The following is a 57,671-nucleotide window of genomic DNA, read 5'->3' as shown; positions in this document are numbered from 1 at the left end:
AAGGCAGCCGAAGATCCAGGCCCGGCCGCTTATGAAAAGGCGCTCAAGGGCAAGCGTGTTTTGCTCGTGCCTATGACGATGGGTTTCGACCTGGCGCAAGGATGGGCCGCTTACCTCAAAAGTGAAGTTGAGGGGTTCGGTGGTGTCTTTGAAACACGCGATCCAAACTGGAGTGCCGAAGCAGGTGCGCAGGCCATCACCGAAGCCATTGCGTCGGATACCAAGCCTGACGTGCTCGTCGTACAATCGCCCGATCTCAACTCCTATGCCAAGCTCTTCAAGAAGGCGCAGGCAGCAGGAATTTACGTCATCGCTATAGATAATCCGGTCAATTATGCAGTCGATGCCTTCATCGGCTCCGATTGGGATCGTCTGGGGCAGCTTGAAGCCGAAGCGGTTATAAAGGGCTGCGGTCCAAATTCCTCAAAGAAGATTGCCCTCATCCAAGGAGATCAGGTCAACGCATCAAGTCTCTACCAATATGCGGGTATCACCAAAGTTCTTGAAAAGTACCCTGACTTCCAGGTCGTTGCTAAACCAGACTCCAACTGGGACGCCACGACAGCACGCAATGCAACAACCACAATCTTGCAGCAGCATCCAGACATTTGCGGCATTATCGATTTTTGGGACGGCGACGCTACAGGAACTGCCGCTGCAATCCGCGATGCCAAGCTTCAGGACAAGATCTTTCTTGTGACGACGGGCGGCGGTGAAAAGACTGCGGATTGCGATCGGCTGGAAGATAACACCTATGGCGCCGTCGTGATGACAGATCTCGCGCGCCAATCGGGGGATATCAATGCGATTATCAAGTTCCTTCTGCAAAGCGGGCAGCCTGCGGGAACGTCGCACACCTATATTTACACGCTTGAAAAGGCGACGACCAAAAAGGATCTCAATCCGGCCAGTTGCTGGGACGTCAAGGCATTGCAGGCACAAGCTGCTCAATAATTGCGGCTTAACCGGCTAGCGAATTGCCGGGGCTGATTGAAAAACCGACAGATCGCCACGCGCATTTCTTTGGCGCATGGCGATCTGATCTTTGGCGCTACACATCAAAATTCCGGAAGTCCCTATGTCGTTACGAGAACGTATCAAGGCTTGGCGCTACAACTACATTCCTGATCATCTGATCGGTGAGGTGCTGACAAAACGCTGGACTGATAACGCCATTCCCTTTGCCGTGCTTGTGGCAACGATTGCACTTTTTGGATCCCAGGTATCAGGGTTCTTCAAGATCTCGTCCTTACAGGAATCCACGCGCCAGTTGGGTGAGTTCTCTCTGGTGGTCACAGGGCTCACGGTTGTCATGTTGGGCGGTGGTATTGATTTATCAGTCGGATCGATCTTCGCGCTTTCTGCGTTCTCTGCTGTCACCGTATTCTTTATCTTCGAGCAGCCGGTCTGGCTAGCGCTGCTCGCTTCCATTGCTACCGGCGTAGTCTATGGTGCTCTCAATGGGTATCTGGTTGGCATTTTAAGGCTGCGTGCGTTTATCACTACACTGGTGACATTTATTATTGGTCGCGCCATATACGATATTCTCGTCGTGAATTTTGCTGCTGCCGTGCAAACGTCTCTCGCTTCCTCCGATGTTTGGGATTTCATCGGTGACGAAACTATTTTCGGTTTCTCCGCGTCGGTGATTGCTGCGATTCTGATGGCTATCATCACACATATCGTTCTTACGCGATCGCGGCCAGGCTGGCATATTCTGGCTGTCGGCGGTTCCCGCCGTTCTGCGCACAACGCCGGTATCCGTGTACGTCGGACGGTATTCTTCACCTATGTCTTCTCGGGATTGTGCGCGTCTCTCGCAGGCTTTCTCATTGCTTGTCGTTTGAGCGGTGTTGGACCCGGTACAGGCCTGAACCTCGAAATTCTGGCGCTTACCGCCGCGGTGGTTGGTGGGAACAGTCTGGGTGGCGGCCGCGGCTCCGTCGTGAAGGGCATGATGGGTGCGATCATTGTTCTCGTCATGACCAATGGGCTCATTCGTCTCGGTTACGGGACAGGCACGACGCAGCTTGTTCTGGGCGTCATGCTCGCCGTTGCTGTCACAGTCGATATTCGCTGGTTGAAGAACCGTCACAAAGTTCTCAATGAGATTTATGTAGCACCAGTTTACCTCAAAATGGGCGAGACTTTGTCTGCCTCGCCGGGCTCCGGCACACCATATGAACTGGATGACCGCCTCTCAAGGACGGATTATATCGGTCTCGGCGAGCTCGAAGGACCGGAAGACGTCATTCTTGATCGCGACGACAACCTTTATTGCGGAACTCGCCATGGAGAGATTATCCGCTTCTTTGCTCCAGACTACTCGCGTTCGGAAGTCTTTGCTCACGTCGGCGGCTTTCCGCTCGGACTTGCCTTTGACAAGGCTGGCAATCTGATTTCCTGTGTCGGAGCGATGGGCCTGTACTCTATTTCGCCAGAGCGGGAAGTGAAGAAACTGTCGGCAGAGACCGCGCGCTCATTGACGTCTATTGTAGATGACGCGCGCTTGCGTGATCCCAATGATTGTGACATTGCCCCGGACGGACGCATATATTTCACCGATTCAACCAAACGCTATGACGCTCATGACTGGGCGCTCGATTCCATTGAGAACCGTCCGACTGGACGGCTTCTGGTTTATGACCCCAAAGACGGTTCGACGAAAACACTTCTGGATGGCTATCGTTATACCAACGGTGTCTGTGTGGCCCATGACGGAAAGTCGATCTATTTTGCCGAAAGCTGGGCCTGCAGGGTACATCGCTATTGGCTGGAAGGACCAAAGGCAGGAACGGCTGAATGTGTCATCAAAGACATGCCCGGCTATCCGGACAATATCAATCGCGCATCTGATGGAAGCTACTGGATGGCGTGGCTCGGCATGCGCACGCCAAGCTTTGATCTATCACTGCGCCATCCTGATATGCGCAAGCGCATGACGCGCCGCTTGCCACAGGATGAATGGCTGTTCCCGAATATTAACACTGGCGGTGTGGTGAAGTTTGATGAAACGGGAAAGACCATCGATACGCTGGGCGATTTGTCGGGTGTCTCGCACCCTATGGTAACTTCAATGCGCGAACATAAGGGTTATCTCTTTGTCGGCGGTATCCTGAACAACCGTATCGGTCGCTATAAGATCGCCGGTGCTGCCACGGACTGGACAGGTCCTGCCTCGTACTGGGGAGAAAAACAATGATCCTTGATCCGATCCTGGATTTCTTCCGCGGCAAGGCTGTGACAATACCTCCGCTTGACGGTGCGTTCCGTCCCAATACCCTTCTTGATGAGGCTTCCGTTTTTGCAAGCCTCAACGAGGCTGATAATCTTGTTTTATCAGGCAGCGCGCTTCTTGCTTCGAGCGGGAACGCTGTTTTCCGGCTGACCGCCAACAACGCGCCTGAAGTCGTCGAGCGCTTTTCTACCCCGGTGACGAGCCTCGCGTCTGGACCTTCTGGTGAACTCGCTGTGGCCCTTGAAACCGGGAAACTCCTCATCAACAATCACGAGCAGCCTTTGTCTGCGAAGATTGGTTGTATCACAGCTCTCAGCTATGCTGTGGATGGAACCTTGTGGTTGGCCAATGGGTCTGCGGATCACTCGGCAGCCAATTGGTCAGCCGATTTGATGCGCCATGGCTCGTCAGGCTCCATCTGGAGGCGGGCTGTTGGCGCTACACAGTTTCAGCAAGTCGCTTCGGGACTTGCTTATCCTTATGGGCTTTTGCCGACCACCGGTGGCGTGGTCTTTAGTGAGAGCTGGAAGCACCGCTTGGTCTTTCTCGACGCAGAGACAGGCGAAAAACGCATCGTTGCTGACAAGTTGCCGGGTTATCCCGCCCGCTTGTCGCCAGCATCAGGTGATGGTGCGTGGCTGGCGTTTTTTGCACCGCGCAATCGACTGATCGAGCTTGTTTTGCAGGAGAGACATTACCGTAATGATATGATTGATCAGGTTCCGCAGGAATTCTGGATTGCGCCCGCATTGTCATCTGGACGCAGTTTTCTCGAACCACTGCAATGCGGTGGCATCAAAACCATGGGTGTTCATAAACCATGGGCTCCAAGCAGGTCCTATGGACTTGTCGTACGGCTCGACAAGCAGTTCCAACCGGTTCTCAGCTATCATAGCCGAGCCAATGGCCAACGCCATGGTACCTGCAGCGTTATAGAACGCAACGGACGGTTGCTGGTCGCCAGCAAGGGCGGCGACTGTGTTGTTGATGCAGGATCGGTCGATCATAGCCATGAGAAGGTGCACTGATGGCTCAGGCAGACGATATTGTTGTCGAACTGAAGAACGTCACCAAGGAATATCGTGGCGTTCCCGCTGTGAAGAATGTCGATTTCAGACTGAAACGCGGCGAGGTTCACTCGTTGCTTGGTGAAAATGGGGCCGGAAAATCGACCCTCACCAAGATGATTGCCGGTGTCGTTGAACCGACCTCGGGCGTCGTGATTTACAATGGAAAGGAAGTTCATTTTTCATCGCCGAATGAAGCTTTGGAAGCAGGCGTCGCAATGGTCTTTCAGGAGACCAGTCTGGTACCTTCCATGACAGTTGCGCAGAACCTCTATCTCGGGTCTGAAAAATTCCTTAATCGTCTCCGAGGGATCTATATCTCAGCGCAACAATTTTTACAGTCGCTGAGCTTTTCCGTAGATCCGACTGCGATGGTGGAAACGCTCGGAGCGGCCAAAAAGCAGATGGTCGAGATTGCCCGTGCTGTACACCACAATGCAAAAGTCATCATCTTCGATGAGCCGACAGCAACGCTAACGCCCGAAGAAAAGCGCCATTTCTTTGCGCTGATCCGACGGTTGAAAGCCAAGGGTGTTTCGATTGTGTTCATCAGCCATGCGCTGGAAGAAGCGCTGATGATTTCGGACAGGATCACGATCCTGCGTGATGGAGAATTGGTCGCAAGCGGTGCGGTTGAAGATTTCAACCGCGAAAAGATCGTGGCTGCCATGGTCGGTCGTTCTCTTTCGGGCGACCTATATCGCCAACGAGATGCGTCGGGTTTGCGTCATGCGGGCCGAAAAATACTGTCGGTTCAAGATATCTCCATGGGGAGTGCGGTCCGCAACAACTCGTTTTCTATCTTTGAGGGACAGATCACCGGCGTCTTTGGGTTGATTGGGTCTGGCCGGACCGAAACATTCAAAGTCATTTCCGGGATTTACAAGCGAGACTTTCTGCGCGGAGGCACCATAGAACTCGATGATAAACCAGTTCGCTATTATGTGCCGCGCGAAGCCGTTAAATCGGGGATCGTCTACATTACTGAAGACCGGAAAAGCGAAGGTTTTTTTGAAACTATGTCGATTGCGGAAAACCTTTTTGCGGGTGTTCTGGCTGCCGATAAAGAACAATCGAGCATCGTAAGCCTGAAGGAAATGCAGGCGCTTTCCTCGCAATGGATCAAGCAGCTCAATATCCGCGCGATCAATGACAATGCCCGGGTGGTTGAACTGTCCGGCGGCAATCAACAGAAGGTCGTTATAGGTAAAGGTCTGGTTCAGGAGCCTCGCCTGGTGATTTTTGATGAGCCGACACGTGGCGTGGATGTGGGCGCGATTGCTGAAATCCATCAGTTGATTAACGAGTTGGCGGATGCAGGATTGGCTGTCGTCGTGATCTCGTCTTATCTACCTGAAATCATGAATCTTTCCGACCGAATTCTTGTTTGCAGACAGGGACGCATTGTTGAGGAGTTCTCGCCAGCAGAGACAACGGAAGAAAAGATCATGTATGCGGCAGTACATTAAGGCCGCTTTGACTACGGAACTGCCACCAAACGCACCCGCAGTTTCTATTGGGAATGGGCGCACGCCTGAGGAGAAAGACTATGGCCACTGTCAGACTGTTGAGTGATGCGGACGTTGAGAAGGATGCGGCAGTTAAAGCCGTTTTCGATGATATACGCGCAACCAGAAAATCAGATTTCGTCAACAATTTCTGGCGTGGTCTTGCCAATGATCCTGCTAATTTGAAGCGCGTCTGGGAACAGCTCAAATCGATCATGGTTGCACCGGGAGCTCTCGATCCCGTTGTGCGAGAGATGATTTATATCGCCGTATCGACAGCCAATGGCTGCCAGTATTGCGTTCACTCTCACACAGCGTCAGCGCGTGCCAAGGGGATGACCGATGCGCAACATGGTGAACTGCTTGCGATCATTGGTTTGGCGGCCCAAACCAACCATATCGTGACGGCCCTGCAAATTCCTGTCGATCCAGAGTTTGATATCAAGAGCTGAGGGCATTCAATGAGTGAAGCTTATGCCTATGTCGCGCGTAAGCCGGGCGGCCCAGAAGTTCTTGAATGGACTGAAATTGATGTTCCTCAACCTGGGCCGGGCGAGGTTCAGCTGCGCCATACGGCGATCGGGGTCAACTTCCTAGACACCTACTACCGCAGCGGTCTCTATCCGTGGCCCCAATCGACAATGGTTCCCGGAGCGGAAGCCACAGGTGTTGTCACAGCCGTGGGACAGGGGGTGAACGGATTCTTGCCAGGAGACCGCGTCGCTTATGTCACGCAACACGGTGCTTATTGCACCCTGCGCAATCTGCCGGCATCTCAGCTTGTGATCATACCTGACGGATTGAGTGATGTTGTAGCGGCAAGCGCCATGTTGAAGGGCCTGACTGCGCAATATCTCATTACGTCGTCTTATGCAGTAAAGCCGGGTGATGTTATTCTCGTCCATGCTGCCGCAGGCGGTGTGGGGCTTTTGCTTGGACAATGGTTGAAGACCTTGGGAGCCAAGACGATCGGCACGGTGGGGTCTGAAGATAAGGTCGTTCTGGCACGTGATCATGAATATGATCACGTCATCAACTATCGTGAAAAAGATTTCGTGTCGGAAGTTCAGTTGATCACGAAAGGCCTGGGCTGTGCTGTTGTCTATGACAGCGTTGGAAAAGACACTTGGCGCGGCTCGCTGCAATGTTTGCAACGTTTTGGCGTCTTTGTGAACTTCGGGCAGTCTTCAGGGCCTATTCAAGGTTTCGAACTGTCTCATCTTGCAAGAGGATCTTTGTCCGCGATCCGGCCTGTGCTGTTCGATTATATCGCTGAAAGAAGTGACCTGGAAAGACGATCGGAAGAGCTGTTTCGACGGCTAGTTTCCGGTGAGATTCGGGTTGACCATATTACGCAGCGGTCCTTGGACCAGCTTGTGTCTGTTCATACCGATCTTGAGGCCCGCAGGACAGCGGGGTCGATAGTTCTTGTACCCGAGTATTAATATTGAGGTGCTTGGTTTGGTGGTCCGGGCTGGCCATTAAAATCCCGGACCATTTTAACAGGGGCACGTCATGCCCGCGGTTGCAATTTCACCCATATCCCTTTGATTACATGTTTGAAGCTGGCGGATGCTCGGTTGGAAATATAATCTACTAAATCTGTATAATATAGAAAGACAGGTTGTTCTCTTTTTGAGTCTGCGCCTCTAACGTATCGCTATCAACGACCAGCGTTTTCAGCGAGCGTGCAAGATGTCTGTAGAATTCATAAGTATTACATACCCTAACGCATCGACCGATATAAATCCCGTTCCGGGGTCTCCTGTCGATCCGCAATATCTGGTTCGCTATGCGAAGGCTCTCGAAGATGCCGGTTTCAACTATACGCTGGTCCCGTATGACTCCTCTTCATTCGACAATTTCACGATAGGCGCGACGATTGCCGCGAACACGACGCGCTTGAAGATCATCATCGCGCTTCGTCCCAACACAATTTACCCGACGGTCGCGGCCAAGGCTTTGGCGACGCTCGATCAGTTGTCGGGCGGACGTGTCGTGGTGCATTTTATCGCAGGCGGCAGCGATGCCGATCAGGCGCAGGAAGGTGACTTCCTGTCCAAGACCGAGCGCTATGAGCGACTGGAAGAATATATCGGCATTATCAAACGCATCTGGTCGGCGACCGAGCCTTTCGACTTTGATGGCAAATATTATCAGTTCAAGAACTTCCGCAGCGCCGTTCGCCCGGTCCAGGCCAACATCCCTGTTTCGGTGGGCGGTTCGTCTCCCGATGCCTATCGGATCGGCGGCAAGGAAGGCAATATTTTCGGCCTGTGGGGCGAGCCGCTTGCAGCGACACGCCAGCAGATCGACAATGTGAACGCGGAAGCCGCCAAGGCAGGCCGTTCGGATCGTCCGCGTATCTGGGTTACTTTCCGTCCGATCATCGCGGAAACGGACGAGCTGGCCTGGGCCAAGGCGCATCGTATTCTGGATCGCCTGAACGCCAATCTTGGTGGGGCCAATCGCCTCCAGCCGCAAAACATCGGGTCGCAGCGTTTGCTCGAACTCGCTTCTCAGTCGGAGGTGCACGACAAGGCGCTGTGGTTCGCTCCGGTCGTTGCCACCGGTGCGCGCGGTGCCTCCACGGCGCTGGTCGGTAGTCCCGAAACGGTTGCCCGTGTCATTCTCGATTATGTCGATCTTGGAGCCGAACTCATCTCCATTCGCGGCTACGACAATCTCTACGATGCCATCGATTACGGGCGTTATGTTCTGCCGCTGGTGAGAGCCGGTCTGGCGGAACGCGGCCTCGGCCCGTCCACTGTGGCGGCGGAATAAGCGAAACCGGCTGGCATATAAATTTCAGCATTCACAGGACGAAGACATGACGCCTCCACAAGCCCATCCCAGGGTTGTGAGTCTGGCCACGCCCGACGTGCGCCCGCTGCAACTCGACAGGCTCGATGCCCCGGACGGAATTGTCCAGGCAATTGCCGAATATGCGCCGGTTCACGACGCGGACGGGTCGTTCCCCTCGGAAGCAATCGCCCTGCTGCACGATGCCGGCATTCTGACGGCGACGGTTCGGCCTGAACATGGCGGGCGATCCATCGGTGTCGCAGAACTGGTACGCCTCGTTTCGACGGTTGGATATGGCGATCCGTCGGCGGCGTTGATCATGCTGATGAATCTGCAATTCCATGCCGCGCAGGTCGGCGGCAACAAGCGGGCGGTCGCTCCGCATTTGTACCGTCAGCTTCTGGCCAAATCCTACGAACGCCCAACATTGATCAATGCATTTCGGGCAGAGCCGGACCTCGGGGCGCCCGCCCGTGGCGGGCTTCCGGCAACCAAAGCGCGCTATAGCAGCGAGGGTTGGGTACTGTCAGGGCGCAAGATGTTTTGCACCGGCTCGACGGGCCTCAGCTATCATCTGCCCTGGGCGGTGACTGACGAAGCGACGCCGCGCGTTGCGGAATTTGTGGTTCCCGCCAAGGCACCGGGCATTGAGATCGTACCGGTCTGGGATCATCTCGGTCTGCGCGCGACGCAGAGCCACGATGTGGTCTATGACGACGTGCTGGTGCCGCATGACCATATCGTCAATCCGGAAGTCATCACTGCCGAGACGAAGCAGGACGCGCGCGCCGTCGCACCGACCGTGCTGCTGATCCAGTCGCTTTATCTCGGTGTCGCCAGAGCCGCACAGGATGCATTTGCGCGCTTTGCCCATCATCGCGTGCCATCCGGTCTCGGTCGGCCCATCGCAACCACGGAACGTATTCGCACGGTTGCTGGCGAAATCGAGCTGAATATCATTCAGGCGGAATCGCTGCTGTTTCATTTTGCGGATCGGATGGATGCAGGCGACGAGACGGCTTTCCGTCGTGTGATTGCGGCCAAGGCTGCGATCTCGGCCTCGCTCATCCGTGCCGTCGAGCTTGCTGCCAAGGCGCTCGGCAATCCGGGAATTTCCCGTGCCAATTCCATCGAACGCCATTTCCGCGATGTGCTGTGTTCTCGCATCCATTCGCCACAGGAAGATTCCGTCCTTCTCACCCTCGGTACCGAAAGCCTGAACCGGTACGCTCCAAACAAAGGAACTGCTCAATGACCCGTATTCTCAATGACTCCGGCCGCCTCAAGCTTATTCTTGCCGATGGCATTCTCGATGTCGCCAAGGCCAGCGATGGACGCTTTGCGTCCGATCCGCAGGCAATCTATGCGCAGTGGGATGCATTCGTCGAATGGGCGACATCGGCTACCCGTTCTGCGGAAGAAGCTCGCTCGCAGGGCAAGCGGATCGGCTCGCCGGTTTCCGCTCCGCGCCAGATCATCGGTGTTGGCCTGAATTATCACACGCATGTTCGCCATTCCGGGCTGAAGACCCCGACCGAACCCGGTGTGTTCGCAAAATTCCTGACTTCGCTTGCCGGTCCCAATGACGAAATCCCGCTGCCGAGCGAAGCGGTTCTCACTGAGGCCGAACTGGCTGTCGTGATCAAGCGCGAAGGTTTTGAGATCAACGAACGCGATGCTCTAGATTATCTGGCCGGCGCAACCGTGGCGCAGGACCTTCTCGATCCCGCATCGGTGGTGAGGGTGCCGACGCTTGAGGGCAATCCCGGCGCAACCTATCTCAACCCGTCCAAGTCGCTGGCCGCCTTCACACCGATTGGCCCGGAACTCGTTTCGCTCGACGAAGCGGGCGACCTTGGCAATCTCGGCATTGAACTCGACTTCAACGGCACGCCGGTTCAGCGTGGCAATACCAACGATCTGATCTTCGCCGTGCCGGAACTAATTGCCCGTCTGTCGCGCAAGCTGCGCCTGCTGCCGGGCGACGTGATCTTGACGGGTAGCCCGGATCGCGTTCACGGGACCGAAAAGCTGGCCTTGAAATCCGGCGACCGTATTCGCGCCGCCGTCAGCGGTCTCGGCGAACAGCAGTCGGTCGCCGTTTCCGTCGTCCGCGCGGCAGCCGCCTGATAGGTTGTCCATGAGCACGGTCGTTCTCCAGAAACTCGACACCAGGCCGCAACAAACGCTGGCTCCTGCGCGCCTGCTCGCGCCCCGGAATCTGCTGCGGTTCGTATTGCCGGTGGCAGCACTTGCTGTCTGGCAGATCGGCAGTGCTACGGGCCTGATCCATTCACAGACCTTCCCCTCGCCGGGGGAGGTCGTCAGCGCCTTTGCCGAACTCGTCGATACGGGTGATTTTCAGGCCGCTTTACCGGCATCGTTGCTTCGGGCCGGTGCCGGCTTGGGACTGGGACTCCTTATCGGGATCGCCTTCGGTTTGTGGACCGGGCTGTCGCGTCTGGCGGAAGAAGTGTTTGACTCTTCTTTCCAGATTGTCCGCCTCGTGCCGTTCATTTCGCTGGTTCCGCTCTTCATCATCTGGTTCGGGATCGGGGAAGCCCCGAAAATCTTGCTCATCACGCTCGCCTGCGTGTTCCCCGCTTATCTTAATACCTATGCGGGTGTTCGCAACGTTGACAGCAAGCTGGTGGAAGCCGCGAGAACGTTCGGGCTTTCACCCCTTGAGATTACCTGGCAGGTTCTGCTGCCGGCGGCACTCCCCGGCGTGCTGGTGGGCATACGCTATGCCATGGGTGTCTCGCTCCTGGCGCTCATCGTTGCCGAGCAGACCAACAGCCGTGCCGGCATCGGCTATCTGATATTTGTCGCAAGCGGCGCCATGCGCATCGACCTGATCGTGGCCTGCGTTCTCGTCTACGCCGTGCTGGGCGTTCTGATCGACCTGATCATGCGTGCCATCGAAAAGCTCGTCCTGCCGTGGAGATAATCGAATGACCATTGCCGCCAACGTCCATCCCCTCGTCAGAAACGACAGCGCCTTGGCTTTTCAGCCAGTGGAAGAGGCTGTTCAGAAAATCCATACGCCAATTACACCTCCTGTGGTGTCCCCGGTTGCATCTCTTGGCCAGGTCTCGAAGAAATTCGGTGATCAAACCATTCTGGATCATGTCGATCTGACAATCGGGCAGGGCGAGTTCGTCGCCCTGCTGGGGGCTTCTGGTTCCGGCAAGACGACCTTCCTGCGCATTCTCGCCGGCCTTGACCACGCCAATGACGGCGATGTTCGCGTGGCGCAAAATCGTTCGGTCGTCTTTCAGGAACACCGTCTTCTGCCGTTCCGCCGGGCCTGGCGCAATGTGCTGCTTGGTGCCCGTATCAAGGGTAATGCACGCGCCGTCGCTCGCAAGGCGCTGGCGGAAGTCGGCCTCGAAGCCAAGGCCGACTCCTTGCCGAAACATCTTTCGGGCGGCGAGGCGCAACGCGTTGCTCTCGCCCGAGCGCTGGTGCGGGCGCCGACCTTGTTGCTTCTGGACGAACCTTTTGCAGCACTCGATGCGCTGACCCGCATTCGGATGCACGCGCTGGTCGAGGGTCTCTGGCGCGAACATCAGCCTACCGTGTTGATCGTCACGCACGATGTGGACGAAGCCATTCTTCTGGCCGATCGCATTCTAGTGCTGAAAAATGGCCGGTTCTCGCTCGATATCGCCGTGCCGCCACAACTCGTCCGAAACCGATCCGCGCAGGAACGGGCCTCTGAGGAAACTGCATCGCTGCGGCACCGGCTGCTCCGTGAGCTTGGCGTTTCCGTTCCGGAAACGACTGACGATACACAATGACAGCTAAAAGCTCCATTATAAGGAATTTCGATATATGAACTCTATCTTGTCTAAGAAAAACAGTGAAGGTCTGCGGGCGAAGGCGCAGCTTCTCCGCGCCCTGACATTAAGCCTTTCGGCATTCTCACTGGCCACCGTTATCGTGCAGCCCGGTCTGGCCGAAGAAGCAAAGCAGGTTACGCTTGTGATCGGCCAGAACGGTCAGGAACTACAACCAACATGGGAAGCGTCGGGCATCTGGAAGGATGCGCCTTATAAGATCGAATTTGCAACCTTTCCGAATGCTGTCGAGAACGCGACCGCACTTTCGGCAGGCAAGGTCGATGTCAGCTACTTCGCGCAGTTCACAGCCATTCAGGCACAGGCTGCGGCCAATCCTGACTGGACAAAGGACACGGTGCCTTACAAGTCGATAGTGGTTGCGGCGACTGCCGATCCGGTTAATCACGAACGCTTCGTCACCGTGGCATCCAAGGACTCCGGCATAACGAAGCTGACAGCCGATGCCGTGCGCGGCAAGCGTTGGGCATCGTCGCCAGGCGCAACCAACTATCTCCTCTATCTCCAATCGTTGAAGCATCTCGGCCTGACGCCCAAGGATGTCGTGCCAGTGACGCTGAACAATGAAGCGGGCGCGCTGGCTTTGCTGCACGGCGAAGTCGATCTGGTTTCCGGGGCAATCGATTTCTACGGTCCAGCTATCAAAAACGGTGCGACGGTGATTGCCAAGAGCGGCGATGTCGGTCCGGGAAGCCCGGGCGGGTTGCTCGCCAATTCAAAATCGCTGGCCGACCCGGCGAAAGACGCGGCCATTCGCGATCTTGTCCGTCGTTATGTCGAATATCAGGACTGGTACAACCGTCATCCAAAGGAGGCCAAGGAGGCGTTGATCAAGGTTCGCAAGCTGACGCCGGAAAACGCCGATTTCATCTGGTCCTACACGCGTGTCCTGCCGCAACCCATCGATGAGGCACGGATCGACGAGGCACGCAGCATCGCTGAGGTCGTTTACGGCTTCGGCGCGCTGAGCAAGGCGATTGACGCATCGTTCGCCTACGATAACCGTTATGGCGATACGATTCTCGACACGTTGAAAAAGATCAATTTCGAAGCGAATCTCAAGGATTCGCTGGCCACGCAATAAGGACGCTATCATGACCCGCTATGTCATCATCGGCGCTGGCGCAGTTGGCGCCAGTCTCGCCGCCCAGTTTCAAAGTGTCGGCATCGATTACGCCCTTGTCGGTCGCGGCGAGCAGATCCGTCATATCCGCTCGCATGGGCTGACCTTTCAGCGGCCTTCCGGCACCCAGACTGTCAGGTTGAATGCCTATGACACACAGGAGCCCCCTGCACTGACCACGGACGATGTCCTGATCCTCGCCGTGAAGGCGCAGGATGTAGAGACGGCGACGGCTTTCTGGTCACGTCAGACCCTGAAGGACAGCCCGGAAACGGCTGGGTTCAGGCTGCCGCTCGTCACGCTTCAAAACGGTCTGGCTGCCGAGGCCGTGGCGAGCCGACGCTTCGCGCATGTTTATGGCGCGAGCATCCTTACACCGGCGCGCTTTACCGAAGTTGGCACTGTCGTTGCCGGCGGTTCGCCTCAGGTGGGGGCGGTGGTCCTCGGTGTCTATCCATCGGGCGAAAACGAGACAGCGCGAAAGATCGGGGCCGATCTGGCTCAGGCCAATTATCTGACGGAAGTCCGATCCGATGTGCGGCGCTGGAAAGCGGCGAAACTGGTCTACAATGTGAAGAATGTGCTGGAGATTTTCTCCGGCGAAGCGGATGCGGTGTCGGTTTTCGCCGACCGTCTGTCTCAAGAAGCGACAAGCGTTCTGAAGGCGGCGGCCTATGACATTGCCGATGCGTCGGAACGGCGCGTCAGCCTTGCGGGTTGGGGTGCTGCGCCGGATAGCGGCATCAAGCCCGGCCAGCAATCGACATGGCAGAGTTTTGTGCGTGGCGTTCCCAACGAGGTCGATTACCTTAACGGCGAAATCGTCCAGCTCGGACGAATTCATAACGTCGAGACGCCTTATAACAGCGCCGTGCAGGAAGCGGCTGCACGTTTGGCACTCGCGGGCGGACAGCCGGGTTCGATTACACTTGACGACATCGAAGTCATCATCGATCGCGTTGCACGTGCTGCGTAAGAGGTAACTGGAAGGGCCCGCTTTCATGCGGGCCTTTCGCCACAATCAATAAAGGGAACCGATCCTTCGGAAAGCTGAATGAGAGCTTCAATTCGCGACCAAATTCTAAACGTGGCAGGTGCACTGTTCTATAAGGAGGGCATCCGCGCCGTTGGCGTGGACCGTATCATCGAGGAAGCAAGCGTCGCCAAGGCTACGCTTTATCGCCATTTTCCGTCGAAGGAACATCTTGTCGCCGCTTATCTGAGCGAGCGGCATGAGCGTGTTCTTCAGTCGCTGGAAGATGTCCTCGTCGATATACCCGAACCGCGCCATCAGCTACGCATCATTTTCGAGCGGCTGCATGAAAAGGCGGATAGTCCTGAGTTTCGGGGCTGTGCCTTTGCGCTGGCGGTTGCTGAACACGGCGAGTCCGAACGGGTCGTTTCCATCGCGCGCGAACACAAGCGCTCCGTCCGGGACATATTCGCACGGATTCTAGCTGCTGCCGGGATTTCCGAAGCCGCACCGGTCGCGCATCTCGCGCTTCTTTACGAGGGCGCTCTGGCGACGGTCGCCGTCAATCGCAATCCAACCCACGTTCTCGCTGCCAAGGATGCGGCCCTCGACGTGTTCGACTGGTCCTTCCGGCAAGCGAATGGAAACAACTGAAATGGCTGTCATTGAATATTATTTCGGGATCGGTTCACCCTGGGCCTATCTCGGTCTTGCTCCCCTGCTGGAGATTTCCCGGCGGTTCAATATCGGTATTCGACCGGTGCCGATTTCCCTGATTGAAGAAAATGGGGCGATCTATTCCCGTAACCGTCCAGAGGCGCGTCGCGCTTATTGGCTGACCGATTTGAGCCGCTGGGCTGCGGTGCGCGGCAAGACCTTGAAATTGCAGGATCGTGCCGGTCTGTCCGATCCGACGCCCGCGGGCTTTCTCGTCATCGGGCATATTCTGGATGGCGGTGATTGGGCCCGCTTGACCGCCGTGCTTCAGAAGGCATTCTGGGAAGACGGTCTGGACATCGGTCAGGCGGAAGTTCGGTGTCATATTCTCGATGCGGCTGGCTTCGATGCGGCAGCTCTGGAAGAGCGGGCCGGTGCTGCGGATATTCAGGCAACATGGAAATCCAATTACGAAGAAGCAAAGTCGCGCGGTGTCTTCGGCTTGCCGACATTTCGCTTCGAAGGCGAACTCTATTGGGGGCAGGACAGCCTGCCATTTCTGGAGCGCCATCTGGAGAAGATCAAAGCGGCGGCCTGAAAAGCGGCGGGTTGACCGGCGAGTTCCGCCTCGCCAGAACCCTTTCCATCTTCGAACGCCGGGATGCGCCCATGCACCCGGCGATTGAACGAGATACATCCCCTATATACCACGGAGGCTAGCCTATGAGCGCGCTCCCACAAGAATTCACCGATGCGCTGTCCAGGCGGTTCGGTGACCGTTTTTCGCTATCGAAAGCCGTTCGCGAGCAGCATAGCCGCGGTGAATCCCACCATACGGGTGTCGTGCCCGATGGGGTCGTCTTCGCGCAGAGCACGGAAGAAGTCTCATTCGCCGTCAAGCTGTGCGCCGCGCATCATGTGCCGATAATCGCTTTCGGAGCGGGTACATCGCTGGAAGGGCATCTGATTGCGGTTCGCGGCGGTATTTCGCTCGATCTGTCGCGGATGAACGCTATCGTGCGGGTCAGCCCGTGTGATCTCGACTGTATGGTACAAGCCGGTGTCACACGCGAAGAACTGAACGCCCATCTGCGCGATCAGGGACTGTTTTTTCCCATCGATCCGGGTGCCAATGCCTCGATAGGCGGCATGTCGGCGACACGCGCTTCCGGCACGAACGCGGTCCGTTATGGCACGATGCGCGAAAATGTTCTGGCGCTGACGGTCGTTCTGCCTGACGGACGCATTGTCCACACCGGAACCCGCGCCCGCAAATCCTCCGCAGGTTACGACCTGACGCGGCTTTTTGTCGGTTCGGAAGGCACGCTTGGCATTATCACCGAAGTCACTTTGCGCCTGCACGGTATTCCGGAAAGTATCTCGGCAGCACTCTGCTCCTTCGAAGATGTCGAGCAGGCGGTGGAGACGGCTATCGCCGTTGTCCAATTGGGTATTCCCGTTGCCCGTATGGAGCTTATGGACCGTGGATTGATCGCTGCCGTCAATCGTTATTCGGGTCTCGATTTGAAGGTCGAGGATACGCTTGCCTTTGAGTTTCACGGGTCCCCGGGTAGTGTTGAAGAGCAGGTGTGCCTGGTGCAGGATATCGTGAAGGGCAATGGCGGACGCGATTTCGAATGGGCCAGTTCGTCTGAGGAACGCAACCGGCTCTGGAAGGCGCGGCACAATGCCTTTTACGCGGTGGTTTCGCAGCGTTCGAAAGCCAAGGGCTGGTCGTCGGATGTGTGCGTGCCGGTTTCGGAACTGGGTAATGTCATTCTCGACACGCGCAAGCTGCTGGAGAATTGCAGCGTGCCTGCGGCCATTCTTGGGCATGTGGGCGACGGCAACTTCCATGTCGTCTTTGCTGTCGATCCCGACAGTGCAGCGGAACTGGAGGAAGTCGCAAAGATCAACAAGAAGATGGTGCGAAAGGCCATTGCTGTCGGCGGAACCTGCACCGGTGAACATGGTGTGGGCACCGGCAAGATGGCCTATCTGCGTGAGGAACATGGCGATGCCGTAGACCTCATGGCGTTGATCAAACAGTCGATCGACCCAATCGGGATCATGAATCCGGGCAAGATTTTCGAAATTGCGAATTGATCGAAATTGTAAAACTCAGGCCTGTGCCGGTGGAGGTCATCCACCGGTATTTTGTTTTCGGCCTCAATGAGCGGAAACGCCCAGCGCTTCGAGAAGCCTTGACCGGTGACGAATGAACTCAGGTTCGGCCCGGCTTCGGGACGGTGGCAGCTTGACCGGCTCGTCCAGCACGATCCGTCCGTCATGCAACACGATGGTTCTGTCGGCCAGAATAATGGCTTCATCGACGTCGTGTGTGACCAGCAGGACTGCGGGCGCGTGGGCTGCACACAGATCGCGGAGCAGTTTGTGCATCACGATCTTGGTCAAGGCATCGAGCGCTCCGAAAGGTTCGTCCGCCAGCAAAAGCTCCGGCTCCCGCACCAGTGCGCGCGCCAACGCCACGCGTTGCTGTTCACCGCCCGACAGATCGCCCGGCCAGGCTTGTTCGCGCCCGGCAAGCCCGACTTCGCGCAGAGCCGACAGGGCAAGGTCGTGACGCTTGTCGGATCTGACTCCAAGCTTGATGTTCGGCAGCACGCGCTGCCACGGCAAAAGGCGCGCATCCTGAAAGATCACGCTGGTGGCGTCAGGAACCGTCAGCCCGCCTTCAATATCGGGGTCGAGGCCAGCCAAAGCGCGCAGCATCGTGCTCTTGCCGGAACCGCTATGACCGAGCAATGCAACGAATTCGCCGGGTGCGATTGTCAGGTCGATATTGTCGAGTACGATTCGGCCTTCGAAACGTCTGGTTAGCCCCCGTACCTTGACGCCATTTTTCTGCGCTGTCAGCGGAAAGTCTTGCGCCATGAGAGCACCTTCGTTTCAATGTGTCTGAGAACAGTATCGGTTGTGAGGCCGAGCAAGGCATAGACGACCAGCCCGACGGCGATGATATCGACCTGACCGTTCTGACGCGCTTCACCGACCATATATCCGAGGCCGCTGATGGTGTTGGATTGCTCGACGACGACCAGAACCAGCCAGGCGCTGACGGCTGACAGGCGCAGACCGGTGAAGAACCCCGGCAAAGCACCGGGCAAGACGACCTGCCAGACAAACTCCCAATGCGTCAGCCGAACCGTATGGGCCAGCTCCACATAACGCTTGTCGACGCCTGCGATTGCAGCCGACGTGTTGATATAGACCGGTATCATCGTGGTCAGGCAGATGAGGGTAATCTTCATCTGTTCACCAAGACCCAGCCAGTAAATGGCAAGCGGAATCACGGCCAGAACCGGCGTTGCCCGCCATATCTGCAAGGGCCCATCTACGAGAGCTTCGCCCCAGCGGCTGAGTCCGGAAATGAGAGCGAAAACGATGCCGAATAACACACCCAGACTGAGCCCGGTGATCGACCTGTAGAGAGAGGCGCGTAACGCCTTCTGCAATACGCCATCGGCCAGCAATTGCCACGCTCTTGCCACCACCTCCCAGGGGGCGGGCAGGGTTCTGGGATCCAGAACCCCAGCCGCCGATGCTGCTGCCCATATCAGAAGCAGAAGCACAGGGCCCAGCAGTTTCAGGAAGGGCATCGGCTTTTGTGTCTCGACACGGATCGTACCCCAACCGCTCATAGGCCTGCATATTCCTTCGCGGCAGCCTGATTGATGGCGTCGAAGCGATAGTCGAAATAATCGGCGATCTTGAGGCCCTGCGGCAATTCACCAGCTCCGATCATGAAATCGACAGACTTTTGCAGTTCGGCGGCCAGATTGGCGTCGAGATGCGGCACTTCCGTCTTGCCTTCCAGTCCGGCCAGCTTGCGCGCCGTCGCGGGATCGTAATTGCGCAGCTTGACATAGACGGCTTCCGCATACTCATCGAGATGGTCGTCCTTGTAGAGCTGAGCGGCAGTCCACAAGCGGGCAAATTTGGCAATCGCTGCCGCTTTGCCGGGGTCTTCAAGCGCGCTGCGGACCGCATAAATCGGGCTGAGGCCGCTGCCCTGATTGATACCTTCCGGCAGCAGATGAACCCCTTCGTCCTTCAGTTCCGCTTCAAGCTTCAGGCGGAGTGCCGCCACAAGTACGGCTGCATCCACTTCACCTGCCCGAAACGCATCGGCAATGTCGGGTACTGCTATATTGATGAGCTGTACATCGCTGGGTTTCAGGCCGGCGACGTCGAGCACCTTCAGAATATAGACAGACATCATCGTGCCCTTTGGATAGGCAATCTTCTTGCCTTTCAACTGGCTGACGGAAGTAATGTCGCCGCGACCGGGCGCGGTGTAGAAGCCATAATAGTCGCGGGTGTTTCGTGTATAGCCGATATTGTAGAGTTCGGTGCCCTGTGCCCGACCGAAAGCAGTGGCGATATCCGCACCCCAGCCGACATCGGCAGCCCCCACACGCAACGATTCAAGAACGAAATTGTTGCCATTGAAGTTTTGCCATTCAATTTCAACATCTTTTTCCAATTCGGCAAGCCCGCCCGAAAGCCGCAACAGCGTGACATTGGTTTCATTTTGATCGGCGATGCGAAGTTTTGTTCCCTTCGGAATATCCGTCGGCAGTGGATCGGTCAGTGAAATCGTTCCTGTCGCTGCACCCGCCGATCCCGTATAAAGCGTTGCTCCTGCGATTGCTGTGCCGATAAGGAAATGGCGTCTGTTCATGGAAAGCTGCATGGACTATCTCCTGCGTAAACTATGCTGTGACTGAAGATGAGAGGTTGGCTGACTGTCGCACAAGGGATTGGGCGGCACGTTGAGCGAGCGCAATAACGGTTAAGGTCGGGTTTGGGGCGGGGCTGGTCGGAAAGGCGGAAGCTCCTACGACCCAGAGCCCGCGCACGTCCCAGGACTGGAGGTTTGAATCGACCACGGATGAAGCTGGATCGCTGCCCATGATGGCGCCCCCGGTCGCATGAGAATTGGTATAATGAACGGTATCGTAATGTTCGGGCAGTTGTGTGCCGGTTTTGCTAACGTCTGCTCCGGCCTGTTTGAGGATATTGTCCAGAGTGGTCCCAACGGCGCTTACCATGTTGCGGTCATTGGGCTGCCAGTCGAAGTTCAACCGTAGCAACGGATCGCCCCATGCATCGCGATAGGTAGTGTCGATATCCAGATAACGATGCTTGTGCGGTGCCACTTCCCCAAGCATCGCTACACTGACAGCGCGCCCCACATGCTGCTTGAGAGCTTTTTGCCATCCGGTTCCCCATTGGGGTGCATTGTCAGGTACGGTCGGGAGCTCGCGCTGGAGATTATAGAGACCTGTTACCTGTATACGGGTGCCGCCGACATAGTTTGCCGTTTTGTCACGCCCCGGATCGAAATCCGAGTTTGCCCATCCGGCGATTTTTGAGGAAGGTTCTTCAAATATCGGTTCAGGTAGAAATCCTTGCGACGATACACCGATATGATTGGCGTAATGGCGTCCGACTAGCCCCCCTTCGTCGGGTGAATAAGCTTTGCCGATCCTGGATAAGAGCAGCAGCCGAACGTTGTTCAATGTCCAACTGCACAGGGCCACCATCGGCGCAAGAACCGTCTGCCGCCCACCATGTTCGTCGGTATAGGTGACGCCGTTTGCGCGGCCACCGGAATGCAGGACGCGATGAACGTGACCCGAACGCAAGTCAAGGTTGCCCGTCGCAACGGCGGCAGGCCACAGGGTATTCAACGGTGTGGCAAGTGAATAGCCGTGTTGCGGATTGACGTTGCGTGTAATGCCAAGCGGGTTCGTATAGGGTTCCAGACTGAGCGCATTTGGGTTTTCCGTTACGGTCAGGCCGATTTCCGATGCCGCCTTGGCCAGATGCGCCAGCTTCGGAGAAAGATCGAGTGGCTTTCCGGGCAAAGAATGGGAGCGTTTGTAATTTTCGGACGGCAGACCTCTGGTTGAGGCGACACCGAGAACTGCTTCGGCCCAAGTATAGTGCGGTTCGAGGTCATCGTAGCCAATTGGCCAGTCGCGGTAGTCGAGATCTTCAGCCCAAGGTTGTTGAAGGAGATCGCCATAATGGGTCTTGGAGGTAAAGCCATGAGGATGGAAGCGCGCACTGATGCCGCCCCACATCAGACCTGCGCCGCCAAGTCCGCGCCCGGCCAGAAAGGTGCCCAGCGTTCGCATAGGAAAGGATTGGCCGGTCCGTTCGTGTCTGAGCGTGAAGGTTTCCTGCACTGGATCGGGCAGACGCTTTGCCGGAAAGCCCGGCGACCGTGATTTGTAAAAAATATCGGTGCCTATAAGGCTGGTGATCTCACCTTTTTCGAGAACGAGTGTCTTTAAGCCGTTGCGACAGGCATCGGTGGCAATGACAGCGCCGGTCCAGCCGCCCCCGACAACAATCAGATCGTAATCTCTGCTCATGCTGTCAGCTCCTAGGTAATAGCGCGATTGTCTGGCTGCGTGCGAGCGTCCGATTGATCGAGCCATTGCCAACCGAGTGCTTTATGCTCGGCAGTACTCACAAAAAGCGCGTCATAGATGACCTGTCGGATCAATGCGAAGGCCTTCGAAGCGACCTCATCGGACGCGGTTTTGTCGCCGAGCACCTGAAGCAGAACTGACTGCGCGTTTTCGTTATCGAGATCGGAAAAGAACCGCGAAGCAATCGTCCATGCATGACGATCCAGCACACGCAGCAATTCGACAACGAAATCACGTGGGCTGCGTGGGTCTTGCCAGCCGGCAGCAGCGATTGCATCCGGCTGAAACGGCGGTTGCCGATAGCTGTTGAGCCCCAACCCCCAAGGCGTATTCAATTGAGCGATCACTCGCGCATTGAGTTGGAGAGCCAATTCAGTATCCGGCGCACTCGAGGGCCAGATGAGCGTCACTAATTTTGACAGACCGCCGAGCCTGTTGCTGTCGTATAGATTGCTCATTGGCAAATCCTTTGCGCGGGAGTTAGGCCACCAGAGATTCTTGCACAAAATCCGGCAAGACGGCGACAGTGCGCTGTTCGCTGATGCCTGGGATGGATGCGCGAATCACATCGCCCGGGCGCAGATTTTGGGCTTCCGTGCCCTCCACGCGAGCTGGACTGCCCGTCAGAATGACATCCCCCGGTAAAAGACGGATTTTATGGGATAATCGCGAAATGAGCGCAGGTACAGAAAACACCAGATCGGACGTGTGGCCGCGCTGGATCGGCACGCCATTGACGTCGAGTTCGATAGAAAGATTGGCCATATCGTCGACCTCATCGAGCGACACCACCTCCGCACCAAGTGGTGTAAAGCTGACGCGGGATTTCGAGGGGTTGATATAAACCACTGCGGAGGAACCGTCAGCCGCGGCGACCTTTACGACCGAGTTGCGGTCGTAAAGGTCCTGAGCCACCGTGACGCCGGCAATATAATCGAGCGCGGCACTTTCATTGACACGATAAGCTTCGCGTTTCAGGACGATTGCCAGCTCCGCTTCCGTAAAGACAACATCGCTTGGCACTTCGATATTCGAGTATGGACCAGAAAGCGACGTGATGAATTTGGCGAAAACTCCCGGTTCTTCAGGCGCCACAAGGCCGGAATGTTGAAGATGGGAATGATAGTTCAATCCCACTGCTACGATCTGCCGAGGGGTTGGTACAGGAGTTCCGATCAGTGTCGCTTCAGGAAGGGGTTCATCAGCTTTTCGCTTTTGCGACGAAGCCCAGTCAATGAAGGCGTCCCAGTGCTCGTAGATACGTTGCGGGTCGGAGGAAAAACGTCCGTCGCTCGCCTTCTCGACATCGACTATACCATCGGCCAGTTTGAGTTTCAGCCTGCCGGAAACATTCACTACGCGAGTCATTTTGGGCATTTCCCTCTCTTGAAAGTGATTGTGAGAGCTTAATGAAATACCGCAGAGTGAGAATGACCAGTCTTTCTATTGTCTATTAAAATAGTAGATTATATTTCTGCATTCTTGGAATGATAACGGAACGCTTTTCGATGTCCGCCGAGCAGAAGCGAGCCATCCTTCAATGAAAGTTGTGCAATATTTGATGGTCATGAAACGGCTATCAACAAAATTAACGGAGCGGCCGGACCATGCCAAGTTCGCAAAGTCCAGGAGATCACATTAGGGGTGGTGAGACGTCAGCGAATAGGACAACGCTGTAGAGAATAATTGAAAGGAAACTAGTGGGTAGATCACAGCGATTGGACATTCGTCGCCATATTGAAGAATCTTAAATTTACATTTGAAATCGAGTTCACGCTAAGTGACTTGAGGAGCTTGGTAAGGATCGCAACACTAGGTCATTAACTTGATTCTTGACTGGCAATCAAATCCAGAGCGTTGGGTTAAACAATGTGCGTATTTTTGCACCGAAGTGCTCATTCTTTGATTATGTGTTATCAAGTCCGCTAAATGCGGCTTGGTGCCGCTTTGGGGCATTTGACGAAGTAACATCCTTTTGCTCAGTAAAATTTAAGCGCTTAATATCGTCGCCATTATCGTCTGCACCCTGTCGCGCAACATCGCGGCAGGGTACATTTGTTCATTGAGACGGATTTTGATTAAAGAGTGGAGCCTACCTCGCGTAGTTCTTTTAAAACCGGCGCTTTTGGCAGCCAAATCTTATCGTAAGCGGCAATGATGTCGGACGTGTTCTTCAGATCGACATCCACGATCTTGATGCCTGCATCCTTGAAGTTTTGGAGGAGGGCAGCTTCCTTGGCGACTGTTGCGTCGATCTGCTTGTCCAGTTCCTCACGGGTGATGCGGGCGATCAGTTCGCGGTCTGCTTCTGGCACGCCTTTCCAGACGCGGCCCGATGCGAGCGCGACGCAGGGCATAAAAATGGCATTCATGCGCAGTATGGTTTTGGCGACCTTATCGTAACGCTGGTTCCATGAAAGGTCGAGATCGGCTTCCAAGCCATCCACCTGACCGTTCGACATCGCGTCGAAAACCTGCGGAGTCGGGATCGGTGTAGGTGCGGCGCCAAGCAATTGATAGAAATCGCGATAGGCAGGCGTCGTGTTGATGCGGAGCTTCATACCTTTGATGTCGTCAATTCCGGAGGTTTCCTTACCGGTGAAGACGACCCGCAGCGTGGTGATGCCGTAACCGAGGCCAACCGTGCCGGTTTCAGCAGGCAAGACTTCGAGCAGTTTGATAGCGGCAGGATGACGAACCAACTTTGCCACTTTCGCGGTGCTATCAACGAGCCATGGTGCATTGATCGCGGCGATCTCGGGAATGCGCGAACCGAGTTCGGCAGTCATGATCCAGCCGAGATCTAGCGCGCCGGACTGCATCTGTTGCAGCATTGCACCTTCGTTACCAAGCTGGTTGGATGGGAAAACCTGAATTGACAGGCGTCCGTTGGTTTCCTGCGACAGGCGCTTGCCGACCGCTTCAGCGGCAACGTTCCAGGGGTGACCAGGGGGCGTGGTGATGCCGAGCCGATAGATCTTGGCGCTCTGTGCCCGCAGGACCGCGGGGGTTGCAACGGCCATGGCTGCCCCGAGCGACATGGTCTGCATGAATGAACGACGGGTAAAGGTCATATTGTTTTCCCTCTCTGTTAGTTTGCGTTATGAGAAATAGGTTGAAAGCGCCGGAAAGATCGACAGCAGCACCAGAATGATGCAGCAGATGAAGAAGAACGGAAGCGTGACGATGAACATCTTGCCAGGCTTGGCCCCGGTTACGGCGGCGGCGATGAAGAAGTTCAGTCCAACCGGCGGTGACAGGAAACCGAGAACCAGATTGATTACGGCAACGACGCCGAAATGCACTGGATCGATACCGTAGACATCCGTGGCGATGGGGAGCAGGATCGGCACCGTCATGATCAGGCCGGGCGCTCCGTCGATGACTGTCCCGATGACGAGCAGGATGATGTTGACCAGCAGCATGAAGGTGATCGGATCCTTGGCGATGGACTGAATCCATTCAGCTACCCGTTGCGGAACCATTCCGTATACGAGAACCCATGAGAAGACGGCGGCTGCGGCGATCAGGAACAGAATACCCGCCGACAGGACGCCAGCTTTGACGAACATCTGCGGCAGTTGTGCGAAGCGAAGGTCACCTGTCACAAATCGGCCGACGAGGATCGCCGCGATGACGCCCATCGCCGCTGCTTCAGTCGGATTGGCGAGACCCGACACGATGGAGCCGACGATGATAAGTGGAATGACGAGTGTTGGAAGGGCTTTCAACGTGATGCCGATACGCTGGCGCATTGGCAGATATTCACCGTGCGGGTAGTTGTAGATTAGCCCCATAAGTGCGATGACCACGCAGAAGGCAACGAACAGGATGATGCCCGGTATGATGCCGGCCGCCAGCATGGTGCCGACAGGAACCTGCGCCATCACACTGTACACCACGAACATGATCGAGGGCGGAATGATCGGCCCGAGCATGCCTGCATAGGCAGTCAGACCCGCGGAAAAGGTCTTGTCATAGCCTTTGCGTTCCATTTCCGGCACGACCATCTGGGACATCAGTGCCACCTGCGCCGCGGCCGAGCCGAGAATGGAGGCGACGAACATGTTGGCAAGCAGATTGACATAGGCAAGCCCGCCCTTGAGCGCGCCGACAAAAGCCATGGCCATGTCGATGATGCGCCGCGTGATGCCACCGCCATTCATGATTTCGCCAATCAGGATGAAAAGAGGAATCGCAATAAGGCCATAGCTATCCAGACCCGTGAACATCTGGGTCGGAAAGGAAACAAACAGCACGGTATTGTCTGTCTGCCAGATATAAGCGGCGGCGGTCAGGCACAGAACGATCGAGATCGGCAGGCCGATCAGCATGAGGACAACGAAAGCGGCGAAGGTAAACATTACGCTGCCCCTTCCGCAGTCGTGAGCGAGACCTGGTCGCGCTTGCGGGCAATTCCCAGATCCTCAAGAAGATTGGCCGTACAGTGAATGATGAGCGTAATCGAGAAAAGCGGTAGGATGAGATTAACCAGCCAGGTCGGCCATTCCAGTGTCTGTGTTCGTTCCGTATAGAGAAAATTGAACGTCTCGGCGGCATAGGCCTTGGCGTCAAAACCATAGGACGCGATCCCGGGCGGGTCCATCCAAAACCAGCACATCGTCAACAGCCCAAGAGCGAAAGCGAGCGATAAGGCCGTCGCCAACGAACGCAGCCGTGTAACCCATTTAAGCGAAAGATGATCGGACAGAAGCGTCACCGCAAAATCGATCCGCAGACGCGTCATCACCGACGCACCGATAAAGCCTAGCCAGATCATCGAGAAAATCGAGGCCTCGTCGATCCAATATATCGGTATTTTGGCAAAACGAGTCACAACATTGATCAGAATCAGGGCCAGGAGTGCCGTGATAAATAATCCCGCTAGAATCTTTTCACCCTTGAGGATGAACTGCGACAAGCCCGTCATGCTTTCCGCCCACACTCTCCCGCTGTGAGCCGGCTGATTTAATGGCCCTTCAGATGAAGGCATCATGTGTTTCCCCTGTGTATATTTTGTGTATTTATAAAATATACACGATTTGGTCATGTCAACAAATTTTAATTGGTACTGCCGATCCGCCTCATGCGAAGAGGGCGCTCGGCAAGTTTGAACGCTGCGAGTGGTAGGGCTATGTCCCGAAAGTCAGTTCGGGCCTTGCCGCTCAACGGCAATCAAAAGCACCTTTCCCATCTTGTGTTACCGAACTCGGACACCAAACCGGATGATGAATATCCTAACCACCGTGTGCGCGAAGAACGCGAGCGCATGAAACGACGCCACAGTGCAGAAAGCCAGATCGACAACCGGCCACAATTTGGCCGGGACGGGAAACTGAACTGCGATACCCAAGGCAATTATATCGGGGCCGCGAGGTTGATAACCCCAACGACTAGTCAGATACGGCCGCCGCTTCTGCTTTCGGGTGATCGCCAAAAAGGTTGAGCGCAACAATGATAGGGGTGGAAACGGAACGGTTTCATCATTGCTACGCTCAAGATGAATGCAATGGAAGTTCCATAATTGATACTACGCCGGAACCAAGTAAATTCAACTATTTAACAGCTCCACGATCGCCTGTGGGCAAAGCAAGGTTTCGCGACGATGACCAGATTCTGACTGGTAATCTAAAAGCAAATCCGTTTCGATGTTGGCAATCCAAGTAGCAGAAAACGTAAGCTATTTTTTTGCTGATGCCGTCGCGCTCGTCAAAGAAGCAGAGTTGCGCTATTAGAAAACAGTTAATCGATTTAAGAGCCGTTTTAAAGATGAAGGTGTCCGAATAGCCAATGTACGCGATGGAAACCTGGGATGCCAAGGTTTGCGCTGAAATACATATTAGATCTGCTGTTGTTGCACCGGGATACCAATACATTAGAGTATGCTAATTCTCGGTCCACCTAAAAATGTGACGCTTTATAGTTTTTATAAGGCGAATACGTTGACTTGCACTTAATTATATAAATATAAAATATGGACGGAAATTTAGAGGGGCATAATTATGAGAGATCGGAACGCAACAGTTAAGCGGTCTGAAAGTGTTAAGGCATGCGCTTTGCGTTTGTATCCATTGCTGTTCTCGACGACGGCACTTGTCTCTCTCGCCTCACCCGCAGCCTCGGCTTGCATCTCAAGCATTCCTGGCGAGTATACGTGCTCGGGCACCGAAACTTCACCGCAGACGCTGGGCGCTTCTGGCGTCAGTACATCTATCAGTTTTACGACCGGAGCCTCGATCAATGCCTCCGGCGCTTTGGCTTTAGACATTAGGGGCCTTGACGTCGTTTATGCTGATCAGTCCGACACGGTGATTTCCGGTGATACGGGCCTTGGTATTTTAGCGGGTGGCGCCATTGATGTTACCATTAATGGTACTTTATCCGGTGATCAGGCCGCACTTTACACCGATAGCTCATCCAACGGTCCAGTTCGAATTGTCAATAAAGGCGTTATAAATGGCAAGATTATCTCATACGGCAACACAGCGTTAATCTTAGATAGCGGAAGCGGAGGGGACTACGGCGGCCCGCCCCCGCCAAATACCGCTAGCACTAATATTCATTTACAAGGGGATAATAATTCCTTGATCATCAAAGAAGGCGCCATTCTGCCTTCATCCTATTCTTTTGCAGGAGGAGGTAGTCAATTTACCTCCACGACCAATAATAACGAAATTGTTTTCGATGGTGGCACTCGCGACATCCTATCAGGTTTTTACGATGGTTTCCGTAATTGGGATCAGGTCGTACTGAGAAACAACGCTGATATTACATTTGGTGATCCGAACGATCAGACCAGCCCCCTTGATCCTACATCTACTTACGCCATGGGCTACATGCTCATTGACATAACTGGCAGTGAGGAAAAGGGGCTTACGATAGAAAGCGGGTCGACTTTTCGCTTTTCAACCGACAATTATGTGGTTCATGGAACGACGAATAATTCCGGCATGATCAACATGGCCGACGGTCGGATTGACAATCTTTCAATAGGCGGCATTCTCCAGCCCAATTTTAATCAGCCAACTTTGAGCAATTACCACTCTAATGGTGGTGCCCTTACGCTCGATGTCGTCCTCGGAGATTCCTCCTCTCCGGCCGACAAGTTTATTGTGTATGGTAACGTGACCGGGATCACTTCGGTCTATATAAATAATCTCGGCGGCGTAGGCGCTCTTACCACTGGCAATGGCATTCCTGTTATCCAGGTCGTCGGTGACAGCAGCAACGGAGATTTTGTTCTCGGCCACTCGGTGATTGCGGGTGCTTACGAATACAACGCCCTCGTAAAAGGTCCTGGAAATGCTCTTGCTGATGGGAAAGGGCCTGCAAGCGCGAATGATTGGTATCTTCGCTCGATCTTGGCACCCCTTGAACCGGAAGATCCCGAGCCCGAAGCTCCCACGGAAACCCCTGGTGGTCAGCCGCCCGTGGTTAATCCTCCAGTTACTGAAGCGCCTCAGGAGCCAAAGTATCATCCCGGCGCCCCGCTTTATGAGACTTATCCGCAAACATTGCAGGTTCTCAATGCGTTGCCAACGAGGCAGCAGCGAGTGGGGAACCGGTTCTGGAACGAGCCAAGCCCGCCTGCCGAGACAATATATTGTAAGGACGCAAGCCTCAACTTCCGTTGTCCTGTGACGACAGCGCAATCGAGCTATTATCTTGGCAACGGCGGAAAATCTGTCGTAACTGCCAACGGTGTCTGGGGACGAATTGAGGCTAGCCACGGTGAGCGTGCGCCTGCATATAGCACAACTAGAAGTGAATACGAGTACGACCTCTACAAGCTTCAGGCCGGCGTCGACGGCATGTTGTTTGAGAGTGAAGCTGGTAAGGTTATCGGTGGGATCAATGCTTATTACGGCTCAATCAACTCGGATGTAAAATCCAGACACGGATATGGTGAGATAGATACCCAGGGCTACGGCATAGGCGCAACGCTGACCTGGTATGGCGCTAATGGTCTTTATGTCGATGGGCAAGCGCAGATGAGCTGGTTTGATACCGACATTGTCTCAAATTCTCTGGGCGATTTGACGTTAGTCGACGGTAATAACGGAACTGGATACGCGATCAGTGCAGAGATCGGTAAGCAGTTTGCTCTGAATGAAGACTGGGCCCTTACTCCCCAGGCGCAACTCGTCTATTCGAGAGTGGATTTTGATCGCTTTGTGGATCCATTTGGCAGCACTGTTGATCTAGAAGATGGTGATAGTTTGCGCGGTCGAGTTGGTCTGTCGCTCGAAAAGCAGCGCAGATGGCTTGATGGGGAAGGAAAAGTATCGCGATTGTCGTTATACGGTATCGGCAACGTTTATAATGAGTTTCTTGGTGGCACGAAGGTAGACTTGTCAGGAGTTGATTTCCGTAGTCGCAATGAGCGGCTTTGGGGCGGATTGGGCCTTGGTTTTACCTACAATTGGTCGAATGACAAATATTCGTTATTTGGTGAAGTTGGTTCTAGCACCTCATTTGAAAACTTTGGCGACAGTTACGACGTTTCCGCATCACTCGGGATGAAAGTCAGCTGGTAAATTTTTAAGTCAGCACCTGGTTCAACCAGGTGCTGCTTATAAAGGTATAAGATATTCGGCATGGGCAGCGCGGGTTTAAGGTATATTGTCTGTGGGGCATCGGCGGTTTTAATGGCTGCATGCACGGCACACAGTAATGACGTGGTGTCCCGGGCTGATTTGGAAAAACTAGAAAGCCGATATCAAGGTGAACGTTACAAGGTTCTGATTGTCGACCGAACGAAGTTCGATGAACGCTTTAAGCCCAAATTGGTGGTCTCGCCTTATCCCAGGAAAGCGGGGTCAATCGTCGTTTCGACGAAAGATAAATTCCTGTATCTCATTTTGCCAGACGGAAAGGCGATGCGATATGGTGTTGCAGTCGGCCAGGCAGGTTATGGCTGGTCTGGAGAAGCCGTTGTCGGACGGAAAGCAAAGTGGCCAGCTTGGTATCCGACCGATGATATGCGCAGCATTACACCCGACCTTCCGCAACGAATAGACCCGGGTCCACACAACCCGTTGGGTGCGAGGGCGATTTATCTCTATTCCAATGGACGCGATACCCTATATCGAATACATGGAACATCGGAACCTTGGACCATTGGAACGGAGGCCTCTTCGGGATGCATTCGAATGCTGAATGAAGATGTGATTGATCTCTTTGATCGCGTGTCCAACGGCGCTAATGTGACGGTCATTTAGTAAAATGCAGGTGGCAATATGGATTCGCTGGTGATTGCAAAAAAAATATTGGCTGAATCCTTATTTGTGCCGGTAGAAAAAATTTCTGACGATGCCTCGATCAATGACGTCAAAGAGCTGGATAGCCTGTCATTTGAAGCGCTTTTGTTGGAAGTTGAGGAGATCACTAATCGAGAGATAGACCCCATTAAGATTATGCAGATCAAGAAAGTACGCGATCTGGCGGATCTGATAGAAACATTAACATGAGTGAAGCAAACTCTTTTGCGGATCTCCTATATAAGACCGCAGATAGCGAGTTTAGGCGCGATACAACGCTCATTTTGGGTGGTGTAAAGACATTTATTGTTCAGAATATAGAATCTGCGCACTATGTGCTTCGTCATAATTCGAAAAATTATAAGAAAAGCATGGATTGGTTCCGGCAGACTTTTGGAGCATCCCGCTTTACAGAGAATGACGAAAGCTGGCGTATACGTCAGGAATTATCGCAGACTTATCTATCAAGATTCGACAGAGATCGCGCATATCAAACCTCGGTTTTATTTGGGAAATCAGCTTTAGATATTCTGGTAGAAAACAGCAACCAAGGCGATAAGAACATAAGCGATTCCGTATTAAGGGATCTTGCCGCTTCCATTATGCTAGACGTCTTTTTTCAGAGAGACTTGGTTAAAACAGGTGTCGCCCTTGATGACATCGCCGCTATGCTTCAGTTCGGGTCCGAGTATTCCTTCGTTGCGACAAAGGCCCAGTTTCCTCGAAATGCAGACGAAACACGCAATTTTTTGAAAGTGCGTTCTCGTGTTTTGAAGGCTTTGCAAAGTTTTCGCATGGGCGATGCAACGCAGGGTGGGCTGTTGGATGCAATGAGAAAACTGGACAATGAAGGCTCATATGGTTTCAGGCTAGAACACGAAGTCGCGATGTTTTTCGCTGCGGCTAGTGAAACAACAGCAGCTACATTGGGATGGGCCGCCTTCATCTTGGCAAGAAACCCTGAACTTCAGGAAAGTTTGCGCGGTGCGCTAAATGGGCTTCCGCCCTTAGAGGAATGTGATTGGCGCCAAATTGAACAACATGGACTTTTACGAAACTTCGTGTTGGAGGTCTTACGGATATTTCCCTCTACACCAGTTATCGCTCGTAGAGCCATCGATCACGATCGGATCGGAGATTATTCCGTTGAAGCTGGTGAGCAGATTCTCGTATCAATGATTGGAATCCAGCGCGAGAGGCGTGAAAATCAATCCTTTTGGAACATAAATCTGGCCGATTTATCTGCCGATGCTTCAAGCACGGGAAACCCAATATCTTTCAGCATAGGCCCTCGAATGTGTGGCGGGTCACGTTTTGCGATGCTTGAGCTTATGGCGATACTATGCCTCTTCATCAGAGAAGGTCAATTTGAACAGACTTCAGATCAGCCACCACAGCTTATATTCCAGACTCAGCTGATGCATGATAATGGTCAGCCGGTACGTGTTGATTACTACAAGAGGTGAGAAAGTTTCTTCGGGCCTCTGATCTCCTGATTTTTCCAGAGCTAGTTAACGAGATTGCGCCAGCCGCAACTATGTGAACCGCGACAGAGACACCCAATTCTTCGCTAATAGCAAATCGGATCTTTTCTTTTTTCTCCTCGACCAATTGTCGATTTCCACGGATATGTATGAGCACCACGATAGGTGGCGTTGTAAGGTTTTGCAGATTTTCGCCTTCGAACGCGACCACATCACCGTGTCCAATTCCAGAAACCCTTTGAGCGATCCACTCAATGTCGTCGGGCCATACATTCCGGCCGTTTACAATGATGAGATCCTTTAAACGCCCGGTTATAATAATCTGTCCTTCATAAATGAAACCCAAGTCACCGGTTTTGAAGTATCCGTCTTGCATTAGTGGAGGGCTGCTCTGTTCACCCTGATTGAGGTATTCCTTGAGTACACTGTCGCCCTTGATCTGCAGCTCACCCTGCACGCCATCGGGCAGCGTGTAGCCGCTCCGATCAGCAACTCTTATCTGCAGATTTCGGAGTGGTTTGCCGCACTTCACGAAATTGCTTGGCTCGGCAGGCCCGGTTTCCGAGATACTTATGGTATTAAGACCTGCTCCGGGTTCTGTCATCGAAATCGCCAATGTAGCTTCGGCCATTCCGTACGAAGGAGCAAAAGCTTTCTGACCAAAACCCATGTGTACGGTGCGTTCTGCAAATTCTGCCAGTATTGCGGCATTGATGGTGTCGCCGCCAATGCCCGCTACGCGCCAACAGCTCAGGTCAAGTGTCGTTGTTGACGTGACCGCTAGTGCCCGATTTGTGGCTTCATATCCAAAAGGCGGTGCAAAACTAATTGTGGCTTTGTTACGAGAAATCAACTCAAGCCAAAGCGTCGGTCTTCGCACAAATGTCGACGGCGCCATGTAGTCGACAGAGCATTGTCCAAACATAGGTGCAATCATGAAGCCCATCAGGCCCATGTCATGGTAAAAAGGCAGCCAGGAATTCGCCCTATCATCCGGCCGTAGCTGTAGTCCGTCACGCAAAATGGCTGTGGCGTTAGCTGTGGCGGCAGTTTGTGTAACAATCACACCCTTAGGAAAAGATGAGGAACCAGATGAATATTGAATATAGGCGATCTCAGAGGTTTTTCTATCCTCTGGCCGCAATTCACGTTTAAGGTCCAGTTCTGCAAAGGACAACAGATGCGTCGTTTTTGTATCGGCATCTCTAAATGCCTGGATCAGAGATGATGGTGCTATTAATATCTTTGCCCGGCAATCTTGAACTATACGATTTACTCTTTCCAGGTAAGCTGAATGGCCGCCGATATAACGGTTAAAGGATATTGGAACCGGGATGAGGCCGATGTACTGACAGGCATAGAATGCATGTTGGAAAGATCGGTTGGTTTCTGCGATTATTCCGACGAACTCGCCTGGCTGGGCACCCGTATCGAGCAACTGTGCAGCGACTGACAAGGATTGCTGTCGGAGTTCCTTATATGAAGTCGCGTGGGTAAGTAGCCCTTTTGATGAGTAGAAATTCGTGCCTGACTTACCCGTAGCGGCGTAATCGAGAGCATCTGAAATTGTGACGAAACCACCACGTCTCAATGTGATATCACTCAACGTGGGCGTTGGAGATATCTGATATGACAGATCGATCATTGCTTAAACGCTGAGAAAATTAGGATATCCTCTCGGTTGCCATTTGCTCCTATAACTTCCTTTTTTAGGCGAGCCTCGAAAACAAAAACGTCTGGAATCATAAAATTGAAAAGTGCCTGTCTATTGGAAGCCAGAATGCGGGCGCTAATCTTGTCCATATTGTAATGGTTGAGCATATGCCTTACGAAAACCGGCCCGGTCTCGTACAACACTCTTTTCCCCACATAGTCCATATCTCCAATAGCCGATGTGATATGGCCCGTACGCTGTAGAAGATTGACATCGAGCGTATAGAAACCGATCAGTCTACCATTGGATCGATCAATAATACCCGCTATATGGCTAGTGAGATTGTCAAAAGAATCCAGGAATTTTTTTAACGTCGGAACGTTCCATTCTCGCATTGGCAGATTAAGACCATTCATAACGCGAGAATCTCGAAGCCAATCGATTAATGGTCCCGATGCATCATCTGCGGTCAAGCTTCGTATTAAGTAATTTGCACTCTCGACGTTAATGCTTCTTTTTGCAGTTCCCGCGCTAAATGGAGTGCCGAATGAATACTGAATGCGCATGCCGCCCCTCATATGGTTGCAATACAGTGAAATAATAAATGTAGAGCATTAACGCAATGCGGTTTTGCTGGGAAAACAGTTCGGCTTTATATTGCAGGAGCATCGAACGACAGGAGTTGGCAGAAATACAGATAAACAGCTGGTCCGGTGGGTTGGTTATCCTGCTTTATGAGCGCGGCGGCGTCAGCTGATCGCCACAAAGCCGAAAGGATCATCCTCGAGGCCAACCAGATCTTGACTGGCAATCTGGAAAGGCAGTCCCAGATAATGCCACTGCTGCTGATCACTCCGAGGCAAACACCACAGGAAAGGCGGCGATCAGTGTTGTGCAGCGTATACTCGCCGGACGCGATAAGCACGAGGCCGGGTCGTTCGAGAGCATTATTATATTTTAGCGGCTTACCGTTAGCTCTTCGGCCGTCTAACATCGAAACCGTCGCTGCGGACAAGGATCCTTGGACGGAAGTCCCGTAGCCAGTACCTTGCGCGTATTGGATTTCCGGTTTGTCCGGCCGATGAACCCATTAATTTATCATCCGAGTTTTCTTTGTTGAATGGCTGTTGCCGCCAGACATAGCTGGATGAAAAGGATTTGGGCAGCAGCCTGTGCCGTGTTGGTCGTTGAATCATATTGCGGCGCAACCTCAACCACATCCGATCCAATGAAATTCAAGCCGTTGAGACCGCGCAAGATCTGCATTGCCTCACGGGGCTGCAGGCCGCCGACCTCGGGCGTACCGGTGCCCGGAGCAAAGCCGGGATCGAGGCTATCGATATCAAAAGAAAGATAGACTGGACCTTTGCCGACAACCTCGCGCGCAATCTCGATCACCCGGTCAATGCCGAGTGATATGACATCTTCAACATGCAGAACTGTCATGCCGGAATCAATTGAAAATTCCCAAAGATATTCGGCACCGCCCCTGATACCGATCTGAACTGTTCTCTGCGGATCTAGAACACCGTCCAGAACCGCTTGTCGGAAGGGGCCGCCATGATGGAACTTGCAGCCCTCATAAGGCCCGCTCGTGTCGCAATGGGCGTCGATATGGATCATTCCGACAGGCTTTTCACGTCCGAGGGCCCGGAGAATGGAACCGCTGATCGAATGGTCGCCACCGACTGAAAGCGGGTAGATTCCGGCGTCCACGATTGCGGTATAAAACGTCTCGATATCAGCATGTGAGCGCGCCAGGTCGAAACGCGAATTGAGCGGCACGTCGCCGATATCAGCCACTTTGATTTCAGTGGAGGGCGCCATCTGTAAAACATGATCGAACGGTCCGATTCTTTCTATCGAACGAACAGCTTTTGGACCGAAACGGGCGCCCGAACGATTGGTTACGCCAAGGTCCATCGGTACGCCCACAATAGCGGCTTCCAGACCGCAGAAAGACGGATCGGCAATAGCATCGGGCAGATGAGGCAGATCGAGAAATGTCGAGACATTTGCATAGGGAAAGGCACGCTTTCCAGCTTCTGAAAATTGAGCGCTGGCGGCCTTGCGGAAAACCGGATCAAAAATATCCCCACCTTCGGTCCCGGCATATTTTTCGCGGAGCGCCTGAAGCTTCTTCTGGTCCATATCGATCTACCATCCTCTTGTTATAACAGGCCTTCCTTTTGAGACGTGCCCGTCGATTGATCACGTAACGATGGAGTGTTCTTGCAGGCAAGCCTGCAAGAACACTGTGTTTGGTACCATAGGATAGAGACATCCTCCCGATTGGGCGATATCATTGACGGAAACGAAGGTTTCACGAGTATCAAACCACTATGATTCCAATCTATTGCCAATGACCGATCTCGATGTGCGTTTACTGAAAGTTTTCAGAACCATTGTTGCCAATGGAGGGTTGAAAGGTGCTGCCAAGGCGCTGAACGTCGGGTTGCCGACAATCAGCAAGCAGCTCTCCGATCTGGAAATTAGACTCGGTGTTCGCCTGTGCGTTCGCGGTGGCTCGAAATTCGAACTTACTCAGGACGGTAACGAAGTTTATCGGGCAAGCACGGAGCTGTTTTCATCGATCGAGAATTTTCGGAATGATGTTGGTAAAATCAAGAAGAAGAAAGAACTGCTTCGAATTGCGGTTATCGACAACATCATTACTGATGAAAACTCTCCGTTGCCATGGCTCATAAGCTATTTCGATGCCAGAAACTGCCATGTCAGCGTGATTGTAACAAAGCCAGAAGAAATCGAAAAAGGGATTTGCGGAAACATTTTCGATATCGGCATCACACCGATTTATCACCGGAATCCAGACCTGCAATATACGTCCTTGTATAATGAAGTTTCCTATCTTTACTGTGGACACCTACACCCATTTTTTGCGAATCCGGATGAGGAACTGGACTGCAGGACTGTCGATGCCGCACCCTGCGTAGAGCATCTTTATGTTGACAGACGTTTCATTCCGACACTCAAGGATAAAAGCGGCGACGGTCCGTCTGCTCTTCAACTGGAAGCGGTGCTAACGCTTATTCTGTCGGGAAATTATCTGGGTTTCCTGCCCGGACATTTTGCAGCGGCCTTTGAAGACAGGCATCAGATAAGGAAAGTTCATCAGGAACGGTGCCAATATGCCACCGAGATTGGTTTCATCCATCGTCGGGAGGGTGTCTTTAATGCTACCACATTACAGGCGATCGGGTTGTTGGGAAATCGCATTATTTCAGAGGACAAGCCTATTTAACTGCCCCATTTGCAAACTATGCCAGGCAATGGGAAATCCTACGACGATCGCACTATCAGGCTGCTTTCGGTCTTCTCAGCTTCTTGCAGCGCCCAATTGCGGAACACTTCAAGTTGCGGATTGCGGACGCGGTCCGCATGGGTTGTTAGCCAGTAACAATTGCGACTGTCGTAGCGCAAATTCAATGGATTGACGAGCTGACCGCTTTCGAGCTCGTCAAGGATCAGGCTTTGCGGGATAAGCGCCAGACCGTGCCCGCCGATTGCCGCGCGAATGACGAGAGAATAATAGCCAAGTTTCAGAATTCGCTCTGGGCGAAATTCGCTGATGTCGTTCGCGATAGCGAAATCGTTCCAGTAAAGGGGCGTTTTCAAGTGCTCCAACATTGGGAAGCTACCGATATCCATGGGGTCCGATATGCCGCCATGACGCGCGATACAATGCGGAGAACCAACCAGCACGACATCGCGACCGAGAAAATAATCCATATGCCATCCGGGCCATTCACCCTCACCAAAACGGAAGACGACATCAGCCTCGTCTTCCGTATCGCTGGGTGCAAATGAACTGAACTGAACGTCTATGTCGGGATGGGCTTCGGCAAACTGTACGAACCGCTGAATAAACCAACGGTCGCCAAGTATTGGCAATACGTGCAGTCGCAATGTTGGCTTGTTGGAGCGCAGGTGCATGACCCGTGCAGCGGCAGTTTCAAGGGCACCCAGAGCGACACGTGCCTGTTCTATGTAAACCGTTCCGGCTTCGGTTGGCATGAGACCCTGGCTTGTGCGCGAGAAGAGCCCGAGGCCGACCAGATCCTCCACAGATTTGAGCTGCTTGCTCACGGCACTTTGCGTCATGTGGAGAAATTTTGCCGCTTCGGAAATCGTTCCGTGTTGTGCGAGAGCAGCTAATACACGAAGACCCGTCGTTGTTGGCAAATGCTGGCGCATCGTTGAATCAGCTCCCCTATTCCTTTTTGGACTACCATTCCGGAAATCTATTCAATTGTCCAGTCAACGACCGTTTGCAACTATCCGACCGGTCAGGAGGACAATCATGAATGAATCTGTAAGGCTTTGGGGAGCCCGTTTCCGCTCTCCTCCATCTCCCGAACTCGTGCGCCTGTCGCGTTCTCCCCAAAACCATTTCAGGCTCGTTCCGGAAGACTTGCGCTCGTCAATAGCTCACGCCCATGAGCTGGAGCGCGCCGGCATCCTCGATGCAATCGAAACTGAGCAAATCACGACTGCGCTGGAAACTATCGGCAAGGACTGGCAGGCCAACCGCCTGCAACCTTCCGAAGATGACGAAGACGTTCACACCTTTTTGGAACGCGTGCTGACGAGCCGGCTCGGTGCTCTTGGCGGAAAATTGCGCGCCGGGCGTTCGCGCAACGATCAGGCAGCCAACAATCTCAAGCTTCATCTGCGCCAGATCGCTCCCACGCTTGTCACAAACATCGCCTCGCTCCAGGACGCACTTGTTGCACAGGCAAAAGCACACCAGCACACACTGGCAACCGGTTTTACCCATCTTCAACCTGCGCAGCCTGTGACCTTCGGGCATCAGCTTCTGGCCCATGCACAAGGATTTTCGCGCGATATTGGCCGGATTATCGACTGGCACAAGAGAGCAGGGCGCTCGCCGCTGGGAGCTGCCGCCCTTGCAGGGTCGGCGATTGCTTTACATCCGGAGCTGTCGGCGAGCGAGCTCGGCTATGACGCACCGTGTGAAAATTCGATCGATGCCGTGGGCAGCCGCGATCATGTCGCCGAATTTCTGTTTGCGACCGCCATGCTCGGCGTCAATCTTTCCCGCCTGGCAGAAGAGGTCTTTCTGTGGTCGTCCAAGCAGTTTCATTGGATAGAGCTCGATGACAGCTACGCCACCGGCTCGTCCATCATGCCGCAGAAGAAGAATGCCGATATTGCGGAACTGACGCGTGGTCGTTCAGCACGTCTGATCGCGTCGCTGAATGGAATGCTGATTGCCCTCAAGGGACTACCCTTCGCCTATAATCGTGATCTCAGCGAAGACAAATGGGCATGTTTCGAGGCGATCGACACGCTTGAACTCGTGCTGCCGGCAATGGCGGGCATGATCGCGACGATGAAAGTCGATCAAGAGCGGTTGAGAAAGCAGTCGTTCGAGGGCTTCACTCTTGCCACGGAAGTGGCCGACTGGCTGTCCCGACAGGGTATTCCCTTTAGCGAAGCACATGAAATTACCGGTGCACTGGTGCGCTACTGTGAGGAAAAAGCAATCGGCCTGGAAGATCTGTCGTCTGATGATCTGTCTGCCGTCGATACGCGCCTGAAGGCCGATGTCCTCAAGCATCTTTCCCCGGAAGCGGCTGTTGCAGCCCGCAAGGGATATGGCGGCACCGCGCCCGAACGGGTGGGAGAGCAGATTGATCGGCTGCAGCAGCTCCTCCAGTTGCAACGCCAATGGGCGGAAAAGAACTGAACGCATTCGGGAAAAACAAGAAGGCGTGACGGACCATCGGTCACGCGTCAATCAATACCGGTGAAACACACCGGAAGCATCAGACCAAAATGGGAGAACTATCATGGGGATTACGCATATCTTGAAAGCACTCGGCTGCGGTATCGCAATTGCATGTGTTGCCGGTGCCAGCGCCGCTTCGGCTGCCGGGGGCGATCTGCCCGACCGCGTCAAAAGCTCGGGTAAAATCATCGTCGGGATAGAGACCACCTATCCGCCGATGGGCTACAAGAACCCGGCTACCAATGAACGTGTCGGTTTTAACGTCGATCTCGTCAATAGCCTTGCCAAGGAGATGAAGCTCGAAGTCGAATGGCAGGAAATGAGCTTCGAACAGCTCATGACGTCGCTGACCAGCAAGCGCATCGACATGATCGGCACAGCTATCAGTGATTACCCATCGCGTCGCGACAAGCTCACCTTCGTCGATTATCTGCGCACCGGCGCCCAACCATTCACACTCGCTGCCAAGAGCGGCGACATCAAGAGCGAGAACGATCTGTGCGGGAAGAAGGTCGGGGCACCGCGCACGACAAGCTTTTTTCCTGAGACGCAGAAATGGAGCGAGGCCAACTGTGTGGGAACTGGCAAACCGGCGATTACAGTCAATGGTACTGCTGGTGCGACCGCAACACGTCTTGATCTGAAACAGGGTCGCCTCGATGCGGCGGTGCTTGGGCCTGAATATGTGGCATATCTGATGCAGGATGAGCCAGGCGTCTATGCACTGGCAGGCAATCCCTTGATGGAAAGCCTGTTTGGGCTCGCCTTTGACAAGAACGAAACCGGCCTTCGCGATGGCGTGGCCGAAGCGGTTCAGGGTCTCATAAAGGATGGAACATACGAGCAGATTCTAAAAAAATATGGACTTGAGCGCCAGGGCGTCACCGAAGTGGCGATCGACGCAGGAAAATGAGCATGTCAGTGGCGCAAACTCTTCCAGTCGATACCATGCGTGCCGTTGAACTCGTCCGCACCGGGGGCCCGGATGTCCTGAATCTCGGTCAGGTGGCCGCGCCCAGGCTCTCACCCGGAAGCGTCATGATCGAGGTGCATGCCACCGCGCTCAATCATGCCGATCTGTTGCAGCGTCGGGGAACTTATGGTGGGGGCATTTCGCTCCCGACCATTCTCGGCATTGAATGCTCTGGTATCATCGTGGACATGGCATCCGACGTCAAAGGGTGGAATATCGGCGATAGAGTTTGCGCTCTGATCAACGGCGGAGGTTATGCGGATCTGGTCTGCGTGCCCGCAAGCCTTGTGCTTCCGGTTCCTGCGAATATCGACCTGATCACGGCGGCGGCCTTGCCGGAAGCGGCTTGCACGGTCTGGTCCAACATTATCGATATCGCCCGGTTCGCGCCGGGAGATACGCTTCTTGTGCATGGAGGGGCGGGAGGTATCGGTAGTTTTGCCATTCAGGCCGGGCGAGCGCGCGGCGCGCGCATCTTTGCGACAGCGGGCGGTCACGAAAAAATGGAATATTGTCGGAGTATTGGTGCCAACCGTCCCATCGATTACAGGAACGAAGACTTCGTTTCGGTTATCATGGACGAAACCGGCGGTCGTGGCGCGGATATTATTCTCGACAATATGGGCGGCCTCTATCTCGAGCGGAACATCGACGCGATGGCTCATGACGGGCGTATCGTCATGATCGGCCTTCAGGGAGGCCGTGAAGCCAACATTCATCTGGGCAAAATGATGGGCAAGCGCGGTTCGCTCTTCACCACATCATTGCGAGACCGTCCTGTCGAGGATAAGGCGCGTATCGTGTCAGGCGTCCTCAAGGATTTCTGGCCCGATGTCGAAACCGGGCGTATCCGCCCCCTGATCGATCGGGAGTTTCCTCTTTCGGATGCAGCAGGTGCGCACAGCTACATGGAAAGCGGCCAGCATGTCGGGAAGATCGTTCTCAGGGTCAGAGGTGACGCCGACCGGAATGCGAAAGGTTAAACAACAATGACTGATAACGTTTATCAAATCAGCCATCTGGTACATGTACCGCGACGCCATTATGGCCGTCTTGTCGCGGCTGCGGTCGTGGTTCTCGCGCTTGCCGCAATCATCCATGCATTTGCCGTCGGACAGATTGAATGGAACTATGTGGGAGAATTCCTCACCGTACCGGCCATCATGACCGGGCTGTTGAACACCATCATCATGTCGGTTCTGGCCATGGCGCTGGGCATAGCACTCGGGATCTTGTTTGCCGTGATGCGCCTGTCGGACAATCCGCTACTTTCCTATGTCTCCATCGGCTATGTCTGGTTCTTCCGGGCGGTTCCAGCACTTCTGCAACTGCTGTTGTGGTTCAATCTGGCACTGGTTTTTCCCACTATGGGCATACCGGGCGTCTTTTCGGTCTCGACCGTTGAAATCATGACGCCTTTTGTGGCCACGCTCCTCGGTCTTGGCATCCAGCAAGGCGCATTTACCGCCGAAGTCGTCCGTGCCGGGCTGCTCTCCGTGGACAAGGGACAGTATGAAGCCGCCCAGACCATCGGCATGACACGCCTGAAATTGCTGCGCCGGATCATCATGCCACAAGCCATGCGTGTCATCGTGCCGCCGGTCGGCAATGAATTCATCGGCATGGTGAAACTCACCTCGCTCGCAAGTGTGATCCAGTATGCGGAAATCCTGCACAGCGCCCAGAACATCTACTACGCAAATTCCCGAGTCGTAGAACTCCTGATCGTTGCTGCGTTCTGGTACCTGATCGTCGTGACCATACTCAGTCTCATCCAGGGGCGTATCGAAAAATACTTCTCAAAGGGCGTCATGTCGCCGGGTGAATCGAAGTGACGGAGGTAATGGACATGGCAAATACTGTTTCAACTGACGTCGCAAAGCAAAATCTCTCGTCTCAGGGGCCACTGGTCGTGGCCGCAGATGTGCGCAAGAAATTCGGGACGCTCGAAGTTCTGAAAGGCGTTAGCCTCCAGATCGCCAAGGGCGAAGTTCTCTGCATCATTGGCCCTTCGGGGTCCGGCAAGAGCACGTTCCTGCGCTGCATAAATCAGCTCGAACACATGAATGGCGGCGCGATCTGGGTCGGCGGCGAGTTGATCGGCTATCGTCGCGAAGGCAATCACCTGCATGAACTGAGCGATGCGGAGGTTGCCCGCCAACGGCGCTCGATAGGCATGGTGTTTCAGCGCTTCAACCTTTTCCCGCATTTGACGGTGACCGAGAACATAGTCGAGGGTCCGATACAGGTGCTGCGGGAGAAACCTGACGTTGCCAGAAAACGCGCTCATGCACTTCTTGAACGGGTTGGGCTTTACGACAAGCGTGACGCTTATCCGGCCCAGTTATCGGGTGGACAGCAACAGCGTGTCGCCATCGCCCGCTCGCTTGCCATGCAACCGACGCTGCTGCTGTTCGACGAGCCGACTTCGGCACTCGATCCGGAGCTGGTCGGGGAAGTTCTGCGTGTTATGAGCGATCTGGCACAAAGCGGGATGACGATGATCGTCGTGACCCACGAGCTTGGCTTTGCCCGTGAAGTTGCTGACCGTGTCGCCTTCATGGATCAGGGCGAAATCATCGAAATCGGTTCGCCTGAACAGGTTCTTACAAATCCGCAGCAGACGCGAACGCAAAACTTCATCAAAGCCGTACACAAGAAGTAACATCGGACTTACACAACAGGGGATAAGGACATGATCAAGAGCAAGCTTGCACTTTCCGTTCTCGCCTTGATGGCAGCAAGCCACGCCGCGACGGGACAGGATCTGCCGGAGCGAATTGCGGCAAAGAAAGAAATCGTTATCGCCAATGTCCCGAACTATCCGCCACTCGAATTCAAGGATCCGAAAACGGGTACCCTGACGGGTCTTGATATCGATCTGGGCAACGCCATCGGTGCAAAACTTGGCGTCGCCGTCAAATGGGAAGAGATCAGCTTCGAGCAGTTGGTCAGCGCGCTCAATACCGGACGCGCCGACATGATCATCTCCGGCATGACAGATATGCCGGGACGCCGGGAAACACTGGATTTCGTTGATTACCTCGCTTCGGGTGCCCAGTTCTACACCACGGCCGACCGGGCAGAACAATACAAAACACCGGCAGATTTCTGCGGCAAGACAGTTGGAGCCAGCCGACGCACTTCATTCCCGAAGGAAATGGAAGCCTGGAGCAAGGAAACTTGTGAAAAGAACGGCAAGCCAGCTCTGAAGATCGTTGGCACGGAAGGGTCGGCCGATGCCCGTACCCAGCTACGCCAGAAACGTCTCGACGCAGCCGTGCAGGGAAGCGAAACGCTCCCATATCTTCTGAATCTGGAGCCGGACACTTACACCATCGTCGGCGAGCCATTCACGACCGTGCATCAGGGGATTGCCATCAGCAAGAAGGACGAGCAACTGCGCGATCTCATTGCCAAGGCGCTCAAGGACATGATTGCCGATGGTTCCTACGACGCTGTTCTCAAGAAATGGGAACTGCAGTCTGCCGGTGTCAAGACGGTCAAGATCAATGAAGAGCCGGTGAAATAGCAGTCGGGATTGCAACCGGCCTGCACAATATCAGCAGTAATAAAATGACAGGTCGGTTCCGCTTCAACGCGGCACCGACCCGGTGAAAACTTGCTAAAATGGTGGAGGTGAAGGTGGAAGTTTTAGGTGTTAGGGGACGTTGTCCCGGTTCGCCGAAGTGGCCGACCGGCAAGCGTTCGGCGGTGGCACTTGCCTTCGATCTGGATGGTCCGACCGGTGGCGCTATGCTCGATGGCAGCCTGCTCGACAATCTGCGCTATTTTACCGAAGGCTCTTACGGGCCGTGGCGTGCGTTGCCGCGCCTGCTGGATCTGTTGGCCGAATATGATCTGGTTGCTACTTTCTTCACTCCCACATGGGTAGTGGAACAGTGGCCCGAGCGCTGCGAGGCTATCCTGAAAGCCGGTCACGAGATGGCTTATCATGGCCATTACCATGAAGTGTTTATCGACCGGACGCCTGCGGAACAGCTCGCTATCATGCAGCGTTCCGCTCAGGTTTTTGAAAGCCGTCTCGGCATCAAGCCGGTTGGATTTCGCACGCCCTCCGGCGATTGGAGCCCGCATACCGCAACGATCCTCAAGGAATTCGGCGTCCTTTATTCCAGCTCGATGCGAGGCGACGATCGGCCTTATTTCCATCCTGGTCCCGACGGAGAACCGGGATTGGTGGAGATTCCGGGTCGCTGGGATATCGACGATTACACAGCGCTTGCCTATTTCGAAGAGCCTGATTTTCCAACCGGTCACGACCGCATAGCGGATTTCCGCACTGTGGAAGCTAACTGGCGTGCCGAGTTCGAGGGCTTTCACCGTGATGGCCTGTGCTGGACGACAATCCTGCATCCAAAAGTCTCGGCAAAACTGGGCAGGCTCAGCATTCTGAAGGGGCTGTTCGAGGCAATTCGCGCTCACGACGATGTCTGGGTCGCGCGTGGCCGAGAGATCGCTCAATGGTGGAAAGACCAGAATGCGCCATGCGGTGAAGGAGAAACACGATGATCCCGACCTTCCCGTGGCCGCATGGCAAGCGTTGTGCCGTAGCGGTTACCGTACTGTTCGATGACGGGCTTGATGCCATTGCCCGCGCGCCGGATCTGGCAGAACGGGCCAAGAGTTTTTCTGTCTGGGAATATGGCGCGGCGCGCGGTGTTGACCGCCTGTGCGTGCTTTTCGACAATCTCGGTGTGAAGACCACATGGTTTGTTCCGGGAGAGGTTGCGATGAAGCATCGCGACGCCGTAGCGACTGTGGCCGGAGCCGGTCATGAAATTGCAGCGCGCGGTGTGGCATTCGAGGATTTTTCGACGCTCGGGTATGAGGCGCGAGAGAATGTTCTTTTGCGTTCTGCTGACACGCTCGCTGAGGTGACAGGACGGCGTCCGAACGGCTTCCGCCTGCCGCGAGGTTTGTGGCCGCGCCATTTCGACCAGGTGCTGAAAGAGGCAGGTTTCGACTGGTCAGCTTCGCTCAACGGTGACGACGCGCCTTATGTCCATCCTTCGTCTCTGGTTGAAATTCCGGTTCATGTTGAACTTGAGGATCGGCCTTATTTCCAGTTCAATTTCGCCCCCGCTTTTCCCAAAGGGCTGGGTCGCATCGGCTCCTATGAGGGCGTGCTGCACAACTGGAAGGCGGAATTCGACGCTTACCGCCAATATGGACGCTGTTATGTGCTGCAAGTACGGCCCGAAATGATCGGAACACCGGGACGTATTTTCATCCTCGAACAGCTTCTGCAACACATACTTCAACATGACGATGTATGGCTCGCCACCGGCGGCGAGATTGCCGCCTGGACAGCAGAGCAGGCAGGACCGCTCGAAACCCAGCATCCTCTAAACATCTTCGAACATTATCGTAAGGAACAGGGCCGTGACTGACCACCCGTCCATGACGCTGGCGCGGAATGTCGCGGCTATGCGCTTTGCCGACTTTCCGGCAGCGACGATTCATAAGACAAAAATCCATATCCTCGATACGCTTGGGGCGGCGATCGCAGGCATTACCTCTCTTGAGGCCCAGACGGTGCTGCAAGCCTTTGGTCCCGTTCATGGCGGTGGAACCGGTCCAGCGCCGGTCTGGGGCACGACGACGATGCTCGACAGCCGCACCGCGAGCTTCGTCAACGGTGTCTCGGCACACGCGTTTGAACTCGATGACAGCGGTGGTTGCGACCATTCGGGCGCTGTCGTGGTGCCTACGGTAATCGCAGCATTGGGCGAGGTTCGCGGTACAGTCACAGGGCAGGATTTTCTGACCGCAGTTCTCGCCGGATACGAAGTCGGGCGGCGAATGTTGGAAGCCAGCGGCGGCTACGAAACCCATAACGAGCTGGGCTGGCACTCCACCGGCACTTGCGGGGCGTTCGCTGCAGCGGCTGCCGCGAGTACACTTTTCGGCCTGGATGCCGACCGGCACGCCTCGGCGCTGGGCATCGCCAGTTCATATGCGGGTGGTACGTGGGCGTTCATCCACGATGGTAGCCAGACCAAGAAACTACATGCTGGTCGTGCCGCTGAAGGCGGCTTCGTCGCCGCAAAGCTAGCAGCCTCCGGGTTCGATGGTCCGCTTTCGGTACTGGATGCCACAGGTTGGGGTAATTTCTTTACGACCTTTTGTCGTGGCGAAACCAGGCCGGATCTGCTCAATGCGGAGTTTGGACAGTTCTGGCGTGTTAACCGTTGCTCCATAAAGCCCTATGCAACATGCCGTGGCACCCATTCGGCTATCGACGCTATCGATAAGATTTTGACCGAACGCGGTCTTGCACCGCAGGATATCGCTCGTATTGATGTGGCGATGAGCGAGTTTCAGGCAGGCATGTGCGGCGGCAAGATCATCGCCAGCCGCGCTGACGCGCAAATGAGCCTGGCTTATGCCGTTGCGGCGCGGCTCCAATATGGCAAGGTCGGGCTTGACGAGCTCGAACGGGAGGCATGGTCTGCTCCAGAGATAGAGCAGTGGCTTGCACTCACCAATGTCGGAATTAATACCGCAATCGCTGCCAATGCGGAACCCGCAATCGCGGCGACGCTGCACGATGGTCGCATGTTCAGCGAAACGGTCGAGTTTCCACTGGGAGGTATGGCCAATCCGATGAGCGAGGCTGCGGTCATAGCCAAGTTCGAGGGGCTTGCCGGGCGTGTTTTGCCAGGGGAACGTTGCCGCGCGCTTTGTGATTTCGTCATGAACCTCGACATGGCTCCCGATGCTCGACACCTGCCGGTTCTTCTCGCCTTGCCAGCGGGATCCTGACCCCGTCTGCGCCTTTCTCCAGACCAGAGACAAGCCAAATGAATATTCAGTATGCATCCCGTATGGACTTCATCAAGCCGTCGGCTATCCGCAGCTTGAATACAAATCCCGAGATGATTTTCTTCGGTGGGGGATATCCCGATGGGGACGTTTTTCCGTTCGACGCGATCAAGACCGCCTTCGACGCGGCGATAGTAAATTCTGGCCGTGAGGCGCTGCAATACTCTTTTTCTGTCGGTTTGCCCAAGCTGCGCCAGCAGATCGCGGACCGCATGAAACAGGAACACATCCATTGCACAATGGACAACGTCCTTATCCTGCAGGGCGCACAGCAGGGGCTTGACCTTGTGGCACGTCTGCTGATCGACAAGGGCGATGTCATCATTACTGAAGCCCCGACATTTCTTGGCGCGCTTGGTGCGTTCGCGGCCTGCGAACCGCAATACGAAACCGTTCCGGTGGATGATGACGGCCTCGACACGGACGCTTTGGAAGCCCATTTGATGCGCCAGCCTCGTGCAAAGCTGCTTTATACAATCCCGGATTATCACAACCCGACGGGCGTCACCACGAGCCTGGAACGGCGAAAGGCCCTGATCCGGCTCGCGAACAAATACGGACTGATCATTCTGGAAGATACCCCTTATCGCGAGGTGCATTTCGATGCGCCACCGCCGGTCCCGTTGAAAAGTCTGGATGAGGAGGGGCGCGTCATTTATCTGGGCAGCTTCTCGAAGATATTGTCCCCTGGACTGCGGCTCGGCTGGACTGTCGCTTCCGAAGAGATCATTCATAAACTCACGCTGCTCAAGCTTGGCGCCGATACCCAGTGCAGCACCTTGAATATGACCGCGATTTCCAATCTCCTGGAAACCTATGATCTGGAGAAGCACATCGGAACCATCCGGAAACACTATAGGCACAAAAAGGATGTCATGCTTGATGCACTGCGTAACGAACTGCCTCAGGGCATTCGTTTCACCGATCCTGCCGGTGGTCTGTTCACCTGGCTGACGTTCGCTGACGGTTTTGATGCACGAAAATTTCTGATCGACTGCGCAATCCCGAAATTCGAGGTTGGCTATGTTCCGGGCGACCCGTTTTATGCAAAGGATCCCGAGATCAATCATGCACGGGTCAGCTTTTCCTCGGTGCCGCTGGGGAACATCGAACCGGGTATCGCACGTCTGGGGGAAGCACTGCGGAATTATGCCGCCGGATAGCATAGCATTGCCAGTATATTGAAGGTCAGATGGGAGAAACGGCGAGTTGGGAGAAGGGTTTTTGTTTCGCGATTCTAAGAGCCAGTTCCAAAAGTCGCCCTGTGTGGCTACAAATGGCGATTTTTGATTCAGGCTCTAAGTCGTAATCCACGGATTTGCTGAGGGGCTTCATGCCTATTTATGAGCTGGCGGCACTGGGGACTGCTATCTGCTGGGCGCTCACGGGCCTCATCTCGGCTGGACCTGCTGGCCATTTGGGCGCACTGACCTTCAATCAAGTGCGCCAGATCTTCGTAAGCTGCCTGCTTATTATCTATGTGATCGCAACCGGAACGTGGCAACAGATCCATTCCGGCAATGCTTTTCCGCTCATCCTGTCTGGCTTTATCGGCATCTTCCTAGGGGACACGATCCTCTTCGTGACCTTGAACCGGCTAGGGCCACGCCGATCCGGAATTCTTTTTGCAATGAATGCTCCCATTGCTGCGGTTCTGGGGTGGGTCGTGCTCGGTGAAAAACTTACGACTTCGGTTGTAGCCGGCATTACCCTCACCATTCTGGGTGTTTGCCTGGCGATATTCTTCAATAACCGTCGAACCCAGCTTCATCCCTGGGAGACGGTAAAAGGCTCTCTGATTGTCGGCTTATTGTTCGGTTTGCTTGCCGCACTTGGGCAAGCAGTCGGATCAATCATCGTACGGCCGGTAATGGCAACCGGTATCGATCCGTTTCTGGCCTCGCTGCTGCGTGTCGGAACGGCGGCCTGCTGCCTCAGCTTCGTCTCGATGTTTCCCGTCACAGCCTTTCGTCCACGCTACCCGCTGACGTGGCGGGTGACCTATCTGACAGTGCTCTCAGGCTTTCTGTCGCTTGCCATGGGAATGACGCTGCTGCTCTTTGCCTTGTCAGGTGGGGAGACAGGCGTGGTCTCAACGATTTCCGCGACAACGCCAGTCATCATCCTTCCGCTATTGTGGTTGCGAACCGGGCAACGTCCTGCAGCCGGAGCATGGTTAGGGGCATTGTTCGTGGTCGCTGGCCTGGCGTTCATCATGTATTGATAGTTCAGTCAGAAACCGCAAGGTTCCGTCATTTTGACTGGCAATCAGAGCGCTTAGGAAGTGAGCTACTGTTTGGTGTCACTCATGTTTGTTTCTGTGCAAACCGCTAGTCCTTCACTTGATATCCGAGGCGCTCCGAGATTTTGCGAGCCGCCTCAACAGTTCTCATTATTTGCTCTTCCGTTGGCGCTGCGCCGATTGACTGCACCATGTCAACAATGCCGGTTGCCCCACACACTATGCCCGATGCGTCGAACACGGGGCTTGCAAGCGTGTTCAATCCGAGAGCAGTTTCATGAGGTGCAACTGCCCAACCCTGACGCCTGATTTCGACGAATTCCTTTTCTAAAATGGTGGGTTCTATGATCGTTGAGGGCGTGCAGGCCTGGAGCTGCCCCGCGAGTACGCGGGATTGAAAGGCCTCGGACGAAAATGCTGCGGCGACCTTACCTTGCGCAGAGCTATGAAACGACAACAGCGATCCAACGCGCACGCCAATTTCTATCGGTGAGCGACCGGGAACCGTCGCGATGACCAGCATGCCGTCGGGGGTGAGCTGAGAAGCGACGGCGGAATGACCAAGCGTATCACGCAGTTCGAGAAGTGGGTCGTAGGCGGCGTGCACCATCCCTGCGTTATCAGACACGGATTGCACCAATGAAACCAGTCTGTGACCGACTTCATATCGCTCCGAATCCTCATGCTGAAACACATATCCCTGACGCACGAGTGTTTGCAAATGCCGATGAATGCGGCTTTTGCTGGTGTCTAAGGCTTTTGCAAGGCTGGTGACACCGACGCCTTTAGGTGTGCGGACGACCTGCTCCAATACCTGCATTGTTAGAACTACGGATTGAAGGTTACCGCCGTCTTTTTCTTCGTCATCAACCATACCAGATCCTCAATCGATGTTCCTTGCGCGTTTATACAGAGCGATTCTCATCGTGAAAACAACTGTGACAGGGAATGTTGGTGGCTCCGCCGCGTTCCTGTCTTCCATGCGTTTCCCGTTCCTCCCGCCTCAAGCGAGCGCCTCGTCCAATCATATCGCTTGACACTGATAAACGATTGGGTGATAAAAATCAGAACAAAGTTCCGCTGAACGGAACAGAATGATTGAGGAGGATGGAATGACGACCGCTGACACAACTTCTGCCGATGAGCTTCATCATCAGATCAATGATATTCTGCGCGGCGGCGTTGATCCGCATGTCCATAGCGGTCCGTCAATTGCCCCAAGAGCTCTGGATCACCTCGAACTTGCGCGCCAGTTGTCAGAGGCTGGTTTCATTGCAGCTGTCACCAAGGATCACGATTATTCCGGCGTCGTAGCGGCACAGCTGATCCGAAAGCACCACCCGGAACTCACAACGAAGATTTATTCGAGCATTGTGCTCAACAATGTCGTTGGCGGGCTTAACCCCTATGCGGTCGAGCATACCGCAGCGCTAGGCGGGAAAATCGTGTGGCTTCCCACGCTGGCCGCTGAAAATCATCTCCGCTGGGAAAAGACATCCGGCTGGGCGCACCCTGCCTCCACCCAGAAAATGCGTCCGGCAACCGCCGTTCCACTTTTCGATGCCGACGGTAGAATGCTTCCCGAACTTCTCGATGTCCTTGATGTTATTGCGGCCAACGACATGGTGCTTGCAAGCGGCCATATCCATGTTTCGGAAACCAGAACCGTTTTCGCAGAAGCGTTGAAGCGTGGCGTCAAACGCCTGGTCTTTACCCATCCTGAAGACATCGTTGGCGCCACACCGGAGGATGCCCGCGAGATTGCCGACATGGGTGCGTATGTTGAACATTCGCTGGCCTTCTTCCTCGACGGTTCGAAATTCCAGACCCGCGACAGGCAGGATTTCCGGGCGCATATCGATGTCGTCGGTACGTCTCGCACCATTCTTTGCTCGGACCTTGGACAAGTTGGAACATATAGCCCCCTAGAAGGCTTCCGTCGCGGCGTCGCGACCTGCCTTGAGCTTGGCTACCGCGATGGAGACATTCACGACATGGTGGCGCAAAACGCCTCCGATGTTCTCGGACTGAACGGCTGAGCAATCGATTGCTCCGGCCTACCCTGACAAAGAGGATTAGGGACAATAATCGCCTATGGGAACAGCCGGGTGCAATGAGACCCGACTTTGGGAGGACAACATGTTTCAATGGTATCGCGAGCTCAATGCTCCCGAACGAAAGACCTTTCACGCTTGCTATGTCGGCTGGGCAACGGATGCTCTCGACACACAGCTCTTCAGCTTTTTGATCCCGACACTGGTAGCCTTATGGGCAATTACCAACAGTGAAGCCGGCTGGCTTGGAACATCGGCTCTGATTTCCTCGTCAATCGGTGGATGGATCGCCGGTATCATGTGCGACCGTATCGGCCGCGTCACCGTCATGAAGATCGCTATTGCCTGGTTCACTGTCTTTACGATTGCCAGTGGCTTCGCCAATTCCTACGAACAATTGCTTGTCGCCCGCATTCTGTCAGGCATTGGCTTCGGCGGTGAGTGGGCAGCTGGCGCGGTGCTAATGGGCGAAGTGATCCGACCTGCCTATCGCGGCAAAGCGGTTGGCAATGTGCAAAGCGCCTACGCTGTCGGCTATGGCTTTGCCGCATTGTTGTCGTCAGTCCTGTTTGCTACCATGCCAGCTGAAAATGCCTGGCGTTGGATGTTCTGGATCGGCGCGCTCCCGGCGTTCTGGGTGTTCTGGGGATTGCGTGGCGTCGAGGAACCCGAAGTCTTTCTCAAGACCCGCAAGGCGCTTGCCGACCGTGGAGAGAAAATCAGTCCTTTTGTGATTTTCCACCCCCGCTATCTGAAGACAACGATCCTGTGTTCATTGCTGGCGCTCGGCATTCAGGGTGGAGGGTTTTCAATCCTCATCTGGCTACCAACTTTCCTCAAGTCGCATTACCAGATTTCATCGGTCACTGTTGGTTACTACGTCTTTGTCATGACCTTCGGTTCGTTCGTCGGCTATATCGTGGCCGCCTATCTTTGCGATCTGATCGGACGACGTCGCAATTTCTTCCTGTTCACAGTGCTGAACTGGATTATCATTCCGATCTTTCTTTATACTCCGCCGATGGGAGCACTCTCCCTCGTCATTAATTTCATGCTTGGCTTCTCACTGCTCGGAATCTATGCCGCTCTTGGACCCTACTTCACGGAGCTCTTCCCCAACACGATCCGCGGTAACGGTCAGGCATTTTGCTATAATTTTGGCCGCGCTGCAGGTGCTTTCGGCCCCGCAATTGTCGGCATGATGGCGACCGGCAGTTTCCTGCCGCTGCGCGACGCAATGGCTCTGTGCGCCATGCTGGCCTACATCTTCGTCCTTGTGGCCGTCGCACTTCTTCCTGAAACCAATGGTCGCGATCTCAGCTTCGAGGATGACCAGCCAATTGCCGGAAAAGAAGACAGCATTGTCGGCGACGCCGCCGGAACACAAACAATTTGAGGATGTGTCAGGTGAAACAGCCTTCAGATAAAACACAACCGAGCTTACGGTTTCGTATCCGGAACGGTGAACTGCTGATCGGCAGTTTCATCAAGACGCCCGCACCGCATATCGTTGAGATTCTCGGCTTTGCGGGCCTCGATTTTGCAGTCGTCGATCAGGAACATGCCCCGATCAGCATTGCGCAGATGGATATTCTGGCGTTAGCCGGACGTGCAGCAGGTCTACCGCTTCTCTCTCGTCGGTGGGGTAACTCCCCCGACTGGATTGCGCCGCTATTGGATCTCGGCCTTGAAGGCGTCATGGTTCCTCATGTCATGGATGCGGCGCAGGCCGCCGCTGTCTGTGATGCTGTCCGCTTTTCCCGGGGCAAACGGGGCCTTTCTCCTTCGCCGCGCGCAGGCAACTACGGCAGCTATGGCATTGCCGAATATCGAACCCATTGTGATGCGCACAACGTGGTGATGGTGCAAATCGAAGATCAAGCAGCACTCGATCGACTGGACGAAATCGCACAAGAACCGGATGTCGACGTGCTCTTCGTCGGCCCAGCCGATCTCTCTCAATCCATGGGGGTGGGTTTTCCGTCGACGGAACTTGATACAGCCATCGAACAGGTTATCGACGCTGGCAAGAAAGCCGGCGTTGCTGTCGGACTATTTGTCGGTAATGCCGCTGATGTTCCGCGCTGGCACAAGCTTGGCGTCACCGTCTTCGTGTGCGGATCAGATCAGGCGCTGTTGCGCAAATCAGCAGCGCAAATGCTGGCAACAGCCAGGGAATGAAAGGAAATCCAATGTTTAAGGACAAGGATCCGCGCGCAGACCTCTTTGCTGCCGCATCCAAGCCGAACCCCACTGGCCTTATTGCCGAAGAGCAACTGGCAGAATTTTATGCCTCTGCTCCTGATCACACGGCTCCCGGCGAGCGCACTTGGTTCTTGCGTGGATGCAATTTCGTGCTCGCCTATTCCGAGCTTGAACGGGGAACGGTAGTCGCACGCGAAGCTCAAGCCGACGAGTATGTCCTTTATCTCGCAGACCATAACCACATCGCCACGGTTGAGTGGAATGGGGTGACAACGGAGGTAGCAGGCAGCTCTATCGCATTTATTCCACCGGGCGACAGTCGCATCACCTTTCCAACAGGCGGAAACGTAGTCCGGCTCTTCACAGTCGCATCCAAAGACCTCGTAGCGATGGCGCCAAATACGCACGCCTACGACACGCCCCGGGACCATATTCCGCCCTTCCAGTCCTGGCCCGAGCCTGCTGGCGGTTGGAAAGTGCGCTCCTATTCATTGGACGTTTCCGATGAGCCGGGCCGCTTTGGTCGAATTTTTCGCTGCACGACATTCATGGTCAATGCTCTTCCAGCTCAGATTGGCCCACGCGATCCTGCAAAGATGTCACCGCATCATCACGATGATTTCGAACAATGTTCTCTTGCAATGGCTGGGCGCTTCATCCACCATTTGCGCTGGCCTTGGACTACGGACATGAACGATTGGCGACGGGACAAGGCAATCGAGGTCGGTTCGCCTTCGGCGCTCGTCATTCCGCCTCCGGTCATTCACACGACCAGAGCAACGAGCGAAAACCAGAACGACCTGGTGGATATTTTTTGCCCGCCTCGGATGGATTTTTCGCTCAAAGCCGATTGGGTCCTCAATGCGGACGACTATCCGCTACCGCACAATGAGAGCTGAGGAACGTATTCCCGGTATGTTTACCTTTCATCCTCGAAAGGGTGGAGGGCGGCAAAAAGAAATGGAAAGTCATGGCAAACGCGCGACTGGAAACGCGGATAGGTTCAGTTCTGTTGAAGAACCCGGTCATCGCAGGATCGGCTGAACACCTGATTGACGCTGATGGCGTTCGACGCGCAATCAAGGCGGGAGCGAGCGCGGTTGTCGTCAAATCCACCAATGAATCTCATGCCGCTCGCTTGCAGTTACAACAGGCCGAATATGCGGTCCTTGATGAAAACTGGGAGCGTATCGCCTGGAACGCAGCAGCTCCGCGTAATGCGTTTATCGCCTGTCGTTCCGGTCTCACACCCCAACCCTTCCACGCTTGGCTTGAACAAACTGCCCGGCTTGATCATGAAGCTAGCAAGGATGACGCTGTCGTTGTCGCGAGCATAATTCTCGCCGATCTAGAACACTCCGTCACCATGGCAAAGCAGATAGAAGCCGCAGGCGTGCGCGTGCTGGAACTCAACATAGGCACACCTTACGCCAGTCAGGCGGCGAAGGGCGCGGTATCTACCGAACTCGATCCGGCGCGCATTAGACACATCGTCGATACTGTGCGTTCGGCCATATCCATTCCGCTCTGGATAAAAATCACCGGACAAAGTGAGCGTGTGCCAGATCTTGCCGAGGCAGCCTTTGACGCGGGCGGTGATGCTGTGGTGATGGCGGGACGACTTCTTGGACTTATCCCCGACCTCGAAACACACAAACCTGTCCTCGACACAACACTTGGGGTTGGAGGAACCTGGCATTTGCCGATGACCTGTCATTGGCTCGCTCTCACCCGTCAAAAGCTTGGCGACGATAAGCCTTTGATTGGCACAAATGGCGCTCAGTCCGGCCTCGATATAGCGCGGATGATGTTAGCGGGCGCCTCCGCCATCGAAATGTCGTCGCAGGTCATGCTCCGCGGATTCGGTGTGTTAACGAACGCAGTGGTGGAGCTTGAGGATTATCTGAAGCGAAAGGGATTAACCGCGCAAGAACTCATCGGCAAAGCCGCCGACAACCGCAAGACTTTCGCACAGATGCAGGAACGTCGAGACAACTGGCGCAATCATATCCCACTGTGATCCGCCCGCACATTGACGCAAACGGAAAGGGGGGAGTAAGCGTGAAACAAGCGATATACACCGCCGACGAAAAGAAGCTTTTTCAGCGAATTACCTGGCGGATCGTGCCGCTCGTCGTCTTTATTTATCTAATCGCGATTATTGACCGCGCCAATGTGGGCTTCGCAAAACTGCAGATGGTGTCCGCACTGGACATGACAGAACAACTCTATGGACTTGCTTCGTCTTTGTTCTTCATAGGCTATCTGGCGCTTGAAATTCCAAGTGCTTATGCGGTCAACCGTTTTGGCGCACGGCTGTGGCTGGCGCGAATTCTTTTGACCTGGGGACTTTTGACGATTGCGACGGCTTGGGTGACGTCGGGTAGCCTTTTTGCCGCCTTCCGTTTTCTGATTGGCTGTGCAGAGGCGGGAGCCTATCCCGGGATAATCTATTACTTCACATTATGGTTTCCCAAAGAATACCGGGCTCGCGTTCTCGGCTTTTTGACCTTGGGTAGCGCTTTTGGCAACCTGTTCGGTTCACTGGTCAGTGGGTTCTTGCTCGATCTCGATGGCTTTCTTGGCTTCGCCGGATGGCAATGGGTCTTTCTGGCCACAGGGCTTCCGGCGGTGCTGTTGACCCCTCTCGTGCTTGTCTTTCTGCCAAACGGACCCGACGATGCAAAATTCATTTCCACTTTGGAGCGAAAGTGGCTGCGGGAGCGGCTCGGGCAGGAAACGCCAGATGGACAACACGGCAACCCGCTTGCGGTCATTTGGGACCGGCGGGTGCTTCTGCTCGCCATCATCTACATGCTCATCCTGGCGTCCCTCTATGGCGTAATATACTGGCTACCAACCGTAGTGCGTGGTTTTGGCGTATCAGGAACGGAAAATGGTCTTCTTAGCGCAATACCATGGGTTATCGGAGCTTGTGCTCTGGTTGTGGTGCCGCGTCATTTGCGTAAAGAAAAGACAGTACTCACTGCAATGATCGCAATTTCGTGTCTTGGACTTGTCTGCTTTTATCTCAGCACGGCGCTGCCTGAGAACTGGATGCGTATGGTTGCAATGTCTATCGGCACACCCTGTATATCATTGCTCTTTCCTTGCCTTTGGTTTCTGCCCTCATTGTTCTTCTCCGGACAGCGGGTAGCCATGGCGATCGCGGCAATCAGTACTATTGGTAATCTGGGCGGGTTCATAGCCCAAAATCTCATGCCATGGGTGGCCAATGCGGCCGGGACGCCTGTCGCGGCTATGCTGGTGCCGGCGAGTGCTCTGGCTCTGGTCGGATTATTGGCGTCACTCATCAAGATCGCAGGATTTACAAACAGGCAGCCGGTTTTGGCGAAGGAGCGGCGAGCCGCAACTAACGAATGGTAAGCGCTGTCCTGACCCCACCTTCCGGATCATCGCTTGATCATTGATGTTCAACCTCGAAAGAGGGCTAGGACATATGTCGATTTCAGAAC

The 57,671-nt window shown here is 54.6% G+C and carries 52 protein-coding genes (1 of these 52 running past the window's edge); 38 read left to right on the top strand and 14 right to left on the bottom strand.

The features are described 5' to 3' along the window. The 16 genes from D8666_RS21390 to D8666_RS21315 all read left to right on the top strand — a co-directional run. Nucleotides 1-954, top strand: the 3' portion of a protein-coding gene (locus D8666_RS21390; RefSeq protein WP_371830844.1) for a sugar ABC transporter substrate-binding protein. Its footprint begins 30 nt before the window's first position; 954 of the gene's 984 nt are visible here — the last part of the coding sequence; the start codon falls outside the window, past its left edge; its stop codon occupies nucleotides 952-954. Between the two features lie 124 nt (nucleotides 955-1,078). After that, entirely contained in the window at nucleotides 1,079-3,202 is a 2,124-nt protein-coding gene (locus D8666_RS21385; protein ID WP_121539340.1) for an ABC transporter permease, read from the top strand. Then, on the top strand, nucleotides 3,199-4,266 hold the full coding sequence (locus tag D8666_RS21380; RefSeq protein WP_109366343.1) for a hypothetical protein: 1,068 nt from the start codon (nucleotides 3,199-3,201) through the stop codon (nucleotides 4,264-4,266). Before D8666_RS21385 ends, D8666_RS21380 begins: the two co-directional genes overlap by 4 nt. Next, the gene (locus D8666_RS21375) at nucleotides 4,266-5,774 is read left to right on the top strand and encodes a sugar ABC transporter ATP-binding protein (RefSeq protein WP_109366342.1); all 1,509 of its coding nucleotides are present in this window, start codon (nucleotides 4,266-4,268) and stop codon (nucleotides 5,772-5,774) included. The genes D8666_RS21380 and D8666_RS21375 overlap by 1 nt, the downstream gene beginning before the upstream one ends. Before the next feature lie 80 nt (nucleotides 5,775-5,854). Further along, nucleotides 5,855-6,265 (top strand): carboxymuconolactone decarboxylase family protein, encoded by a 411-nt coding sequence (locus tag D8666_RS21370; protein ID WP_109366341.1) that lies wholly within the window; start codon nucleotides 5,855-5,857, stop codon nucleotides 6,263-6,265. A gap of 9 nt (nucleotides 6,266-6,274) precedes the next feature. Then, nucleotides 6,275-7,258, top strand: a complete 984-nt coding sequence (locus D8666_RS21365; RefSeq protein WP_109366340.1) for a quinone oxidoreductase family protein — start codon at nucleotides 6,275-6,277, stop codon at nucleotides 7,256-7,258. A gap of 250 nt (nucleotides 7,259-7,508) precedes the next feature. Then, nucleotides 7,509-8,597, top strand: coding sequence for an LLM class flavin-dependent oxidoreductase (locus D8666_RS21360; RefSeq protein WP_109366339.1), 1,089 nt, complete (start codon nucleotides 7,509-7,511; stop codon nucleotides 8,595-8,597). Nucleotides 8,598-8,643: 46 nt separating this feature from the next. Beyond that, a complete protein-coding gene (locus D8666_RS21355) occupies nucleotides 8,644-9,873 on the top strand; it encodes an acyl-CoA dehydrogenase family protein (protein WP_209446010.1) in 1,230 nt (409 codons plus the stop codon). Then, complete coding sequence (locus D8666_RS21350; protein WP_121539339.1) at nucleotides 9,870-10,748, top strand: fumarylacetoacetate hydrolase family protein; 879 nt, start codon at nucleotides 9,870-9,872, stop codon at nucleotides 10,746-10,748. Before D8666_RS21355 ends, D8666_RS21350 begins: the two co-directional genes overlap by 4 nt. 10 nt (nucleotides 10,749-10,758) lie before the next feature. Continuing rightward, complete coding sequence (locus D8666_RS21345) at nucleotides 10,759-11,568, top strand: ABC transporter permease (RefSeq protein ID WP_109366337.1); 810 nt, start codon at nucleotides 10,759-10,761, stop codon at nucleotides 11,566-11,568. 4 nt (nucleotides 11,569-11,572) lie between these two features. After that, nucleotides 11,573-12,421: an ABC transporter ATP-binding protein gene (locus D8666_RS21340; protein ID WP_121539338.1), complete on the top strand. Its 849-nt coding sequence runs from the start codon at nucleotides 11,573-11,575 to the stop codon at nucleotides 12,419-12,421. 46 nt (nucleotides 12,422-12,467) lie between these two features. Then, nucleotides 12,468-13,565, top strand: coding sequence for a PhnD/SsuA/transferrin family substrate-binding protein (locus D8666_RS21335; protein WP_167836150.1), 1,098 nt, complete (start codon nucleotides 12,468-12,470; stop codon nucleotides 13,563-13,565). 10 nt (nucleotides 13,566-13,575) lie between these two features. Further along, entirely contained in the window at nucleotides 13,576-14,580 is a 1,005-nt protein-coding gene (locus tag D8666_RS21330; RefSeq protein ID WP_109366334.1) for a ketopantoate reductase family protein, read from the top strand. A 78-nt stretch (nucleotides 14,581-14,658) separates the two neighbouring features. Then, a complete protein-coding gene (locus D8666_RS21325) occupies nucleotides 14,659-15,231 on the top strand; it encodes a TetR/AcrR family transcriptional regulator (protein ID WP_121539337.1) in 573 nt (190 codons plus the stop codon). Between the two features lies 1 nt (nucleotide 15,232). Then, nucleotides 15,233-15,832, top strand: coding sequence for a 2-hydroxychromene-2-carboxylate isomerase (locus D8666_RS21320; protein WP_109366332.1), 600 nt, complete (start codon nucleotides 15,233-15,235; stop codon nucleotides 15,830-15,832). 125 nt (nucleotides 15,833-15,957) lie between these two features. Then, on the top strand, nucleotides 15,958-17,340 hold the full coding sequence (locus D8666_RS21315; RefSeq protein WP_121539336.1) for an FAD-binding oxidoreductase: 1,383 nt from the start codon (nucleotides 15,958-15,960) through the stop codon (nucleotides 17,338-17,340). 63 nt (nucleotides 17,341-17,403) lie between these two features. Here the strand turns inward: D8666_RS21315 and D8666_RS21310 are convergent, their stop codons facing one another. The 9 genes from D8666_RS21310 to D8666_RS21270 form a co-directional block, all read right to left on the bottom strand. Further along, nucleotides 17,404-18,129 carry an ABC transporter ATP-binding protein gene (locus D8666_RS21310; RefSeq protein WP_121539335.1) on the bottom strand — a complete coding sequence of 242 codons (726 nt, stop codon included), beginning with the start codon at nucleotides 18,127-18,129 and terminating at the stop codon, nucleotides 17,404-17,406. Continuing rightward, complete coding sequence (locus D8666_RS21305; protein ID WP_121539334.1) at nucleotides 18,108-18,896, bottom strand: ABC transporter permease; 789 nt, start codon at nucleotides 18,894-18,896, stop codon at nucleotides 18,108-18,110. Before D8666_RS21305 ends, D8666_RS21310 begins: the two co-directional genes overlap by 22 nt. Further along, a complete protein-coding gene (locus D8666_RS21300) occupies nucleotides 18,893-19,951 on the bottom strand; it encodes an ABC transporter substrate-binding protein (protein ID WP_109366329.1) in 1,059 nt (352 codons plus the stop codon). The genes D8666_RS21305 and D8666_RS21300 overlap by 4 nt, the downstream gene beginning before the upstream one ends. Before the next feature lie 19 nt (nucleotides 19,952-19,970). After that, nucleotides 19,971-21,641, bottom strand: coding sequence for a GMC family oxidoreductase (locus tag D8666_RS21295; RefSeq protein WP_167836149.1), 1,671 nt, complete (start codon nucleotides 21,639-21,641; stop codon nucleotides 19,971-19,973). Nucleotides 21,642-21,652: 11 nt separating this feature from the next. Next, nucleotides 21,653-22,159: a hypothetical protein gene (locus tag D8666_RS21290; protein ID WP_146200160.1), complete on the bottom strand. Its 507-nt coding sequence runs from the start codon at nucleotides 22,157-22,159 to the stop codon at nucleotides 21,653-21,655. A gap of 22 nt (nucleotides 22,160-22,181) precedes the next feature. Continuing rightward, the gene (locus tag D8666_RS21285) at nucleotides 22,182-23,069 is read right to left on the bottom strand and encodes a fumarylacetoacetate hydrolase family protein (protein ID WP_167836148.1); all 888 of its coding nucleotides are present in this window, start codon (nucleotides 23,067-23,069) and stop codon (nucleotides 22,182-22,184) included. Between the two features lie 710 nt (nucleotides 23,070-23,779). Next, entirely contained in the window at nucleotides 23,780-24,775 is a 996-nt protein-coding gene (locus D8666_RS21280; RefSeq protein ID WP_121539331.1) for a TRAP transporter substrate-binding protein, read from the bottom strand. Between the two features lie 27 nt (nucleotides 24,776-24,802). Continuing rightward, nucleotides 24,803-26,065: a TRAP transporter large permease gene (locus tag D8666_RS21275; protein ID WP_121539330.1), complete on the bottom strand. Its 1,263-nt coding sequence runs from the start codon at nucleotides 26,063-26,065 to the stop codon at nucleotides 24,803-24,805. Continuing rightward, on the bottom strand, nucleotides 26,065-26,697 hold the full coding sequence (locus D8666_RS21270) for a TRAP transporter small permease (protein ID WP_235859040.1): 633 nt from the start codon (nucleotides 26,695-26,697) through the stop codon (nucleotides 26,065-26,067). Before D8666_RS21270 ends, D8666_RS21275 begins: the two co-directional genes overlap by 1 nt. A gap of 1,006 nt (nucleotides 26,698-27,703) precedes the next feature. Here D8666_RS21270 and D8666_RS21265 point away from each other — a divergent pair. The 4 genes from D8666_RS21265 to D8666_RS21250 are packed head-to-tail and all read left to right on the top strand — an operon-like array spanning nucleotide 27,704 to nucleotide 32,427. After that, nucleotides 27,704-30,238: an autotransporter family protein gene (locus tag D8666_RS21265; RefSeq protein WP_121539328.1), complete on the top strand. Its 2,535-nt coding sequence runs from the start codon at nucleotides 27,704-27,706 to the stop codon at nucleotides 30,236-30,238. 60 nt (nucleotides 30,239-30,298) lie between these two features. Then, nucleotides 30,299-30,922 (top strand): L,D-transpeptidase, encoded by a 624-nt coding sequence (locus tag D8666_RS21260; RefSeq protein WP_235859039.1) that lies wholly within the window; start codon nucleotides 30,299-30,301, stop codon nucleotides 30,920-30,922. 18 nt (nucleotides 30,923-30,940) lie between these two features. Next, nucleotides 30,941-31,171, top strand: a complete 231-nt coding sequence (locus tag D8666_RS21255; protein WP_121539326.1) for an acyl carrier protein — start codon at nucleotides 30,941-30,943, stop codon at nucleotides 31,169-31,171. After that, on the top strand, nucleotides 31,168-32,427 hold the full coding sequence (locus tag D8666_RS21250; protein ID WP_121539325.1) for a cytochrome P450: 1,260 nt from the start codon (nucleotides 31,168-31,170) through the stop codon (nucleotides 32,425-32,427). Before D8666_RS21255 ends, D8666_RS21250 begins: the two co-directional genes overlap by 4 nt. Here the strand turns inward: D8666_RS21250 and D8666_RS21245 are convergent. From D8666_RS21245 to speB, 3 genes are all read right to left on the bottom strand, one after another. Beyond that, on the bottom strand, nucleotides 32,360-34,090 hold the full coding sequence (locus D8666_RS21245; RefSeq protein WP_121539324.1) for an AMP-binding protein: 1,731 nt from the start codon (nucleotides 34,088-34,090) through the stop codon (nucleotides 32,360-32,362). The genes D8666_RS21250 and D8666_RS21245 overlap by 68 nt on opposite strands. After that, complete coding sequence (locus D8666_RS21240; RefSeq protein ID WP_121539323.1) at nucleotides 34,087-34,665, bottom strand: GNAT family N-acetyltransferase; 579 nt, start codon at nucleotides 34,663-34,665, stop codon at nucleotides 34,087-34,089. Before D8666_RS21240 ends, D8666_RS21245 begins: the two co-directional genes overlap by 4 nt. 532 nt (nucleotides 34,666-35,197) lie before the next feature. Then, nucleotides 35,198-36,250, bottom strand: coding sequence for an agmatinase (speB, locus tag D8666_RS21235; protein WP_121539322.1), 1,053 nt, complete (start codon nucleotides 36,248-36,250; stop codon nucleotides 35,198-35,200). Nucleotides 36,251-36,404: 154 nt separating this feature from the next. Between speB and D8666_RS21230 the strand changes: the two genes are divergently transcribed. Continuing rightward, entirely contained in the window at nucleotides 36,405-37,361 is a 957-nt protein-coding gene (locus D8666_RS21230) for a LysR family transcriptional regulator (protein WP_147438023.1), read from the top strand. Nucleotides 37,362-37,399: 38 nt separating this feature from the next. Here the strand turns inward: D8666_RS21230 and D8666_RS21225 are convergent, their stop codons facing one another. Then, the gene (locus tag D8666_RS21225) at nucleotides 37,400-38,314 is read right to left on the bottom strand and encodes a LysR substrate-binding domain-containing protein (RefSeq protein WP_121539320.1); all 915 of its coding nucleotides are present in this window, start codon (nucleotides 38,312-38,314) and stop codon (nucleotides 37,400-37,402) included. A 106-nt stretch (nucleotides 38,315-38,420) separates the two neighbouring features. Between D8666_RS21225 and argH the strand changes: the two genes are divergently transcribed. The 11 genes from argH (at nucleotide 38,421) to D8666_RS21170 (ending at nucleotide 49,918) form a co-directional block, all read left to right on the top strand. Next, entirely contained in the window at nucleotides 38,421-39,830 is a 1,410-nt protein-coding gene (gene argH, locus D8666_RS21220) for an argininosuccinate lyase (protein WP_121539319.1), read from the top strand. A 103-nt stretch (nucleotides 39,831-39,933) separates the two neighbouring features. After that, nucleotides 39,934-40,785, top strand: coding sequence for an ABC transporter substrate-binding protein (locus D8666_RS21215; RefSeq protein ID WP_121539318.1), 852 nt, complete (start codon nucleotides 39,934-39,936; stop codon nucleotides 40,783-40,785). 2 nt (nucleotides 40,786-40,787) lie between these two features. Then, nucleotides 40,788-41,828, top strand: coding sequence for an NAD(P)H-quinone oxidoreductase (locus D8666_RS21210; protein ID WP_235859038.1), 1,041 nt, complete (start codon nucleotides 40,788-40,790; stop codon nucleotides 41,826-41,828). A gap of 6 nt (nucleotides 41,829-41,834) precedes the next feature. Then, nucleotides 41,835-42,680, top strand: a complete 846-nt coding sequence (locus tag D8666_RS21205; RefSeq protein ID WP_121539317.1) for an amino acid ABC transporter permease — start codon at nucleotides 41,835-41,837, stop codon at nucleotides 42,678-42,680. A 14-nt stretch (nucleotides 42,681-42,694) separates the two neighbouring features. After that, nucleotides 42,695-43,510: an amino acid ABC transporter ATP-binding protein gene (locus tag D8666_RS21200; RefSeq protein ID WP_235859037.1), complete on the top strand. Its 816-nt coding sequence runs from the start codon at nucleotides 42,695-42,697 to the stop codon at nucleotides 43,508-43,510. 30 nt (nucleotides 43,511-43,540) lie between these two features. Next, the gene (locus D8666_RS21195; RefSeq protein ID WP_121539315.1) at nucleotides 43,541-44,377 is read left to right on the top strand and encodes an ABC transporter substrate-binding protein; all 837 of its coding nucleotides are present in this window, start codon (nucleotides 43,541-43,543) and stop codon (nucleotides 44,375-44,377) included. Nucleotides 44,378-44,490: 113 nt separating this feature from the next. Further along, on the top strand, nucleotides 44,491-45,378 hold the full coding sequence (locus D8666_RS21190) for a polysaccharide deacetylase family protein (RefSeq protein WP_235859036.1): 888 nt from the start codon (nucleotides 44,491-44,493) through the stop codon (nucleotides 45,376-45,378). Then, on the top strand, nucleotides 45,375-46,259 hold the full coding sequence (locus tag D8666_RS21185) for a polysaccharide deacetylase family protein (protein WP_121539313.1): 885 nt from the start codon (nucleotides 45,375-45,377) through the stop codon (nucleotides 46,257-46,259). Before D8666_RS21190 ends, D8666_RS21185 begins: the two co-directional genes overlap by 4 nt. Next, nucleotides 46,252-47,634 carry an MmgE/PrpD family protein gene (locus D8666_RS21180; RefSeq protein WP_235859035.1) on the top strand — a complete coding sequence of 461 codons (1,383 nt, stop codon included), beginning with the start codon at nucleotides 46,252-46,254 and terminating at the stop codon, nucleotides 47,632-47,634. The genes D8666_RS21185 and D8666_RS21180 overlap by 8 nt, the downstream gene beginning before the upstream one ends. Before the next feature lie 62 nt (nucleotides 47,635-47,696). Further along, entirely contained in the window at nucleotides 47,697-48,857 is a 1,161-nt protein-coding gene (locus tag D8666_RS21175; RefSeq protein ID WP_209446009.1) for an aminotransferase-like domain-containing protein, read from the top strand. A gap of 170 nt (nucleotides 48,858-49,027) precedes the next feature. Further along, complete coding sequence (locus tag D8666_RS21170) at nucleotides 49,028-49,918, top strand: DMT family transporter (protein WP_121539310.1); 891 nt, start codon at nucleotides 49,028-49,030, stop codon at nucleotides 49,916-49,918. A 106-nt stretch (nucleotides 49,919-50,024) separates the two neighbouring features. Here D8666_RS21170 and D8666_RS21165 read toward each other — a convergent pair whose 3' ends face one another. After that, nucleotides 50,025-50,810: an IclR family transcriptional regulator gene (locus D8666_RS21165; RefSeq protein ID WP_121539309.1), complete on the bottom strand. Its 786-nt coding sequence runs from the start codon at nucleotides 50,808-50,810 to the stop codon at nucleotides 50,025-50,027. 238 nt (nucleotides 50,811-51,048) lie between these two features. Here D8666_RS21165 and D8666_RS21160 point away from each other — a divergent pair, with 238 nt between their 5' ends. From D8666_RS21160 to D8666_RS21135, 6 genes are all read left to right on the top strand, one after another. Next, nucleotides 51,049-51,975 carry a DUF6282 family protein gene (locus D8666_RS21160; protein WP_121539308.1) on the top strand — a complete coding sequence of 309 codons (927 nt, stop codon included), beginning with the start codon at nucleotides 51,049-51,051 and terminating at the stop codon, nucleotides 51,973-51,975. A gap of 100 nt (nucleotides 51,976-52,075) precedes the next feature. Further along, nucleotides 52,076-53,386 (top strand): MFS transporter, encoded by a 1,311-nt coding sequence (locus D8666_RS21155; RefSeq protein WP_121539307.1) that lies wholly within the window; start codon nucleotides 52,076-52,078, stop codon nucleotides 53,384-53,386. A gap of 11 nt (nucleotides 53,387-53,397) precedes the next feature. Next, nucleotides 53,398-54,171, top strand: a complete 774-nt coding sequence (locus D8666_RS21150) for an HpcH/HpaI aldolase family protein (RefSeq protein WP_209446008.1) — start codon at nucleotides 53,398-53,400, stop codon at nucleotides 54,169-54,171. A gap of 11 nt (nucleotides 54,172-54,182) precedes the next feature. After that, nucleotides 54,183-55,094 (top strand): cupin domain-containing protein, encoded by a 912-nt coding sequence (locus D8666_RS21145; protein WP_121539305.1) that lies wholly within the window; start codon nucleotides 54,183-54,185, stop codon nucleotides 55,092-55,094. Nucleotides 55,095-55,207: 113 nt separating this feature from the next. Next, entirely contained in the window at nucleotides 55,208-56,215 is a 1,008-nt protein-coding gene (locus D8666_RS21140; protein ID WP_209446007.1) for a tRNA-dihydrouridine synthase, read from the top strand. A gap of 41 nt (nucleotides 56,216-56,256) precedes the next feature. Beyond that, complete coding sequence (locus tag D8666_RS21135) at nucleotides 56,257-57,582, top strand: MFS transporter (protein WP_121539343.1); 1,326 nt, start codon at nucleotides 56,257-56,259, stop codon at nucleotides 57,580-57,582. Nucleotides 57,583-57,671 lie beyond the last annotated feature (89 nt).

This window comes from Ochrobactrum soli (genome assembly GCF_003664555.1).
Classification (GTDB): Bacteria; Pseudomonadota; Alphaproteobacteria; order Rhizobiales; family Rhizobiaceae; genus Brucella; species Brucella teleogrylli.
The sequence above is the reverse complement of the archived record's forward strand: the minus strand, read 5'-3'. Positions and strand labels throughout refer to the sequence as shown.

Bases quoted from the DNA above. Each gene is read 5' to 3' on its own strand.
- D8666_RS21385 (WP_121539340.1), top strand. From the start codon at position 1,079: ATGTCGTTACGAGAACGTATCAAGGCTTGGCGCTACAACTACATTCCT.
- D8666_RS21380 (WP_109366343.1), top strand. From the start codon at position 3,199: ATGATCCTTGATCCGATCCTGGATTTCTTCCGCGGCAAGGCTGTGACA.
- D8666_RS21375 (WP_109366342.1), top strand. From the start codon at position 4,266: ATGGCTCAGGCAGACGATATTGTTGTCGAACTGAAGAACGTCACCAAG.
- D8666_RS21370 (WP_109366341.1), top strand. From the start codon at position 5,855: ATGGCCACTGTCAGACTGTTGAGTGATGCGGACGTTGAGAAGGATGCG.
- D8666_RS21365 (WP_109366340.1), top strand. From the start codon at position 6,275: ATGAGTGAAGCTTATGCCTATGTCGCGCGTAAGCCGGGCGGCCCAGAA.
- D8666_RS21360 (WP_109366339.1), top strand. From the start codon at position 7,509: ATGTCTGTAGAATTCATAAGTATTACATACCCTAACGCATCGACCGAT.
- D8666_RS21355 (WP_209446010.1), top strand. From the start codon at position 8,644: ATGACGCCTCCACAAGCCCATCCCAGGGTTGTGAGTCTGGCCACGCCC.
- D8666_RS21350 (WP_121539339.1), top strand. From the start codon at position 9,870: ATGACCCGTATTCTCAATGACTCCGGCCGCCTCAAGCTTATTCTTGCC.
- D8666_RS21345 (WP_109366337.1), top strand. From the start codon at position 10,759: ATGAGCACGGTCGTTCTCCAGAAACTCGACACCAGGCCGCAACAAACG.
- D8666_RS21340 (WP_121539338.1), top strand. From the start codon at position 11,573: ATGACCATTGCCGCCAACGTCCATCCCCTCGTCAGAAACGACAGCGCC.
- D8666_RS21330 (WP_109366334.1), top strand. From the start codon at position 13,576: ATGACCCGCTATGTCATCATCGGCGCTGGCGCAGTTGGCGCCAGTCTC.
- D8666_RS21325 (WP_121539337.1), top strand. From the start codon at position 14,659: ATGAGAGCTTCAATTCGCGACCAAATTCTAAACGTGGCAGGTGCACTG.
- D8666_RS21320 (WP_109366332.1), top strand. From the start codon at position 15,233: ATGGCTGTCATTGAATATTATTTCGGGATCGGTTCACCCTGGGCCTAT.
- D8666_RS21315 (WP_121539336.1), top strand. From the start codon at position 15,958: ATGAGCGCGCTCCCACAAGAATTCACCGATGCGCTGTCCAGGCGGTTC.
- D8666_RS21310 (WP_121539335.1), bottom strand. From the start codon at position 18,129: ATGGCGCAAGACTTTCCGCTGACAGCGCAGAAAAATGGCGTCAAGGTA.
- D8666_RS21305 (WP_121539334.1), bottom strand. From the start codon at position 18,896: ATGAGCGGTTGGGGTACGATCCGTGTCGAGACACAAAAGCCGATGCCC.
- D8666_RS21300 (WP_109366329.1), bottom strand. From the start codon at position 19,951: ATGCAGCTTTCCATGAACAGACGCCATTTCCTTATCGGCACAGCAATC.
- D8666_RS21295 (WP_167836149.1), bottom strand. From the start codon at position 21,641: ATGAGCAGAGATTACGATCTGATTGTTGTCGGGGGCGGCTGGACCGGC.
- D8666_RS21290 (WP_146200160.1), bottom strand. From the start codon at position 22,159: ATGAGCAATCTATACGACAGCAACAGGCTCGGCGGTCTGTCAAAATTA.
- D8666_RS21285 (WP_167836148.1), bottom strand. From the start codon at position 23,069: ATGACTCGCGTAGTGAATGTTTCCGGCAGGCTGAAACTCAAACTGGCC.
- D8666_RS21280 (WP_121539331.1), bottom strand. From the start codon at position 24,775: ATGACCTTTACCCGTCGTTCATTCATGCAGACCATGTCGCTCGGGGCA.
- D8666_RS21275 (WP_121539330.1), bottom strand. From the start codon at position 26,065: ATGTTTACCTTCGCCGCTTTCGTTGTCCTCATGCTGATCGGCCTGCCG.
- D8666_RS21270 (WP_235859040.1), bottom strand. From the start codon at position 26,697: ATGATGCCTTCATCTGAAGGGCCATTAAATCAGCCGGCTCACAGCGGG.
- D8666_RS21265 (WP_121539328.1), top strand. From the start codon at position 27,704: ATGAGAGATCGGAACGCAACAGTTAAGCGGTCTGAAAGTGTTAAGGCA.
- D8666_RS21260 (WP_235859039.1), top strand. From the start codon at position 30,299: ATGGGCAGCGCGGGTTTAAGGTATATTGTCTGTGGGGCATCGGCGGTT.
- D8666_RS21255 (WP_121539326.1), top strand. From the start codon at position 30,941: ATGGATTCGCTGGTGATTGCAAAAAAAATATTGGCTGAATCCTTATTT.
- D8666_RS21250 (WP_121539325.1), top strand. From the start codon at position 31,168: ATGAGTGAAGCAAACTCTTTTGCGGATCTCCTATATAAGACCGCAGAT.
- D8666_RS21245 (WP_121539324.1), bottom strand. From the start codon at position 34,090: ATGATCGATCTGTCATATCAGATATCTCCAACGCCCACGTTGAGTGAT.
- D8666_RS21240 (WP_121539323.1), bottom strand. From the start codon at position 34,665: ATGCGCATTCAGTATTCATTCGGCACTCCATTTAGCGCGGGAACTGCA.
- speB (WP_121539322.1), bottom strand. From the start codon at position 36,250: ATGGACCAGAAGAAGCTTCAGGCGCTCCGCGAAAAATATGCCGGGACC.
- D8666_RS21225 (WP_121539320.1), bottom strand. From the start codon at position 38,314: ATGCGCCAGCATTTGCCAACAACGACGGGTCTTCGTGTATTAGCTGCT.
- argH (WP_121539319.1), top strand. From the start codon at position 38,421: ATGAATGAATCTGTAAGGCTTTGGGGAGCCCGTTTCCGCTCTCCTCCA.
- D8666_RS21215 (WP_121539318.1), top strand. From the start codon at position 39,934: ATGGGGATTACGCATATCTTGAAAGCACTCGGCTGCGGTATCGCAATT.
- D8666_RS21210 (WP_235859038.1), top strand. From the start codon at position 40,788: ATGTCAGTGGCGCAAACTCTTCCAGTCGATACCATGCGTGCCGTTGAA.
- D8666_RS21205 (WP_121539317.1), top strand. From the start codon at position 41,835: ATGACTGATAACGTTTATCAAATCAGCCATCTGGTACATGTACCGCGA.
- D8666_RS21200 (WP_235859037.1), top strand. From the start codon at position 42,695: ATGGCAAATACTGTTTCAACTGACGTCGCAAAGCAAAATCTCTCGTCT.
- D8666_RS21195 (WP_121539315.1), top strand. From the start codon at position 43,541: ATGATCAAGAGCAAGCTTGCACTTTCCGTTCTCGCCTTGATGGCAGCA.
- D8666_RS21185 (WP_121539313.1), top strand. From the start codon at position 45,375: ATGATCCCGACCTTCCCGTGGCCGCATGGCAAGCGTTGTGCCGTAGCG.
- D8666_RS21175 (WP_209446009.1), top strand. From the start codon at position 47,697: ATGGACTTCATCAAGCCGTCGGCTATCCGCAGCTTGAATACAAATCCC.
- D8666_RS21170 (WP_121539310.1), top strand. From the start codon at position 49,028: ATGCCTATTTATGAGCTGGCGGCACTGGGGACTGCTATCTGCTGGGCG.
- D8666_RS21165 (WP_121539309.1), bottom strand. From the start codon at position 50,810: ATGGTTGATGACGAAGAAAAAGACGGCGGTAACCTTCAATCCGTAGTT.
- D8666_RS21160 (WP_121539308.1), top strand. From the start codon at position 51,049: ATGACGACCGCTGACACAACTTCTGCCGATGAGCTTCATCATCAGATC.
- D8666_RS21155 (WP_121539307.1), top strand. From the start codon at position 52,076: ATGTTTCAATGGTATCGCGAGCTCAATGCTCCCGAACGAAAGACCTTT.
- D8666_RS21145 (WP_121539305.1), top strand. From the start codon at position 54,183: ATGTTTAAGGACAAGGATCCGCGCGCAGACCTCTTTGCTGCCGCATCC.